The organism is Brevundimonas sp. GW456-12-10-14-LB3, assembly GCF_059424365.1.
Map to the genome: position 1 here is coordinate 57,672 of NZ_JBWKZJ010000006.1, position 46,676 is coordinate 104,347.

Here is a 46,676-nt window from a genome sequence, read left to right on the forward strand (position 1 = left end):
CCAAATATCTGCGCGGCCTGTCGGAGGCGGCGGGGGTGCGACGGCGCGAGGGCAAGATCGCCTCGGTTCAGTTGCGGCCCGACGACGGCTTCGTCCAGTCGGTGACGATGGAGGACGGGGCGGTGGAGGCGGCCGATCTGTTCATCGACTGCTCGGGCTTTCGCGGCCTGATCATCGAAGAGGCGATGAAGACCGGCTATGAGGACTGGACCCACTGGCTGCCCTGCGACCGGGCCCTGGCCGTGCCCTGCGCCCGCACCGAACCCTTCACCCCCTACACGCGCGCCACCGCCCGGCCGGCCGGGTGGCAGTGGCGCATTCCGTTGCAGCACCGCACCGGCAACGGCCACGTCTATTCCAGCCGCTATATGGACGAGGCGGAGGCCGAACGGATTCTGCTGTCCAATCTGGATGGGGATCAGCTGGCCGAACCCAATCGCATCCGTTTCGTCGCGGGCAAGCGACGCCAGGTCTGGAACAAGAACTGCGTCGCGGCCGGTCTGGCCTCCGGTTTTCTGGAGCCTTTGGAATCCACCAGCCTGCATCTGATCCAGTCGGTCCTGACCCGTCTGGTGCGACTGATGCCGGACGGCGGTTTCGACCCGACCACCATCGCCGAGTTCAATCGTCAGATGGACTTTGAATATGAGCGGATCCGCGACTTCGTCATCCTGCATTACAAGGCGACCTATCGGGACGACACGCCCTTCTGGCGGGATTGCCGCGACATGGCCGTTCCCGACACCCTCCAGCGCAAGATGGACCTGTTCCGCGCCAACGGCCGGGTCTTCCGCGAGGACGACGAGCTGTTCACCGAGGAAAGCTGGATCCAGGTCTTCCTGGGCCAGGGTGTGATCCCCGCCGGCTATGATCCGCTGGTCGACGTCACGCCCGAAGCGGAGATCGAGCGGTTCCTGAACGATGTGGAGACGGTGATCGGCAAATGCGTGGCGGTCATGCCGTCCCACGCCGACTATGTGGCCCGGGTCTGTTCCGCGGTCGCCGCCTGACTCGTCCGGCGGATTGCAGGCCTTAGAACCGTCCAGGCCAGGAGGGCGGCGATGGCGGCCAGGGCGCCGTTCATGGCCCAGGCCGCGGAGTCTTCGTAATGGGCGCCGTGGCGAACCAGGTGTGTCAGCACGACCAGCCCCAGGGCGACGGCGGAGACGAGCCGCAGGATGCGCGACAAGCGCGCCGGTTCGACCCAGACTGACAGTCCCAGGGTCGTCCCCGTGACCAGACCCCAGACCAGCAGGGGCGTCGAGGCGGCGGTGGAGGACAAGCCCAGGACAATAAGGGCCGAGGCGGCGAAGGCGAGGGGTTGGCTCCAGACGGCGCCGATCCAGATCCGTTCCCATCGCGGGGCGGGGCGGCCCTTGTCGCGTCGCCGCGCCAGCCAGATGGCGACGCCGCTGGCCGTCACCGCCGTCAAGGCCAGACCCAGCAGTCCATAGGCGATCTTGACGACGATGCCGCCGAACCAGCCGAAATGCAGCGGCCCCAGGGAGGCCAGGATCTTTTGCCCCAGGTTCGGCTCAGCCGTGCGGCTGATGTCGAGCAGGCGACCCCGTCCGTCGAAATAGAGGTTGGAGCCCGCCATCACCCGATTGGGTTTGGCGACATTGACCACGACCGTCTGTCCCTGTTCGGCAGGATGTTCGATGCTGATGAAGGTCGGCCGCGCATCGGGCGCCAGCCGCTGGGCCGCCTCGACGGCGGCGGCCAGATCGGGCGGGGCGACGGCCGGGCGCGGATCGTCGGGAATGACCGGAACGAACAGGGCGTAGGCCTTGGAGGTGTCGCCCTGGAACATGGCCAGGGCCAGAATTCCGACGATGAGGGTGCTGAGGCCCAACAGGGCGCCCGTCAGCGAGACGATGACGTGAAAGGGCAGGGCCCACACACCCGCCCGATTGTGCAGATCGGCTTCCTGCAGCCGCTTGGCGCCGCCCCAGCGTAGATGAAAGGCGTCCTTGAACACGCGCGGATGGGCCAGGACGCCAGAGATCAGCGAGGACAGAAGGGCGACCCCCGCCAGACCCACGACGAAGCCGCCCCAGGCGCGGGGCAGATGCAGGGCGGTGTGCAGCAGGACCATGAACTCAGTCCAGACGGCCTCGCCTTCATCCCCCAGTCGCCCGGCCGCATCCGCGGCGTAGCTGCGTTCCACGCTGTCGGCGTCCGTGCTCACCGTCAGGCGAGGCAGGTCCGGTGTGGGGGGCAGGATGCGGACATGCTCCACCGTCGTCGAGGAACGAGCGATGGCCTGTTCCATGGCGGTCTGCAGGGCGGCCGGCGTCACTGCGGCGATGGGCGTCGCATTCGGCTGTTCCCAACGCTGGAACTCCCGCGCGAAGACGGCGACCGATCCTGAGAAACAGACCAGATAGATCAAGGCTGCGAAGGCCAGGCCGAGGGCGGAGTGGCCTGCCAGGACTGACCGGACGAATCCAGCCGGGACCTTGGGCCAGATGGGCTTGCCGGCCTTCTTGGGATCGAGGCGGTTGTCCTTCATCGTCAGAACCCCTTGAGCATGGCGGCGGCGAAGGTCGCCAGGCTGACACCGACCAGGACGGCGGTGGCGCGCAGGATCTTGTCGTCGGCCAGGGTCCAGGCCATGGCGGCGCCCCACAGCAGGGGCGCCAGCAGCCCGCCCAGCACCAGCCGGGTCTCGGCCGCGCCCGGACAGAAGGCGACGAAGGCGATGGCGGTGCCCATGGCGGCGATCATGCCGATCGGTCCGGCCAGAAGAGCCCGAAGCCAGCCGCGCCAGGCCTTGGCGCCTCGGTTGGACGGTTCGGGCGCCAGGCTGCGTTCGGCCCGTCCGCGCGCGGTGCGCCGCTCCATGCCCCAGGCCACCACCAGAAGGACGCAGACCGAGATCAGCGTCACGGCGATGAAGGGACCGCGCGCCGGCCCCAGCCAGAAGGCGTATGCGAAGGTAAGTGTCGCCAGCAGCGCCCAGCCGCCGACGATCCACAACGGGCGGCGCGCCGAGCGATCCCCCCAGGCGCGGCGCAGCAGCCGCGCCCCGCCGACCCCGCCGGCGATCAGGGGGATCGACGCGAGGAGGGTGGTCGCCTCGGGGCTCACCAGCGCGCCTGAAGCATCAGGCCGACGACCCGCGGATCGCCCAGAACGGCCTGGTTCGTCTGGGCGCGGTCGTAGCTCATATAGTGTTCGTCGAAGAGGTTTTTGGCGTAGACATAGGCGCCCCAGGGGCCGGTCTCATAGCCGATCTTTCCATTGACCAGGGTGCGGCCGCTGACGCGGCTGTCGCCCTGGCTGAATCCGGTGCTGGTGAACACCTCGGATCGATAGTTGGCGTTCAGATTGGCGACGAAGCCGTCGCCCCAGCGGTAGTTGCCGCCCAGGGCCAGGGTCCAACGGGGGGCGAACGAAAACTCCGAGCCGGTCAGATCGCTGGTCTGGCCGTTCACCGTGGTCGTGAACTCGTCGAACTGGGTGCGGGTGTAACCGGCAGAGGCGTACCAGTCGAAGGTGGACGAAAGCCGGTGCGCCGTCTCGATCTCGAAGCCGTACAGATGCGACCGACCGGCGTTGACCGTGTGGCTGTCGTACAGGTTGATGCCGAAGTTCACATTGACCTGCTGGTCAGTCCAATCGACATAGTAGGCGTTGGCGTTGACGGTCAGGGTGCCGTCCAGCCAGGCGGAGCGCAGGGAAGCCTCATAGTTCCAGGTGTATTCGGGATCATAGGCGAACAGCTGGGATCGGGCCGTATTGCTGCTGGATCCGCCGGAACGATAGCCGCGCTGGACGACGAAACCTGCGGTCACGTCCGGCGTCAGGTCGTAGAGTACGCCCAGCTTCGGCAGAAAGGCCTCGAATTCTCGCGTGGCGGGGGGCGTGGCCGATCCCGCCTGGGCCACCATGGCGGCCACCCCGGCATTGATTCCGGTCACAGCCAGATACAGGGGCGAACCCGCCGCGCCGAAGGCCGCCGGATCGGGATAGACGCCGGCGAACCGGGCCGATTGCGTGACCTGGGTGGTGTTTTCCTCATGATCCCAGCGGAAGCCGCCCACGATCGACAGGCGGTCGGTCAGGTTCCACTCGCCGTCGCCGAACAGGGCGTAGGTCGTGACCTGGGCGGGAAAATCGCCCGTATAGTCCACGGGAATGACGGGCAGGACGGCGGCGTATTGGGCGGCGATAGCGGCTGCGGCGGAGGTCGGGAAGCCGCCGGCGCTCAGGAGGCCCGCAATGGTGTTGACCGGCGTCGGCACGTCGGTGCGGCTGGCCGAAATGCGCCTCTGATCGCGATCATAATAGAAGGCGCCGATCAGGCCGTGCAGACGGTCGCCTTGATAGTTGAGGCGCAACTCCTGGGTCAGGGTCTCGAAGTCGTCGCCGTTCTTGCCGTAGCTGACGGCCTGGGCCGTCCCGTCGCCGTCGTACTGAACACGCTGGGCCACATCGCTCCAGGAGGTCACGGCCGAGATCGACAGCCGGTCGGACAGCCTTTGGGTTAGCTCAAGGGTCGCCAGATCGGCCTCGACATGGCTCAGGTTGGCCGTGTCCGAGAAAGCCCGCCGGTTCTCGTAGAAGTCCGGCGCATTGGTGTTGGTGTAGACGAACAGGTAGCCGCCGTCGCTTTCGAACCGGGTGTAGCCCAGGCGCGCCTCGAATCCCGGCAGAGCCTTGGGCGTCCACAGCAGCCGTCCCCGTACCGTCAGACTGTCGACCGGGTCTTCAGGCTGGTCCAGGGTCACATTGTGCGTGAAGCCGTCGCCGTCCCGCTTTTCAGCCGACAGGCGGAACGCCAGCTCGTCCGCGATAAGAGGCCCGCCTCCGGCGACCGCCAATGTGGTTTCGTCAGGCGAGGCGATGGTGGCGCGGGTGCGAAGGTCCCAGTCGAAGGTCGGGTCCACGGTCCGCATCACCACGGCGCCGGCCAGGGCGTTCAGACCTTGCAGCGTCGATTGCGGTCCGCGGAAGACCTCCACCTGACGCATGTCCCAGACGTCGGTCGGACCGTTGAACGTGATGGCGGCGGGCAGGGGCGCGCCATCGACATAGATGGTCGCCAGGGAAGAGTCGCCGCCGCCCGACACGCCGTTGTTGTTGATGCCCCGAATCGTGAAGCCGTTGTGGCCGTAGGTCTCGGACATGTTGGCGGTGCGCTGGAAGATTTCGGCCAGCGACTGGATGGCTTCTTGGTTGATCCGGCGCGCGGTGACGACGCCGACGCTGGTCGGGGTGTCCTGCAACGAGCGATCCGTCTTTTCGCCGGTGACGACGACCTCATCCAGCGTCGTCGTCTGATCGACCGTTTGCGCCCTGGCCCCAAGCGGGCTCAGAGCCAGAACGGCGATGGCCGTAGAGGCCAGAAGGTGAAGTCGCGACATGGCATCCCCCGCTCGCTGAGTTCGTGCGGAGCGCCGTAAAAGGGTCAGTAATGCGAGTCAATCGCATTCTCAAAATAATCTGAGCCGTTCCGATGTTTCGGCGGATCGGGTCTCAGTCGGCGGTGAGGATGGCCTTAACCCGCCGGGCCAGTTCGTCCATGGCGAAGGGCTTGGTCAGTATGTGCATTCCCGGGTCGAGGTGGCCGTGGCTGAGGACGGCGTTCTCGGCATAGCCGGTGACGAACAACACCTTCAGATCGGGTCGGACCGCGCGCGCGGCGTCGGCCACCTGGCGCCCGTTCATCCCACCGGGCAGACCGACGTCGGTGATCAGAAGGTCGATGGGCCGGTCGGTATTCAGGGTCGCGAGCCCGGCCTTCCCGTCCTCGGCTTCCAGGGTGGCGTAACCCAGTTGGCCCAGGACTTCAGAGGCCAGCATCCGCACCGTCGGTTCGTCGTCCACGATCAGGATCGTCTGGCCCGCCGTCGCCTGGGGCGTGTCGGCGGCGCTCGGCGTCGGCTCGGGCGCTTCGGCCGCGCCCAGGTGGCGGGGCAGGTACAGGCAGACCATCGTCCCTTGGCCCGGTTCCGAATAGATTCGGACCTGTCCGCCTGACTGGCGGGCGAATCCATAGATCATCGACAGGCCCAGCCCCGTGCCCTGGCCGATCGGCTTGGTGGTGAAGAAGGGTTCGAAGGCCTTGGCCACGACGTCCGGCGTCATGCCTTCGCCCGTGTCGGACACGCACAGCGACACATATTGGCCCGGCGGCAGTTCGCATTCCGCCGCCACCCGCTCGTCCAGCCAGCGATTGCCGCTTTCGATGGTCAGTTTCCCGCCCTCGGGCATGGCGTCTCGGGCGTTGATACACAGGTTCAGCAAGGCGTTTTCCAACTGACCCGGATCCACCAGCACGGGCCACAGACCGCCCCCGTGCACGGCTTCGACGGTGATGCCCGGCCCCATGGTACGCTGGATCAGCTCCTCCATCCCCCTCGCCAGCCGGGCCAGATCGGTGGGGCGAGGGGCCAGGGTCTGGCGACGCGAGAAGGCCAGCAGGCGGTGAGTCAGGGACGAGGCGCGGCGCGCGGCGCCCTGGGCGGCGGTGATGAAGCGATCCGCCTCATTGATCCGCCCTTCGGCCAGCCGCTTGGCCAACAGATCCAGGCTTCCGGTTATGCCCGTCAGCAGATTGTTGAAGTCATGGGCGATGCCGCCGGTGAGCTGTCCGACCGCCTCCATCTTCTGGGATTGGCGCAGAGCCTCCTCGCTCTTCATCAAGGCGGCGGTCCGCTCTTCGACTTGACGTTCCAGAGAAGCCGCCAGGTCCGCGAGGTTGCGCTCGACCCGTCGGCGTTCCGTCGCGGCGCGAGTCCGCTCGGCCACGTCGCGGATGAAGGCCATTTCGTCTTCAGGCCATGCACGGGTCGTGGCGTGGTTCAGATAGAGCAGGGCCACCAGACCGCCCTGTTCGGTCAAGGGCATGTTGACGAAGGCGCGCGCGCTGATAGCCTCCAGCGCCTGGGCCGTCTGGGACGTGCGGGGGTCCAGCCGCGCGTCGGCGATTACGGCGGTCTCGCCGCGCTTCAGCTCCTCGATGTAGGAGCCGTAGTCGCGGAAGTGCAGCACGCCGGCCAGCGTCTTTATTCCAGGCGCGTTCCAGTCGCGGTCGATGGTGATCGTCTCGGCCTGTCGATCGACCAGGCCGTAACCGGCGCGGCTGACCTCCAGGGTGCGGCCCAGAACCTGGGCCGCTGCGTAGGAGATGTCGGCGGGGTCGTCCAGATCGCGCAGGGCGTCCGACAGCTCCACCAGGGCGGTCCGCATCTTCTGGGACCGCACTTCGCGGGTGATGTCCTGGGTCACGCCCGCGATACGAAGCGGCGCGCCGTCCGCATCGCTGATCAGCACGCCGCGCGCCTTCATCCAGCGGGTTTCGCCCTGGGGCGTCACGATGCGGTGGGTGATGTCGTAGTCCGCGCCGTCGTTAATCGTGGCGTCGCTCTGGGCGCGAACGGCGTCGCGATCCTCAGGGTGGATCAGCGACTGACGATCCTCATAGGTCATCGGCCGATCGCTCGGCCATCCCAGCAGGGCCTTGTAGGCCTCCGAGGCCGCCAAGGATCGGCTGGCGACATCCACGCTCCAGGCGCCCAGCCCGCCGGCGGCCATCGCCAGCTCAAGTTCGCGCTCGCGTTCCTGCGCAAGGGTCAGGCGGTTCGTCAGCTCCGCCGACAGGGCGGCGTTGCGGGATTTCAGCCCCTCGACCTTTTCCCGGTCGCGTGTGACGTCCAACTGACTGGCGAAGAAATAGGCCAGGTCGCCGTAGCCGTCATAGACCGGCGCCAGCAACAGGCGGTTCCAGAAGGCGGACCCGTCCTTGCGATAGTTGCGGATGTCGATCTCGATCGGCGCGGCGTCTTTCACAGCCCTGTGGATGCGCTTGACCGTCTCCGGCTCGGTCTCCGGCCCTTGCAGGAACCGGCAGTTTCGACCGAGAATTTCGGACCGCTCATAGCCGGTCAATCGGCAGAAGGCGTCATTGGCGAAGACGACCGGATTATCTGGCAGACGAGGGTTTGTCACAATCATCGGCATGCGGGTCGCCCGCACCGCGGCGACGAAGGGATCGGTCCCGCGGTCGATTCCAGCGACCTCATTGGCGATTCGCTCGGCGTCCAGGGCCTCCACCTGACCGTCGTTGGCGTTCCGCCTGTCCTTGTCCAAATCTCGCATCCTCAAGTGATCCGCCGAAAGGGCGACGCTTAGAACACCCCCGAGGGCAGTTCGGTTCTAAACAGATTCACAGGTTTAGGTTCGATCCTTTCCCCTCGCGTCGCGCGGAAAGGATCGAAAGCGGCCAGCCGCCGTCGGCGCGCCTCAATGCTGGACGAACGGGGCTGGGGTTTCTATGATCGCGCCAGACCGTCGGGGTTTCGCCCGCGGCGTCTTTTCGCGTGGGTTTGACGACGTGCTGAACAAAATTTTCGCCTGGTGGAATGGGGCCACGATCGGCACCCTGTTTACGATCGCCAAGCGCGGCCGCTTCGTCGGGACCGATGAGTTCGGCAACAAATATTACGAAGCTAAGGACCACTCCAGCTATGACGGCCGCAAGCGTCGCTGGGTCGTCTATGAAGGCTATGCCGACGCCACCAAGGTGTCGCCGGACTGGCACGGCTGGCTGCGTTACACCTTTGACCTGCCGCCGACCGAGGCGCCCCTGTTGCGTCGCCCGTGGGAGAAGGACCATCTGCCCAATCTGACGGGCACGCCCATGGCTTGGCGTCCGCAGGGCTCGCTGGCCGCAGAGGCCAAGCGCCCGGCCGCCACGGGCGATTATCAGGCCTGGACGCCCGAGTGAGACGGAATCGGCTGCTGACGGCTGGGGCGACCCTCGTGCTGGCGCTTAGCGCCGGGGCGGTCACCGCCAGCGTCCTTCAGGATGCGCCCCGCGACGCGCGTCCGGTTCAACAGGATCCGATCGGCGAAATCCTGAGAAACACGCCGGCGACGCCGGCCGTCCCGACCGAGACGGCCCCCTCTGGCACGCCTGCGCCTCGCGCGCCGATCGCCGTCTCTCCTCCACCGTCGGTTCAAATCGCCGAGGACGCGGCCGTGGCCGAAAAAGCCGAGGAAGAGGTCGAGGCGGAAGCGCCGGTGGCCGAAAAGCCGATCGAACAGCCCGAGACTCCAGCCCGCCGTCAGCGGCGCAAGTTCGCCGTCATCCAGGCCCTGGACAAGACCACGGCCGAGACGATGAAGTTCGAGGTCGAGGTCGGCGGTCGGCCGGTCCGGTTCAACAAGAATCTGATCTTCACCGCCCGCGCCTGCGAAGTCTCCACGCCCGACGAACTGACCGAAGACGCCATCGCCTATCTTCAGGTCGCGGTTCAGAGCCGAGGCGCCGCCTCGGCCGAGCCGCGCCAAGTCTTCCGCGGTTGGATGTTCGCCTCGTCTCCGGCCGTCAGCGGGCTTCAGCACCCGAACTACGACGCCTGGGTCGTAGGCTGTAAGAACTGAGCTGGGCGGGCGGCGACATGGCGCCTCGGCCGCTGAAGAAGACGGAGACCATCGAAATCCGTCTGCCGCACGACACCAAGACGGCCTTCATGGCGCGTTGCCGCGCCGAGGGCCGCACCGCCAGCGACGTGCTTCGCCGTTTCATCGACGCCGAACTGGCCGCGCGTCCACGCCGGTTCGACGGCCGCCTGCTCCTGGCGGCGGTTCTGGCCGCTCTGGCCCTGGGGGGCGTCGCCGCGCCGTCCCTGGCTGAGAGCGTGACGCCGACCCGAACCGCCTTTGATCGCCTGGACCGCGACCATGACGGCCGTCTTAGCTTCGAAGAGTTCCGCGCCCGCTAGAGCATGATCGTTTCGGACGGAACCGCTTCGCGGTTCCTCCTCAACGGATCAGGCTCTAACGGATCGGGACGAAGAACCGGCCTCCGCGCAACTGGGTCCAGGTCCAGGGCTTGACCAGGGCCGCGCCCGGCTTCCAGGACCAGGCGATGAACTCCGCTCTCCCTATGATGTTCTGGGCGGGCAACAGACCGACCCCGACCGAGGCGGGCCAGCGCCCGTCCAGCGAGTTGTCGCGATTGTCGCCCATCATCAGATAACGGCCGGCCGGCACCCGATAGATTTCGGTGTCGTCGCCGGGCAGGTCGGGACCGCCGTCATAGGTGACATAGTGTTTGCCGTTGGGCAGGGTCTCGGCCACCAACCGCACCGTGCGGGCCGGATCGTCATGGTCTTGGGTGATGCCCAGCCGGGTCTGGGGGATAGGCCGGTCATTGACGAAGACGGTTCCGCCCCGCACCTGAACCGCGTCGCCCGGCAGGCCGATCACCCGTTTGATCCAGACCTGTTTCGGATCGCGCGGCAGGCGGAAGACGACGACGTCGCCCCGCCGGGGCTGACGCTGACCCAGCCGACCCTCGCCCTCTGGACGGCCTGCGGGCAGGGAGGCCCTGCTCCAGCCATAGGCGAATTTGGAGACGACGATGTAGTCGCCGACCACCAGTCCCGGCTCCATCGAGGAGCTGGGAATGGTGAAGGGCTGGTAGGCGATGGTGCGAAAGGCCGTGGCCAACACGAGGGCGACGATCACTGTCACAGCAATCTCAAACGCGTCGCGCCAGAGGGCGCGTGCGGGGAGGGGCGGGGTGTTTGAAGCGGCTTGGGTCATGCGCCTGAAGAGGCCGCATCCCTTACGCCGTCGCCAGCGCGAACCTGTCCGGACGCCGGAATAGCGTGTCCGGACAGCCGGAAATCAGCCGCCCGCCGTCGCCAGCGCGACGGCCTCGGCGCCGCTCATCGGACCCCACAGGGCGGTCTCGTCGACGACAGTCCTGAGCGCCGGCTTCAGGCGACGCAGATAGGCCGCCTGGGGCGTCTCGACCGCCCCGAACTGGCTGAGGTGTTCGGTCAGGAACTGAGCGTCCAACAGGGTCCAACCGCCCCGTCTCAACCGTGCGACCAGATGCACAAGGGCGACTTTTGAGGCGTCCCGCTCGCGGCTGAACATGCTTTCGCCGAAGAAGGCGCCGCCCAGGGAGACGCCGTACAGCCCCCCCACCAGCCGTTCGTCCTTCCAGCATTCGATCGAATGGACATGGCCCTGGGCGAACAGGGCGGCGTACAGGCGGCGGATCGGGGCGTTGATCCAGGTGTCCTGGCGCTCGGGTCCCTGCGCCGCTGCACAGCCGTCCAGCACAGCCTCGAAGGCCGTGTCGACCCGCACCTCGAAGGGTTCGCTTCGGACGGTGCGGCGCAGGCGGGTGGGGATGTGGAAGCCATCCAGCGGGATGACGCCGCGCTGCTCGGGCTCGATGATGAAGACGCGCGGATCGTCGCGCGACTCGGCCATGGGAAACACGCCCCGCGCGTAACAGGCCAGCAGGTCCTCGGGGCCGAAGCCGCCGAACGGCCCGCTGGCGCTGTAGTCGGGGTCGGTCAGGCGTCGCCCTTCTGACGGGCGGCCCACTTCTCCAGCCAGTGGATGTCATAGTCGCCGGACAGGATGTCGGGCTCGGCCAACAGGCGCTGGAACAGGGGGATGGTGGTGTCCACGCCGCCGACCACGACCTCGTTCAGCGACCGCTTCAGGCGGGCGATGGCCTCCTCGCGGTCGCGGCCGTGGACGATCAGCTTGCCGATCAGGCTGTCGTAATAGGGCGGGATCGAATAGCCGGCGTAGATGGCGCTATCCAGCCGCACGCCCAGGCCGCCCGGCGCGTGGAAGTCGGTGACCTTGCCCGGCGAGGGCGTGAAGGTCTCCGGATTTTCGGCGTTGATCCGCACCTCGATGGCGTGGCCCTGGAACTTGATGTCCTCCTGGGTGAAGGAGAGCGGCAGGCCGGCGGCGATGCGGACCTGTTCGCGCACCAGATCGACGCCTGTGATCATTTCCGTCACCGGATGCTCGACTTGCAGGCGGGTGTTCATCTCGATGAAGAAGAACTCGCCGTCCTCCCACAGAAATTCGATCGTGCCGACGCCCAGATAGCCGATGGCGGCGATGGCCTTGTTGACCGTCTCGCCGATCTTCTTTCTGCCTTCAGCAGAGAGTGCGGGCGAGGGGGCCTCTTCCAGCACCTTCTGGTGACGGCGCTGCAGCGAGCAGTCGCGTTCGCCCAGGTGGACGACATTGCCGTGGCTGTCGGCGATGACCTGGATCTCGATGTGGCGCGGCTTCTGGAGGTAGCGCTCCATATAGACGGCGCCGTTGCCGAAGGCGGCCTTGGCCTCGGACTGGGCGGTCTGAACGGCCTCGACCAGGTCGTCAGGCGTCAGGGCCACCTTCATGCCGCGTCCGCCGCCGCCGGCCGCCGCCTTGACGATCAGGGGGAAGCCGATGGACTTGGACGCCTCGATGGCGGCCTCCACCGTCTCGACCTCGCCGTCCGAGCCGGGGACCACGGGAATGCCGGCGTCCTTGACCGTCTGTTTGGCGGTGATCTTGTCGCCCATGACCCGGATATGTTCGGGCTTGGGTCCGATGAAGGTCAGGCCGTGCGCGCCCACGATCTCGGCGAAGCGAGCGTTTTCGGACAGGAAGCCGTAGCCGGGGTGGATCGCCTGGGCGCCGGTGATCTCGGCCGCCGCGATGATCGAGGGGATGTTCAGATACGACTTGGCCGCCGAGGCGGGGCCGATGCAGACGCTCTCGTCGGCCAGCCGCACCCACATGGCGCCGCGGTCGGCTTCGGAGTGCACGGCGACGGTGGAGATGCCCATCTCCTTGCACGCCCGGTGGATGCGAAGCGCGATCTCGCCGCGGTTGGCGATCAGGACCTTGGTGAACATCAGGGCGCCTTAGGCTTCCAGCAGGACGAGGGCTTCGCCGTACTCGACCGGCTGGGCGTCGCCGACCAGAATCTCGGCCACCACGCCGTCGCGCGGCGCCTGGATCGGGTTCATGGTCTTCATGGCTTCGACGATCAGCAGGGTCTGACCCTTCTTCACCTTGTCGCCCGGCTGGACGAAGGGCGCGGCTTCCGGCGAAGGCTGCAGGTAGGCGGTGCCGACCATCGGCGACTTCACCTCTTCGCCGGCGCGGGCGACGATGGTGGCGGGGTCGGACGGCATGGCGGCCGGCGCGGCGACGGCGGCCGCAGGCGCAGCGGCCGGAGCCGGGGCGGCGGCGTACTGGACGGGGGCTGCGTTGACGGTGACCTCGCGCGCCACGCGGATGCGCAGCTCGCCGCGCTCGACCTCGACCTCGGTCAGGTCGGTCTCGTTCAGGATCTCGGCCAGCTGGCGAACCAGGGACGCGTCGATCTCGGCGTGTTTCTTGTCATCGGCCATTGGATTGCGCCTTTGTCTTTCGTCTTGGATTGCGAACGGGTCGGCCCTCAGGCGCGTTCCCGGATCTGGGTCAGGGCCGCCTGCACGGCCAGTTCATAGCCTGCCGCGCCGAAGCCGGCGATGACGCCGGTCGCCGCGGACGACACATAGGAGTGATGGCGGAACGCCTCGCGCGCCGCCGGATTGGACAGATGAAGCTCAATGACCGGTATGGTCAGGGTCTTCAGCGCGTCGTGCAGGGCGACCGAGGTGTGGCCATAGGCCGCTGGGTTGAGGATCAGGGCCTGCGCCTTCTCACGCGCCTCCTGGATCCAGTCCACCAGCACGCCTTCATGGTTGGTCTGGCGGAACACGATCTGCGCCTCGCCCGCCGCCGTCACGCAGCGCTGTTCGATGTCCGCCAGGGTGTCGCGGCCATAGATCTCCGGCTCCCGCACCCCGAGAAGGTTCAGGTTAGGGCCGTTCAGCACATGGATGACGGACGTGTCGGACATCGGTTCTCGAAACGAGGCTCCGGAATCGGGCGACCTCTGACGGTTCAGGGCCGGCCTTGTAGCTCAGGCGCGGCGCGGGTCAAAGCGCAGCGTGGAAACGGCTTGACCTAACGTCATCCGCGCGGGCGTCAACGGATTTCCCGTCGGAGGGGCGAGAAGGCGGGGAAAAGGGGGAGAACGGATGGGTTTGGTGGGCGCTAGCCTTCCGTCTCCCCATCACCCACCGCCGTCGTCCTCGGGTCAAGCCCGAGGATGACGAATAGGGGTAGGCGACGAATAGGGGTAGGCCATGTGAATGCGGCGGCGCATCATGCCCTCCGCGCCGAAAAGCGCTATGACAAGCCCACATAGGATATCGAGGCAGACGGTTTGCGTATTCAAGTCAACGGCGATCCACGCGAGGTCTATGCGACGACCGTGACGGAGCTGGTCGAGGAACTGGCGCTGGACCCCCGCAAGGTGGCGGTGGAGCGTAATCTGGAGATCGTGCCCCGGTCGCTGCACGCCGTCACCGCCCTGGCCGAGGGGGACCGGATCGAACTGGTCCAGTTCGTCGGCGGCGGTTGATCAGACCTTGAGGATGGGGCCGGGATAAAAGGCGACCTGCCGGTCGGCCGTCAGCAGTCGCATTCCCTCGGCCATGGCCTGGGCGATAAGCAGCCGGTCGAACGGGTCGCGGTGGATCAGCGGTAATCCTGCCAGTTCCAGCGCGTGCAGGCTGGTCACCGGAATTTCCTCATAACCCGCGTCCAGCAACTGGCGGCGGAACACCAGGGCGTCCACGTCCAAGTCAGGTCGCTTCAGGCCGTGCTTGACGACGACCTCCCAGATATTGACCGCGCTGAACACCAGTTGATTGTCGGGATCGGCCATCAAGGCTTGCGCCTTGGCGGGAAGCCGTGCGCGATCCTCCGACGCCCAGAGCAGCAGGTGAGTGTCGATCAACAGCCTCATTGGCCCTCGTCGCCCTCGTGAACGCCTTCGCCATAGACCATCGCCTCGATTTCGGCCTGACCCATGGTGTCGAAGTCGTCAGGAACTTTAATCTGACCCCGCATGAAGCCGAACCGACGCGAGGTGTCGATCGGCGTCTCCTCGATGGGAACCAGTTTGGCGATCGGCTTGCCTGCCTTGGCGATGGTGATGGTTTCACCCTTGGCGGCCCGGTCCAGCAGGCGCGACAGGTGGGTCTTGGCCTCGTGGACGTTGACCGTTTCCATGCGTCGCTCCCGGTGAACTTAGTCCACTTAGTCTAGTTCATCTGGCCCGGTCTCGCAACGCGGCGTGATCGATCCGCCCTTTCGCATCGGGCGCGACAGGACTAGGTCACCACCCATGACCGATACAGCCCCCGAAACCTGGTCCGTCGCCGGCCGCACCTTTACCTCACGCCTGATCGTGGGCACCGGCAAATACGCCGATTACGCCCAGAACGCCGCCGCCGCCGAGGCGGCGGGGGCCGAGATCGTGACCGTGGCCGTGCGCCGGGTGAATCTGACCGATCCGAACCAGCCGATGCTGGTCGACTATGTGAAGCCCGACCGTTTCACCTTCCTGCCCAACACCGCCGGCTGTTTCACCGGCGAGGACGCGGTGCGCACCCTGCGCCTGGCGCGCGAGGCGGGGGGGTGGAGTCTGGTCAAGCTGGAGGTCCTGTCCAACACCGCCCACCTGTATCCCGACATGGTCGAGACCCTGCGGGCCCTGGACATGCTGATCAAGGACGGGTTCGACGTCATGGTCTATTGCACCGACGACGTGGTCATGGCCAAGCGGCTGGAAGACGCCGGCGCCGCCGCCATCATGCCGGCCGCCGCCCCGATCGGCTCTGGGCTCGGCATCCAGAACGAGGTCAATGTCCGGCTGATCGTCGAACAGGCCAAGGTGCCGGTTCTGGTGGACGCCGGAGTGGGCACGGCCTCGGACGCCACCCGGGCGATGGAGCTGGGCTGCGACGCCGTCTTGATGAACACCGCCATTGCCGGGGCCAAGGATCCGATCCGCATGGCGCGCGCGATGAAGCACGCCGTGATCGCCGGTCGCGACGCCTATCTGGCGGGGCGGATGCCCAAGCGGATGTACGCCGACCCGTCGTCGCCCCTGGCCGGCCTGATCTGAGGCGCGCCATGACCCACTACACCGACAACCTCAGCCAGCTGGGCGCCCAGACCGCCGCCCCGACCAGTCCCGAGACGGCCGTGCTGGAACGGGTGCCGAACCCGCATGCGGATACGCTGTATCTGGCCCGGTTCACAGCGCCCGAGTTCACCAGCCTGTGCCCGGTGACGGGCCAGCCGGACTTCGCCCATATCGTCATCGACTATGCGCCGGGCGACTGGCTGGTCGAGTCCAAGAGCCTGAAACTGTACCTGACCAGTTTCCGCAACCACGGCGCCTTCCACGAGGACTGCACCGTCGCCATCGGCCGGCGGCTGGCGGATCTGCTGGAGCCGAAATGGCTGAGGATCGGGGGGTATTGGTATCCGCGCGGGGGGATACCGATCGACGTCTTCTGGCAGACGGGCCCGGCGCCCGAGGGCCTGTGGCTGCCGGACCAGGGCGTGCCGACCTATCGCGGGCGGGGGTGAGATCGCACCCCGCCCGCGACGTCTGGATCAACCGCCGAAACGGATACGGACCCCGGCGTTGGCGACGAACCCCTCCAACGGGGCCCAGGCGTCGGTTGTCCAGCGGCCGTCCGCCGTGCGGGTCGGCCTGAGCAAGGAATCGCTCCGGGTCTGGCGTTCGTCCAGAATGTTTTCCAGGTTCAGGAACAGGCGGTAGCGACCCAGAACCACCTCGCCCAACAGCCCCAGCTCCCAGTAGGCCTCGCCGCGATCGCGGTAGGGATCGTCGTCCAGCGGCTGGGCGCCTGTGTAATAGGCCTCGAAGCCGAGGCGGCCGCGATCGTGTTCCTCCCACATGGCCACGAAGCCGGCCGAATGACGCGGCGTCATCGGCGTGTCGCGCCGCGCAGATCCTGCTTCCTCCGGCTCGTCGGCGTCCAGATACATGTAGTTGGCGGTGAGCACGAAAGGCGCCCGGCGCCAGCGGCCCAGCAGCTCGACCCCACGGGTGCGGGTGACGCCGTCCACGTTGATCAGCCGCGCTCGGTCGGCGGAGACAGGCTGAAGCCGCACTGCGTCGTCTATGTCCGACCCGAACAGCGTCAGGCTGGTCTCCCAAGATCCTCTGGCCCAGCCCAGGTCCAGCGAGGCGGTCGAGGCCGTTTCCACCTCCAGATTGGCGATGGGCTCCAGCCGCGACAGGCCCGCAGCCTCGGTCTCCTCCACGAAGGGCGTAGGGGCGAAAAAGCCGCGTCCCCACGAACCCCGCACGGTCCACGGACCCGGTCGCCAAAGCAGGGACAATCGCGGGCTGAACTGACCGCCGTAGCGGCTGTGGTCGTCATAGCGGGCGCTGGCCGAAACCGTCAGATCCTCGGTCCAGTCGCGTTCGACCTGGGCGAAAACGGCCGGGGCCGTGTAGCGATAGTCGAAGGCCGGGAAGGCGTCCGAGGCGTAGTCATCCGCCTGCCATACCAGGCCGCCCATCCAGTCGGCGCCCATAGCCTCGGCCGAGACGGAGGACTCCACCAGGAAGGTCTGGTGGCGGTCTTCTTCGATCAGATCGCCGTACCGGTGGCGGTGGCTCTGTTCGACGGCGGACGCGCGGGCCTGGAGCCAGGCGCTGTCGCCCAGAGGCCGTTCATAGACGGCGCCGGCGTCCAGGCGGTCAGTCTCCTGATCCAGTCGGAAGGGCTGACCGTCGGGGGCCAGGGCGCCGTCGCGCGTGCCGCCCCGCCGCCGCTCGGTCATGCCGCCTGCCGTCAGGAACAGGGTCGCGCCGTCGTCGCCGTTCCAAAACAGCCGCGGCCGGGCCGACCAGCGCGTGTAGCCGGCCATGTCGATCCAGCCGTCGTCGTCCAGGTCCTGGATCGCCTGATGATTGTAGGTCGCCAGGACGGAGCCGCTCCAGTCTGAAGACAGGGGAGCAGCGGCGTAGGCCGAGACGTCCTGACCGTCGCGCGAAGTGGCGTTCAGGATCAACTCGCCTTCGCGGGTTTCGCCCGGTCGGCGGGAGATCAGATTGACCACGCCGCCCAAAGCCTGTCCGCCGTATAGAGCCGAGGCGGCGCCCTTGATCACCTCGACCTGCCCCAGATCGCTGGGCGGGATCTGCAGCAGGCCCAGGGACGAGGATTGGCCGCCGTAAAGGGGCAGGCCATCGGCCAGCAACTGAGTGTAGCGACCCCTCATGCCTTGAACGCGGACGTTGGCGGATCCCAGTCCGGGGGAGGTGACCTGGACGCGCACCCCGCCGGTTTCGGCCAGGATCATCGAGATGTTGCCTGGACGCATGATGAGCTTTTCGGCGATCTCCTCTTCGTTCAGCACCTCGATCCGGACGGGCTCGTCCTGAACGCGGCGGCGGGAGCGGGTCGAGACGACGAAGATCTCCTCCAGCTCCGCGACTTCTTCGGCGGGCGGTGTTTGGGGCGGGTATGGCGAGGTCTGGCTCTGGTCTTGGGCGAGGGCGGCGGCGGCGGGCAGCAGAGTCGCGAAGGCGACTCCGGCCAGGAGATGATAGGCGATGGTCATGATCTGATCCTCGGCCGGCGCACGGGCCGGCCCTGACGACGATAGGCGCGCTCCACCCAGCAGCGGAACGACGCGGACGAGGCGAAGTGGGCCTGTGCGGCCCTGGCGGGATCAGACGCGCGGGGGGCGGTCGGGGCCGGCGGTATCGACCGGCGTAGGTTCCGGCGACTGACGCCAGGCGTGACGCGCGGCTGTGTGAGCCAGCGTCTGGATCAGGATCGGGTCTGATCTATATGCGGGGTGAGGCGCGTGGCAGCAGCCGTTGGCGCAGGCAGGCCCGCAATCGATGCAGCCCTGGTCCTGATCCGAAACGGCTTCGCCGACGACAGCGACTGCCGCGCAGTTCGCTTCGGCGCAGGCGTGGGCCGACGCCGCCGGCGCAAAGGCGACAAGCGCCAGCACCAGCTGCAAAACCAGCTTCAGACCGGCTGACAGGGAGGGCCCAGGGCGTCGCATCGCGGGCCGAGGCTTAAGTTGATCGACAGCGGATGGCAAGTCCGCCGGCTTGGGCTAAGCCTTGGGCATGTCGCGAAGTTCCTCCTTGCCTCTGGAAGCCTGGGGGCGCCGTCTCCTCACGCGCGCCCAGACCTGGGCCGACCGGTCTCGTCCGCGTCGCTACGCCTACGAATTCCTCTGGTTCGGGCTGAAACAGGGGTGGGCGTGTCTGTTCGGGGGGCTGATGCTGGGGTTGATCGTCGGCACCTTCCTGTGGTGGCCCGATCAGGCGCCGATCTCGCGGTATGATTTTCTGGCGGTCGGGGCGGTGGTGATCCAGGCGGCCATGCTGGTTTTGCGGCTGGAGAGCTGGGAGGAGGCGCGGGTGATCTTCCTGTTCCATGTGGCGGGAACGATCATGGAGCTGTTCAAGACGGCGCACGGGTCGTGGGTCTATCCGGAGGACAGTCTGCTGCGCATCGGCGCCGTGCCCCTGTTCTCGGGCTTCATGTATGCGGCGGTGGGCAGTTATATCGCGCGGGTGCAGCGGATTTTTCATATCCGGGTGCGGCGGTATCCGCCGCTGTGGACCACCTGGCTGCTGGCGGCGGCCATCTATGTGAACTTCTTCGCCCATCACTGGCTGCCGGATGTGCGGATCGTTCTGTTTCTGGCGACGGCCCTGCTGTTCGGGCGGGGGCGGTTTTATTTCACGGCGGACCGGCGTCGGCGGTCGATGCCGCTGCTGCTGGGCTATGGGCTGGTGGCCCTGTTCATCTGGGTCGCCGAGAACCTGGGCACCTTCGCGCGGGCCTGGACCTATCCGGGGCAGGACGGGGGCTGGGAGCCGGTGTCCCTGCAAAAGCTGGGCGCCTGGTTCCTGCTGATGATCATTTCGGTGGTGCTGGTCTCGCTGGTGCACCGGCCGGAGGAAGAACCGTCAGGCGGTGCGGGCCAGTGACGCGGCGCGGGGCCAGGCGACCAGCCCCAGGGCCTCAAGCGCCGGTCTTGCCAACAGATAGCCCTGCATCAGATCGACGCCCAAGTCGCGCAGGACGTCGTGTTCGGCCGGGGTCTCTATACCTTCGCAGACCGGTTCAACGCCCAGATCGCGCAGCATGTTCAGGGTGTTGCGCACGATGGTGCGTTTGACCGGATCGGTGTCGATGTCGCGGATCAGGGCCATGTCCAGCTTGACGATGTCCGGCTGGAACAGGGTCAGCAGACCCAGGCCCGCGTAACCGGCGCCGAAGTCGTCGATGGCCGTCTTGAACCCCATGGCGCGATAGGAGCGCAGGATGTTCAGGATGTGGTCGGCGTCCATCGCCTCGCTCTCGGTGAACTCAAAGATGATCTTGTTCACGGGGAAGCCTGTTCGCATCGCCGCCGCCAGGGTGGCGCGGATGCAGGCGCGCGGCTCATAGACCGCATTGGGCAGAAAATTGATCGACAGGTTGGCGCCCGTCGCCGCCATGTCGAGCCCGGCCGCCAGTTCGATCGCGGTGGTGCGACAGACCTGATCGAAGGCGTAGCGGTTGTGGTCAGCTATCTGAGCCAGCACCTGACCGGCGCCGGCGCCGTCCTTGCCCCGCACAAGCGCCTCGTAGGCGAAGACTGTCTGTGTTGAGACGTTGACGATGGGCTGGAAAGCCATGGTGATGGGCAGGTCGAACCCCGCCCCATCTTTGCAACCCACACAGGACATCGGACCACTCGCTACAGCTAAGGGTCTGACGCTTAGAGGGAAAAGATTAACGACAAGGCCTGTCCAGATCTAGGGCAGGCGGGTGACCTTGGCCGCCATGTCGGGGCGGGGGCGTTCCAGGGCCGGTTCGTTCAGGGTTCCGATATGGATGAAGCCGGCGACCGCCTCGCCGTCGGTCAGGCCGAACAGGGCTGTGGCCTGGGCGTCATAGCTGTACCAGTCCGTGATCCAGCTGGAAGCATAGCCGAAGGCGCCGGCCGCATGCTCCAGATTCATACAGACCGCGCCGGCCGACATCTGCTGCTCCCAGAGCGGCTTGGCGTCGGGCACGGGCGCCGAGATGACCAGTATGGTGACGGGGGCGGCGGTCAGCTTGGCCAGGACCGCCTGCTCCTTGGCGGGACGGCCCTGGGTCTGCGCAAGGCCGGACAGTTTTTCGGCGATTTCCCCGCGGCTCTGCGGCCCCAGGACCACGAACCGCCAGGGAAACAGCTTGCCGTGATCGGGCGTGCGGGCGCCCAGGGTCAGGATCTGATCCAGTTCGGCCTCGGTCGGGCCGGGGCTGGTCAGGGCCTGGGCCGGGGCGGAGCGGCGTGTGGCCAGCCGATCGCGCAGCTCCTGCGACGGGACCGGTGCGGGCAGGGCGGCGTTCAACGAAAAGAGGGGCGGCGGGGTCATGCGGTCTAGCTAGGCTTTCCCCCCGCCGTCCGCCATAGCTGAGGCATGAGCAATTCCGACGAACCGAAATGGGCCGCCGGCCTGGCCAAGCCGCCGGCCTGGCGCAGCGAGACCGAGGAGACGGTGTTCGAGAATCCGTGGATGCGGTTGACCCGACACCGGGTGATCGCCCCGACGGGTCGGCTGGCGGACTATGCGGTGATGCGGCCCAAGAATGTCGCGACCGGGGTGCTGCCGGTGCATGACGACGGCACGGTGGTTCTGGTCGGGCAGCAGAGGTTCGCCTTCGCCAACTATTCCTGGGAGATGCCCGAGGGCGGGGCCTCCCTCGACGAGGATCCGTTCGACGGCGTCCGGCGGGAGCTGGTCGAGGAGGCGGGGCTGGAGGCCGCCCACTGGACGCCGGCCCTGACGATGGAGCTGTCGAACTCGGTCACGACCGAGATGGCGCATACCTGGATCGCCTGGGGCCTGCGGCCTGTGCCGGTCGCGCCGGACCCGACCGAGGTGATCGCCGTCGTGCGCGTGCCGTTCCTGGATCTGCTCGACGAAGTCGGGCGCGGGACGGTGCGGGACAGCCTGACGGTGGCGACGGCGTATAAGGCCTATCATATGGCCTTGAATGGAGCCCTGCCTCCGGCGCTGGCTAAGGCCATGCTGGGGCGGGTATGATGTCGCCGAAGGAGTCCGGCATGCCCAAGCTTGAAGTCGTCGCGGAAACTGACAGCGTGTGGCGCCAGCTGCGCGCCTCCGCCGAGGCCGCCTCGCGCGAGGAGCCCCAGCTGGGATCGCAGATGAACGCCGTCATCCTGTCGCACGATGATCTGGCCGGCGCCCTCAGCTTCCAGATCGCGCGCAAACTGGCCGATCCGGAAATGAGCGCCATGTCGGTGCGCGAGGTCTGCCTGTCGGCCTTCGCCGCTGATCCGGCCATGGTCGCGGCGGCCGAGGCGGATCTGCGCGCAGTGGCCGAGCGCGATCCGGCCATCCGCAATCTGTTGCAGCCCTTCCTCTATTTCAAAGGCTTCCAGGCCTTGCAGGGCTGGCGTGTGGCCCATTGGCTGTGGGGCCAGGGCCGCGAGACCCTGGCCTTCCACTTCCAGAGCCGGATCTCCGAACTGTTCCAGCTGGACATCCATCCGGCCGCGCGGCTGGGCCAGGGGCTGTTCCTGGACCACGGCACCGGCATCGTCATCGGCGAGACGGCGGTCGTGGGCGACGACGTCTCCATGCTGCACAGCGTCACCCTGGGCGGCACGGGGGCCGAGCGCGGCGACCGCCACCCCAAGATCGGCAAGGGCGTCCTGCTGGGCGCCGGCGCCAAGGTGCTGGGCAATATCCATATCGGCGACTACGCCAAGGTGGCCTCGGGCTCGGTGGTGCTGAAGCCTGTGCCGTCCGGCTGCACCGTGGCCGGGGTGCCGGCGCGCCTGGTCAACTGCCCCACCGGCGCCGAACCGGCCCGGACCATGGACCATACGCTGGCAGAGGTGGTGTACGACTTCGTGATCTGAGGAGGAGCCGAGCGGACCTTCCGCGCTCCTGATCCCTGCCGTCAGCGGCGAACCATTCGGACATCGCCGATGCGGCCGCCGACCGGCAAGAGGCGCACCCGCATCGCTGCCGAGCCTCTGAAGCCGTCACGCGCTCGGTCCGTCAGCGTATAGATCAGCCTTACGCCGCCGCCGGAATAAACGACGATCAGGTCCCCGTTTCGAATCCGACACTCTGCGGATTCGCCGTCCAGCACGCAGGCGAGACGGCCTCTGGGCTGGGCTGTGATCCTGAGTGGAAAGTTCAGCCGTTCGTTTCCATCCTTGCCCTTGAATGTGATCCTGTTTTCGCTGTCGGGAGCGGGCGTGACCAACAGCGACCATTCGCCGACCACGTCTGCGGCGCCTATGGGGCCGGACGCCTGAGCAATAGCCGCGTCGCCCAGGGCGAGGCTTGCGAGGACGGACGTTAGAACCAGCCGTCGGTTCATACTGGTATTCCTGGAATTCAGCCTCTGATCAATATTGGCGGAAACTCGGGATGGTCACGTGAATCTTTGGACATCTCGTCGAAAGGGCCGGCGCTCGCGCACGTGCGGAGCGAAAGGCGAGGGGCCGGATGTGATGGACCTGCGGCGGATTGGGGAAAATGCGCGTCGCCGGTTCCCCTGAAGCCCCGATGTCTCTAGGGTCCGCGGCCAACCCAAGACCATGAGGCCCCCGTGAAAGACACTGACCTGAAGCGCATCGAGGCCCACCTCAAGCGCACCTTCAACACCGGCGGCATCATCGTGAAGGCCCGTCCCAAGCAGAATGACTCGGCCGAAGTCTATGTCGGAGACGAGTTCATCGGCGTCGTCTTCGAGGACGAGGATGAGGAAGGCTCCTTCATGTTCGAAATGGCCATCCTGGCCGAAGACCTGCCGGCCTAAGTCGCGCGCGCCGACCGCCCTGCGACATCGCGCGCAGGGCGGTTGTGAGAACGTTCTCAAAAATGGCTTGACGGGTTGCGCCGGCCCGGCCCTAATCGCGCCGAAGGGCGGCGGTTCGATCGCTCGGGAGCAGACGCGCTGAGGGGCAAGGGTCGGGACGTCGCCGTTCCGTCGCGCCCGTCCGCCTGTTTTCCGATCCGTCAGACGCACGTCCTCCTGGTTCATCCCGAGAGGAAATCCGATGCGCGCGACTGTGTCCCTGATGGTGCTGGCCCTGGCCGTGAGCGGGGGCGCGCCGGCCCTGGCCCAGACGGCGACGGTTCCCGAAGCGTCGCGTGCTCACCCGGCCCTGTGGCCGCAGGCCGCGACCCCGGCCGCCATATCCGACGCCCGCACCGAGGCCTTCGTCTCCGAACTGATGGCCAGGATGACGCTGGAGGAGAAGGTCGGTCAGCTGATCCAGGCCGATATTTCGGCCATCACCCCCGACGATCTGAAGACCTATCCGCTGGGTTCGATCCTGGCGGGCGGCAGCTCCGGCCCCTGGGGCGACGACAAGGCGCCGCCGCAGAAATGGCTGGACCTGGCCCGCGCCTTCCGCGCCGCCAACGAGAGCCGGGGCGGGACGGTGATCCCGCTGATCTACGGCATCGACGCGGTTCACGGGCACAACAATGTCCCCGGCGCCACCATCTTCCCGCACAACATCGGCCTGGGCGCCGCGCGCGATCCGGACCTGATCCGACGCATCGGCGAGGCCACGGCGCTGGAGGTGGCGGTGACGGGGGCCGAATGGACCTTCGGCCCCACCCTGGCCGTGCCGCGCGACGACCGCTGGGGTCGGTCCTATGAGGGCTATGCCGAAGACCCCGAGGTCCAGCGGTCCTACGCCGGGCCGATGACCCTGGGCCTTCAGGGCGAGCTGCAGCCGGGGCGGCCGCTGGCGCCCGGCCATATCGCCGGATCGGCCAAACATTTCCTGGCCGACGGGGGCACCTTCGAGGGCGAGGATCAGGGCGATTTCCGGGGCACGGAGCAGGAGCTGATCGACGTCCACCTGGGCGGATACGTCCAGGCCATCGACGCGGGCGTGCTGTCGATCATGGCCAGTTTCTCGGGCTGGAACGGTTACAAGCACTCAGGCAATCCGACCCTGCTGACCGATGTCCTGCGCGGGCCGCTGGGGTTCAAGGGATTCGTCGTCTCCGACTGGAACGCGCACGGCCAACTGCCGGGCTGCACCAATGAGAGCTGCGCCCTGGCGGTCAACGCGGGCATCGACATGCTGATGGCGCCCGACAGCTGGAAGCCGCTGTACGCCTCGACCCTGGCCCAGGCCCGGTCGGGCGAGATCCCTATGGCGCGGGTGGACGAGGCGGTGCGTCGCATTCTGGTGGCCAAGGTCAAGACCGGCCTGTTCGAACCGGCGCGGCCGATGGAAGGCCGGTTCGAGGAGCTGGCTTCACCCGCGCACCGCGCCCTGGCGCGCGAGGCGGTGCGCAAGTCGCTGGTGCTGTTGAAGAATGACGGCGTCCTGCCGGTTCGGGCCAATGCGCGGGTGCTTGTGGCGGGGACGGCGGCTGACGACATCGGCCAGGCCTCGGGCGGCTGGACCCTGAGCTGGCAGGGGACGGGCAATACGAATGCCGACTTCCCCCAGGGCCAGTCGATCTGGAGCGGGATCGAAGAGGCGGTGAAGGCCGGCGGCGGGACCGCAACCTTGAGCGCGGACGGGTCCTTCACCCAAAAACCGGATGTGGCGATCGTCGTCTTCGGCGAGACCCCCTATGCCGAGTTCCAAGGCGACGTGGACAATCTAGACTATGTCCCGACCGCGCCGCTGGAGACGCTGAAGCGGCTGAAGGCGGCGGGGATTCCGACCGTGTCGGTCTTCCTGTCCGGGCGGCCGATGTGGACCAATCCGGAGATCAACGCCTCGGACGCCTTTGTGGCCGCCTGGCTGCCGGGGACCGAAGGCGGGGGGATCGCCGACGTCCTGGTGGGCCGAGCCGACGGCAAACCGCGCCACGACTTCCACGGCAAACTGTCCTTCAGCTGGCCCAAGGATGCGACGGGAACGCCGCTGAACCACGGCCAGCCCGGCTATGATCCGCAGTTCGCCTATGGCTACGGCCTGACCTACGCCGCCCCGGCGCGAGTCGGAATGCTGTCGGAGGAGAGCGGGGTCTCGGCCCAGGCGACCAATCTGGATCGCTATTTCGTCGACGGCCGGTTCGTCTCGCCCTGGAGCCTGCTGCTGAACGACGCAGGAGGTCAGACCCGACCCGGCACGGCCAAGACGACGACCAGCCCGCGCGCCGGCGTCGCCTCACGCCCGGTAGACGACCTGGCCCAGGAGAGCGGTCAGCAGTTCGCCTTTGCGGGAACCGGGCCGGCCAGCGTCGAGATCTGGGGCACGCCCGTTGATCTGACGCGCCAAGCCAACGGCGCCGTCGCCCTGGGCTTCCGCTATCGTGTTGACGTCGCGCCGTCCGCCCCGGTGGCGTTCAAACTGGGCGGCGGAGCGGTGGACCTGACCGGCCTGTTGCGCTCTGCCCCCGTCGGCCAGTGGCGCGAAGCCCGCATTCCCCTGACCTGTTTCCGCACCGACGGCGGGGACCTGTCGCGCGTCGAGGTTCCGTTCCACATGGCGACCAGCGGTGCGATGACCGTCTCGGTCTCCGAGATCAAGCTGGATGCCAGCCAGACCGAAACGCGCTGCCCGGCCTAAAGGGCGCGACATGACGGTCCCCTCCGCCTTCACCCCGCGTCGGCGGTGAAGGTCAGGGTGTGGGTGTAGCTGCGGTAGGGGGTGGGGCTGCCTGCCGGGGCGGCGGTGCGGTAGCGGACCTGGGTCATATAGGCGCCGGGCGCCGAGACCCGCAGGGTCAGGACGCCGGAGGCGTCGGTGGCGGTTTCGGTCTCGATCGTCTTGCCGTCGTACTGGCCGGCTTCGCGAAAGACGGTGACAGGCGCGTCGGCCAGGGGCTGGCCGTCGAACAGCAGGCGGAAGGTCGCGTCCTCGCCGGCGACGATCTGGTTCGGCTGGATCAGAGGCTGAAGCTCCAGCCCTTGGCCGGTGGGCTTCAGCGCCGCCTCGTCGGGGACGCCCCGCATAACATAGGCCTCGGCGACGGTGATGCTCTGGACATCGACCAGTTCGGCGCCGGGCGGGGGCGGCGCATCCTCTTCGCCGACCATCTTCCAGCCGGAGGGGGTGTGGTACATCTTGGTCGTGCGGCCGGCGCGTGGGCCGGATGACAGACGATAGAGGCCGTCCACCGGCGTCGGCGCCTCGAACACCGCCAGATCGCGCAGATAGGTGACGGCGCTGATCGGCGTGTCGCCGTTTGGCCCGACTACATGGAAGCCGTCGGACCGCATGGCGACCTCGGCGTTGAACACCTCCTCGGTAAAGGCCGCCTCGACGGTCACATGATCGCGCCGCCCCGCGTCGAACAGATTGGGCCGAAGATAGGGGGAGTGGGCCTGGGCCACGCCCGCGCCCCAGACGGACAGAAGGGAGGCCAAAAGGCCGGCGTGGAGGGGATGTCGGGTCATGGTCGTCCTCATAGGCCGAGGCAGAGTATGCAAGTGAGAACGAATTGCAACAAAGGGTTCGGGATAGGGGCGTCTGGGACCGGACGCCGACGACGGGATGGGCTAGAGTCGCGCCGAATCTGATCTGGAGTTCGATCATGAGTTTTTCCGCCACCGACGCCGCATTCGAGGGGTTTCGCGTGACGCGCCAGAACCCGGCGGCGGTTCTCCTCTGGTCGATGGTCTGGCTGATCGGGCTCATATTGAGCAGCCTGCTCGCGGCGCCCGCAATCATGCCCCATATGGCCGAGTTGCAGGCCGCCAACGGCGATATCAACGCCTTGTCGCCAGAAGCGCTACAAGCCTTCGGCTTGGCCATGGCTGGATTCATGCCGCCGTTGCTGTTGGCCCAGGCCCTCGTCGCGCCGGCCGTCTACCGCGCAGTGCTTGAGCCTGAGAAACGACGGTTCGGCTTCCTGCGACTGGGCAAGACCGAGGCTCGGATGTTGGGGGTTCTGATTATTCTGGTCGTCGTTCAGCTCGTATTGAACGTCGGAGCAGACCTTGCCACTCGGGGCGCCGACGCGGCGATCGGTCTGGCGGGAAGCGTCGTCGTGAATCTGATCGCCTTTGCACTGGGTCTATGGGTGGCGGCTCGACTCAGCTTGGTCCCGCCTCTCACGGTGCTGCGGCGCGGCCTTCCTCTCGTGGAGGGATGGAAGCGCAGCGGCCCCATCGTCTGGCCTCTGATCGGCGTGAATGTGCTCGCCGTCGCCATGGCCTTGTTGGTCGGTCTGCTGCTGGCCCTCGTCGCCTGGCCTATGGCGGCGGCCATGTCCGGCTCCGGCGCGGGCGCGGGTTTGGCGGCCCTGCTGCTGATGACGCTGATGGCGCTCGGTTTCGCACTGATCACCGTCCTGCTTTGGAGTCCGTTCGCGGCGATCTTGAAGCAGCTGGAGGGCTGACGGAGACGTTTCAGCGTCTGGAGTAAAACCTCAGGCCGAGGCCTTGACCCGCTTCCGCTTCGCCGGCGGGGGCGTCGCCGCCTGACCCAGGGCCGCGACCCGCGCCTTGCGCCGGGTCTCGTGGCGATCCAGCACCTCCTTGAGGTATTTTCCGGTCCAGCTGGCCTCATTCTCCGCCACCTGTTCCGGCGTGCCGACCGCGACGATCTCGCCGCCGCCGTCGCCGCCTTCCGGCCCGAAGTCGAGCAGATAGTCCGCCACCTTGATGACGTCGAGATTGTGCTCGATCACCACGATGGTGTTGCCCGCCTCGACCAGTTCCTGAAGCACTTCCAGAAGTTTGCGGGTGTCCTCGAAATGCAGGCCGGTGGTCGGCTCGTCGAGGATGTAGAGGGTCCGGCCGGTCGCGCGTTTCGACAGTTCCTTGGACAGCTTGACCCGCTGGGCCTCGCCGCCGGACAGGGTGGTCGCGGGCTGGCCGACCTTGACGTAGCCGAGGCCCACCCGCTCCAGCGTCAGCATCTTGTCGCGGATCGGCGGCACGGCCTTGAAGAACTGGGCGGCCTCCTCGACCGTCATGTCCAGGACGTCCGAGATCGACTTGCCCTTGAAGACGATCTCCAGCGTTTCGCGGTTGTAGCGCTTGCCCTTGCAGACGTCGCAGGTGACGTAGACGTCGGGCAGGAAGTGCATCTCGATCTTGATGACGCCGTCGCCCTGGCAGGCCTCGCAGCGGCCGCCCTTGACGTTGAAGCTGAAACGGCCGGGGCCGTAGCCGCGCGCCTTGGATTCCGGCAGGCCGGCGTACCAGTCGCGGATGGGGCCGAAGGCGCCGGTGTAGGTGGCGGGATTGGAGCGCGGGGTGCGGCCGATCGGCGACTGGTCGATGTCGATGACCTTGTCGAAATGCTCCAGCCCCTCGATGCGGTCGAAGGGGGCGGGGGCGTCCGACGCATTGTTCAGGCGACGCGCGGCGGCCTTGTACAGGGTCTCGATGGTGAAGGTCGATTTGCCGCCTCCGGATACGCCGGTGATGCAGGTGAACAGGCCCACCGGGATTTCGCCGGTGACGCTCTTCAGATTGTTGCCGCTGGCGCCAGAGATCTTCAGCATCCGCTTGCGGTCCACCGGACGGCGGCCATCGGCAGGAATTTCGATCTCCCGTTCGCCGGTCAGATATTTGCCGGTCAGGCTGTTGGGATTGGCCATAACCTGTCGCGGCGTGCCCTCGGCGCAGACCGTGCCCCCGTGGACGCCGGCGGCCGGACCCATGTCTATGACATAGTCGGCGGTCAGGATGGCTTCCTCGTCGTGCTCGACCACAAGGACCGAATTGCCCAGGTCGCGCAGCCCTTTCAGGCTTTCCAGCAGGCGGGTGTTGTCGCGCTGGTGCAGGCCGATGGAGGGCTCGTCCAGCACATAGAGGACGCCGGTCAGGCCCGAACCGATCTGCGAGGCCAGACGAATGCGCTGGCTCTCTCCGCCCGACAAGGTGCCGGACGAGCGGGACAGGTTCAGATAGTCCAGACCGACGTTGTTCAGGAACCGCAGCCGGTCGCAGATCTCCTTCAGGATGCGCCGGGCGATCTCCATCTGCTTCTCTGTCAGGCTCTCTTCCAGGGTCGAGAACCAGAGGTAGGCCTTGGAGATCGACAGCATGGAGATATCGGCGATGTCCTCGCCGCCGACCTTGACGGCCAGGGCCTCGGGCTTCAGCCGCTTGCCGCCGCAGGCCTCGCAGGGGGTCTCGGACTGGTAGCGGGCCAGTTCCTCGCGCACCCAGGCGCTGTCGGTCTCGCGCCAGCGCCGCTCCAGGTTCGGCAGGACGCCCTCGAACGGCTTAGAGACCTCGTATTTGCGGGCGTTGTCGTCATAGGTGAATTTGATCTTCTCGGCGCCCGTGCCGTGCAGGATCGCCTTGTGCGCCTGGGCCGGCAGATCGCGCCAAGCGATGTCCATCGAGAAGCCGTAGTGGCGGCTCAGCGACTGAAGCGTCTGGGTATAGAGAGGGGAGGGGCCGCGCGCCCACGGCGCCACCGCCCCCTTGTGCAGGCTCTTGTCGCGGTCCGGGATCACCAGGTCGGCGTCGAAGGCCAGCTTGACCCCCAGGCCGTCGCACACCGGACAGGCGCCGAAGGGATTGTTGAACGAGAACAGCCGCGGCTCGATCTCCGAGATGGTGAAACCCGAGACCGGGCAGGCGAACCGTTCAGAAAAGACGAGGGTGCGCGGCGCTGTCTCGCCCTCGGCGACGCTGGCCCATTCCGCCGTGGCGATGCCGTCGGCGAGGCTCAGCGCCGTCTGCAGGCTGTCGGCGTAGCGCCCTTCCTGATCCGGCTTCGTCACGATCCGGTCCACGACGATGTCGATGTCGTGTTTGAACTTCTTGTCCAGGGTCGGGGCTTCGTCGATGGGGTAGAACTGGCCGTCGATCTTCAGCCGCTGGAAGCCCTGGCGCTGCCACTCGGCGATTTCCTTCCTGTACTCGCCCTTGCGGCCGCGCACGACCGGGGCCAGCAGCAGGATGCGTTCGCCGTCCGGCAGGGCCGTCAGCTTGTCGACCATCTGGCTGATGGTCTGGCTCTCGATCGGCAGTCCGGTGGCCGGCGAATAGGGCACGCCCACCCGCGCCCACAGCAGGCGCATATAGTCGTGGATCTCAGTCACCGTGCCGACGGTCGAGCGCGGGTTCTTGGAGGTGGTCTTCTGTTCGATGGAAATGGCCGGCGACAGCCCCTCGATCAGATCCACGTCCGGCTTGCCCATCAGCTCCAGGAACTGGCGGGCATAGGCCGACAGGCTCTCGACATAGCGGCGCTGGCCCTCGGCGTAGATGGTGTCAAAGGCCAGGGACGACTTGCCCGAGCCCGACAGGCCGGTCATCACCACCAGCTGTTCGCGCGGAATGTCGATGTCCACGCCCTTGAGATTATGCTCGCGGGCGCCGCGAACGCGGATGAAGTTGTGCTTTTCGGTCATGCGGTCCGGGAAACGCCGAGAGGAGCCGGAGGGCTCCGGCGCGACATCGCTATATGGGGATGATTTGCCCGGTTTAAGCAAGAACAATGTGGGAACATTGCGGCGGTCAGCGGCCTGAGATAATGTGACTTCATGGCCGACGGCTTCGACATTCACCTTGATGAGGATCAGGCCCGCCGGCTGAAGGCGGCGGCTGAGGCTGCGGGCGCGGACCCGATGGAGTTCGCCATACAGACGCTCGAAGGCGTGATCGGCGATGTCTTTGATGAAAGACACTATCCTGCGGCATGGGTCGCAGAGGACGCCGAACGGTGGGCGGAGTACGAGAGGACGGGCGTCACCATACCTCTTGAGGACGCCTTGAAGGATTTTCACGCCAATCTGGCTCGGCGGCTGGCGGAGAAGTCGTGAAATACAGGGTCCGGTTGCTGCCGCCCGCTCGCAGCGATCTGATCCGCGTTTCGAACTTCCTGGCTGACGTTGCGCCGGCTGCTGCCTTGTACGCCGCCGATGTGCTGGATAAGGCCCTAAGAACGCTTGAGCATTTTCCCGAGCGGACGCCGAAGAACGGGTTGGGAGGCCGCGACATGGTCGTGCGGTTCGGCCGAGCCGGCTATGTCATCCGGTATCGGATCAAGCGGGCCGAGGTGATCGTGAGCCGGATTTTTCACACGCGCGAAGACCGGTCGTCCTGACCTATTCCGGCGTCCACGCTTCGGCCGGACGCACGAACCGTTCGTCCTTGTCCAGGATCACGCCGTTGGCCGTCGCAATGCCCAGCTCCAGACTCTGGGCGATGCGGCGGGCGCGTTCGATGAAGTGGGCGGCGGCGACGGGCGGGCAAAGATTTTGGGCGGTCTCGGCGAAAAGCTCCAGCCAGCGGTCGAAATGGCGGGCGTCGATCGGCAGGGGCAGGTGTTTGGGCATAGGCCTGCCCTGATAAACCCCGGTTGACAGGGCGACCGACGACCAGAACAGCTTCATCTGCGCCAGATGCGGGCCCCAGTCGGCGATCCGATCCGCGAAGATCGGCCCGATCAGCCGGTCGTCGCGGACGCAGGCGTAGAAGCCCTCGACCAGGGCGTCGATCATCGCCTCGTCTATCCCCGTCTCGACGCGCAGGCGTTGGACGGCCGCTTCGCGCCGGGCGGCGGCGCCTTCGGCGTCTTCGATACGGAAGGGGGTCTGCATCCGGGCGTCCTTAGCGGCTGGGCGCGCACCGCGCCATCGGACCTTTGGTCCAACCAGGGCCGCCTCTTCGCGCGGGCGTGTTCATATCAGGGGCTCCCCGGACTTGCGGATTGCACAAATACGACCCATCCTCCTGTCTCTGACGAGTTTTGAGCAGGAGGCTCGAAGATCATGATCATCGCACTGGCAACCGGTTCCGCCCTGTCCGCCATGCTGCTCGTGATCCTCCATGCCAACCAGCCCAAGCCGAAGCGCGTTCCCGTCCGCGCTCGCGACCCTCGACAAGGTCGCCGCTAGAACGCCTGACGGCGTTACGCTTTTCGACAATCTGAGCCTGACGTTCGGGCCTGAGCGCACCGGCGTTGTCGGTCGCAACGGCGCGGGCAAGAGCACGCTGCTGCGTCTGATCGCCGGCGACCTTTCGGCCAGCGAGGGAAGTGTGACGCGCGCCGCCTCCGTCGGCGTTCTGGATCAACGGTCCGATCCGTCGCGGGACGAGACGACGGGGCAAACCCTGGGCGTCGCGCCCGCCCTGGCGGCGATACACCGTCTGCTGGCCGGCGAGGGCGACGCCCAGGACATGGCCGACGCCGACTGGACGCTGGCGCCCAGGATCGCCTCGGCCTTGGCCGAGGTCGGGCTGAAGGGCTTGCCGATGGACCGGGCGACGAGGAGCCTCAGCGGCGGAGAACAGACCCGGCTGAGGCTGGCGGGCCTGATCCTCGCGGCGCCGGATCTGATCCTGCTGGACGAACCGACCAATCATCTGGATGTCCAGGCGCGGCGCTGGGTGGCCGAGGTGCTGGGTCGCTGGAAGGGCGGGGCGGTGGTGGTCAGCCATGACCGGGATCTGCTGCGTCGCATGGATCGCATCGTCGAGTTGTCCGGCCTGGGGGTCGCCGTCCATGGCGGGAACTACGACCTCTACGTCGCGCGCAAGGCGATTGAGCGCGAAACGGCCGAACGCGACCTGGTCGAGGCTGAACGGACGCTGGCCCGCGTGGCGGCGGACGCCCAGCGTCGCACGGAGATGAAAGCGCGGCGGGACGCGGCCGGACGCCGCAAGGCGGCCAAGGGCGACATGCCCAGGATTCTGATCGACGCCCGGGCCGAGCGGGCCGAAAACAGCGGCGCGGCCGACCGGTTGCTGGCCGCGCGCCAGGCGGCGGAGGCGGAAACCGCCCTGGCCGCCGCGCGCCAAGGGGTGGAGCGGGTGCGGACCCTAACCATCCCCATGCCCGCCACGGGTCTTGCGGCGGGACGGACGGTGGCGACCTTGAGCGGGGCGGTCTGGACGACACAGGACGGGCGGCGGATCGTCGGTCCTGTGGATTTGACCTTGACCGGACCGGAGCGGGTCGCCGTCACCGGCCCGAACGGCGCGGGCAAGACCACCCTGCTGCGGCTCATCACCGGCGATCTTGCACCGACTTCGGGTCAAGTGCAGCGACCTGTTCCCGCAGCCTTGCTGGATCAGGAGGCGGCTTTGCTGCGCCCCCACGAAACCTTGGTCGAGGCCTGGATGCGGCTGAATCCGGACGGTTCGGTCCAAGAAGCCCAGGCGGCCCTGGCACGCTTCCTGTTTCGAAATACGGCCGCGCATCGGCGGGTCGGCGACCTGTCCGGCGGTGAACGGCTGCGGGCCGCCCTGGCCTGCGTCATGACGGGAACGCGCCCGCCGCAGCTTCTGGTGCTGGATGAGCCGACCAACCACCTGGACCTCGATTCGGTGGCGGCGGTGGAGGCGGCGTTGAGCGCCTATGACGGCGCCCTTGTTGTCGTCAGCCACGATGCGGACTTCCTGGCGGCGGTCGGGATAGATCGGACGGTCAGCCTAGCCCGCCCGTCTGCCTGAGGCCCTCCCAAAGGGCGATGCCCGCCGTGACCGACAGATTCAGCGACCGGGCCTCGGGTCTGAGCGGAATCACCACGCGCGCGTCTGCGGCGGCGTGCACATAGTCCGGGGCGCCGGCGGTCTCCTTGCCGAACAGAAGCGTGTCGGTGGGTTCGAAGACGAAGTCGGGCAGGGTCGTCGCCCCCTTGGTGGTGAAGAGCACCAGCCGTTCGGCGGGTCGCTCGCGCTGGAACGCGTCCCAATCCGCATGGCGGGTCATGTGCGATAGGGGGCCGTAATCCAGGGCCGCCCGCTTCATGGCGCGGTCGTCAAAACGGAAGCCTGTGGGCTCAATGACGTGCAGGGCGACGCCGAAACAGGCCGACAGCCGGATACAGGCGCCGACGTTCTGAGGAATGTCCGGTTGAAAAAGGGCGAGACGCATTCTAAGCCCTAGGTATACGCGACCTGGGGGTTTGTCGCGGTCTGTTTGCGAGCGTTTCGCAAGAAACGTCAGCAGCTTGCGGCGAACGCCGCAAATACAGGCCGAGGGGACCACAGGGCAGCGCTTTTAGGGTTCGTGCCGTAGCAGAGGAGCGCCAACACAGGCGGTCCCGGCGGTCTTCGAGAGGTGAAACGTGGCCGAAACGGGTGTGATTCCGGAAGGCGAGGGCGATCCGAATCGCCGCGACTTCATCCATATCGCGGCGGGCGCCGCTGCGGTGGGCGCCGGGGCGATGATCGCCTGGCCTCTGATCAATCAGATGAACCCTGCGGCCGACACCCTGGCCCTGGCCTCGATCGAGTTCGACCTGACCAAGGTTCAGGAGGGCCAGCAGGTCGTGATCAAGTGGCAGGGCAAGCCGGTCTTCGTGCGCTATCGCACCCCGGCCGAGCTGCAGAAGGTCATTACCGAGGGCGCCGTCGGCAGCCCGCCCCAGACGGATGCGGAGCGCACCAAGTCCGGGCATGAGAAATATCTGGTCGTGGTCGGCTCCTGCACCCATCTGGGTTGCGTCCCGACCTTCGGCGCCGGCGATTACGGCGGCTGGTTCTGCCCTTGCCACGGCTCGCACTACGATGCGTCCGGTCGGATCAGGAAGGGGCCGGCGCCCCTGAACCTGGTCGTGCCCGACTACGAATACACGTCCGACACCCGCGTTAAGATCGGTTGAGGGCGAAGGGGGAGGAAATGAGCGAACACGAATCCACCTACGTCCCGAAAACGGGCGTCGAAAAATGGCTGGACACCCGGCTGCCCATCATCCGCTTCGGCGCCGACTATATGTCGCTGCCGACGCCCAGGAACCTGAACTACTGGTGGACCTTCGGCGGCATCCTGGCCCTGTGCCTGATGACCCAGATCGTCACCGGCATCGTTCTGGCCATGCATTATACGCCGAACGTCGACCTGGCCTTCGCCTCGGTCGAGCGGATCATGCGTGACGTCAACGGCGGCTGGCTGATCCGCTATGTCCACGCCAACGGCGCCTCGATGTTCTTCATCGCCGTCTATCTGCACATGCTGCGGGGGCTGTACTACGGCTCCTACAAGGCGCCGCGCGAGATGATCTGGATCATCGGCTGCGTGATCTTCTTCCTGATGATCGCCACGGCCTTCCTGGGCTATGTCCTGCCCTGGGGTCAGATGTCCTTCTGGGGCGCAGAGGTCATCACCAATCTGATCGGCGCCGTGCCCCTGGTCGGCGAACCGATCCTGATCTGGCTGCGCGGCGGCCCGGCGATCGACAATGCGACGCTGAACCGCTTCTTCTCCCTGCACTATCTGCTGCCCTTCGCCATCCTGGGCTGCGTGGTCCTGCACCTTTGGGCCCTTCATTCGGCCGGTCAGAACAATCCGGTGGGCATCCTCATTCCGAAGGATCGCGCCAAGAAGGACACTCTGCCCTTCCACCCCTATTTCACGGTCAAGGACGGCTTTGCGATCATCCTGTTCCTGATCCTGTTCGCCGTCTTCGTCTTCTATCAGCCGAACGCCTTGGGCCACGCCGACAACTACATCCCGGCCAACCCGCTGCAGACGCCCGCCCACATCGTGCCCGAATGGTACATGCTGCCCTTCTACGCCATTCTGCGCGCGGTGCCGGACAAGTTCGGCGGGGTGGTCGCCATGTTCAGCGCCATCGGCGTCCTGTTCGTCCTGCCCTGGCTGGACACGTCCAAGGTGCGGTCGATGCGCTATCGCCCGACCATGCGGACCTTCTTCTTCATCTTCCTGGTGGTCGGCGTCGGCCTGGGCTGGTGCGGCGGTCAGCTGCCGGACGCCCCGGTCATTCCGGGCATGGCCAGCTTCGTCCTGTTCGACGGAGAGGTGAACTCCTACCTATGGCTGACGCGGCTGTTCACCCTCTACTATTTCGTCTTCTTCCTGGTGATCCTGCCCTTCGTGGGGCTGAAGGAGACGCCGCTGCCGATCCCGGCGACGATCTCGGAACCGGTCCTGACGGGGGGCGACGCCGTCCCGGCCGCCGCGCCCGCCTCGCCCGAGAAGAAGGGCTGAGCGTCATGAGCTTTGGAAAAATGAGCGTGTCGATGTCCAGACTGGTCGCTTCGGCGGTCGCCGCCCTCGGCCTGATGACGGCGGCGCCCGCCCTGGCGGAGGGCGGGGCGGCCCACCCCCGTTCCGGCGGCTTCAGCTTCGACGGCCCCTTCGGCGTCTATGACCAGGGCCAGCTGCAGCGCGGCTACAAGGTCTATCACGAGGTCTGCGCCGCCTGTCACAGCATGAACCTGATGCACTACCGGAACCTGGGCGATCGCCACGGGCCGTTCTGGAATCCGAAATATCCGAATCCGAACGACAATCCGGTGGTGAAGGCCCTGGCCAAGGAGATCCAGGTTCCTGACATCGACAGCGAGACGGGCGAGCCGATCCAGCGCGACGCCACCCCAGCCGACAAGTTCCGCGCCCCCTATCCCAACGCCACCGCTGCTGCCGCCGGCAACGGCGGGGCGGCGCCGCCGGACCTGTCGGTCATGGCCAAGGCGCGTCACGGCGGCGCGGACTACATCTATTCCCTGCTGTCGGGCTATCGCGCCCCGCCGGCCGGCCTGCAGATCCGTCCGGGTCAGCACTATAATCCTTACATGCAGGGCGACCTGACCCCCTTCTGGACCGGCAACCCGGACCATGTGCCCGAGGGCGGCTTCATCGCCATGCCGCCGCCGCTGCAGAACGGCCAGGTCACCTATGACGACGGCTCGCCCCAGACGGTGGATCAGTACGCCAAGGACGTCGCGGCCTTCATCGCCTGGACGTCCGAGCCGAAGATGGTCGAGCGCAAACAGGCCGGCTTCGGCGTGATCATCTTCCTGCTGATCTTCGCCGGCCTGACCTACGCCAGCTATCGCCGCATCTGGAAGGGCGTGGCCCACTAGGCGCGCCCGAACGAAAACTGAAACTCAGCCCGCCGAAGCCCGCTTCGGCGGGCATTGTTTTGCGACATCCTGGCCGCTGACATGGAATCGACATGATGGCTTTCCCCGCCTAGGGTTCGGCCTTCTTCTGCGGCTGTGGGGCCCTCTGTTCATGCGTATTCGTTCTTCCTTGGCCGCCGTGCTGATGGCCGGCGCCGCACTCTCCGCCTGCGCCGCGCCGGCGGCTCTTGAAGGCTCACGCCCGGTCGCGGCTTTCGACGCAGCCCGTATCTCCGAGGACATTCGAACCCTGTCGGACGACAGTTTCGAGGGACGCGGCATCGCCACCCCGGCCGAACAGAAGGTAATCGACTATCTGAGCCGCCAGTACGCCGCCGCCGGCTTCCAGCCGGGCGGTCCGAACGGCCAATGGACCCAGGACGTGATCCTGAACCGCTTCACCCAGTCCAACGTCCAGGCGGCGCTGACGCTGGGCGACTGGACCCTGCCGATGACCCAGGGACGCGAGGTCGCTCTCTCCACCCGCCGCCCAGCCGAGCACGTCAGTCTGAAGGACGCGCCCCTGGTCTTCGTCGGCTATGGGATCACCGCGCCCGAGCGGAATTGGGACGACTTCAAGGGCCAGGATCTTCGGGGGAAGGTGCTGGTCGTCCTGGTCAATGACGCCGATTTCGAAGAACCGGCCCTGAACACCTTCGGCGGCAAGGCCATGACCTACTACGGCCGCTGGACCTACAAATATGAAGAGGCGGCCCGCCATGGCGCGGCCGGGGTGCTGATCGTCCATGAGACGGCGCCCGCCTCCTATGGCTGGCAGACGGTCGCCAACTCCTGGGGCGTGCCCCAGTTCGACATCCTGCGCCAGAATGCGGCGGCTGAGCGGGTTCCGGTCGAGGGCTGGATTCAGCGCGACGTAGCCGTCGATCTGTTCCGCCGCGCCGGTCTGGACTTCGAGACCCTGAAGACCCAGGCTCGGAGCCGCGACTTCCAGCCCGTGCCCCTGACCGGCGCCGGCTTCTCCACCGAGTTCGACGTGGCGACCAATCAGGTCACCACCCATAACATCATCGCCCGCCTGCCGGGGACGGCCCGTCCGGACGAGACGGTGCTGTACACGGCCCACTGGGATCACCTCGGCATGGGCGAGCCGGACGAGACGGGCGACCGCATCTTCAACGGCGCCGTGGACAACGCCTCGGGCACGGCGGGCCTGTTGGAGCTGGCGCGGATGTACGGCCGCGCCCCCCGCACCGAACGGTCGATCGTGATGATCAGCTTCACCGCCGAGGAGAGCGGCCTGCTGGGCGCCGAATACTACGCTTCCAACCCCGTCTATCCCCTGGCCAGGACGGTGGGGGGCTTCAACATGGATTCGATGAACGTCTATGGCCGTGTCACCGGCCTGGGCGTGACCGGCTACGGCCAGTCGGACTTCGACGAGCGTCTGGCCGCCGCGATTGAGCCCCAGGGCCGCACCCTGATGCCGGATTACGAGAACTCCGCCGGCACCTACTACCGGTCCGACCACTTCCCCCTGGCCAAGCGCGGCGTGCCGATGGCCTATGCCGGCAGCCGAGGCGACTTCCGCGACGAGCCGGTCGCCGAACGCCAGGCGGCGCGCAGCGAATACGGCGCCAAACGCTATCACCAGGCCGCCGACGAATGGTCTGCGGACTGGGACTACAGCGGCATGATCGAGGATCTGACCGTCTTCTATGACGTCGGCCGCGCCCTGGCGAACAGTCGCGACTGGCCCGAGTGGAAGTCGGGCTCCGAATTCGGTCCCGTCCGCGCCGTCACCGCCGCCGAACGCCGCTAAGCCCGCTGCGCCTCCCGCTTTTTCTTATTTGAGACCCTTCATGATCCTGCGTCGTTCTTCCTTCATCGCCGCTGCGGCCCTGCTCCTGGCCGCCTGCGCCACGGCGCCCGTGGCGCCGCCTGTCGTTACGCCGGCGACTGACGCCTTCGCCGTGGCCTCGGCCGCCACGCCCCAGTTCAGCGCCCAGCGCCTGTCCGACCACATCAAATATCTGGCCGACGATCGGCTGGAGGGGCGTTTCCCCGGCCTGGTCGGCGAGCGGCTGACGCTGGAGTATCTGCAGGCCCAGTATGAGGCCATGGGTCTGGAGCCGGGCGGGCGCGACGGCTCCTGGCTGCAACCGGTCGATCTGGTGCGGTTCACGCCCGAACGGCCTCCCGTGGCGACCTGGACCGGCGCCGACGGCGTCAGCCATGACCTGACGTCGGGCACAGACATCACCCTGCGCGCCGGCCCGGCCGATCCGGTGGTCAAGGTCGCCGACGCCCCGCTGGTCTTCGCCGGCTACGGCATTGTGGCGCCCGAGCGGGGCTGGGACGACTATGGTTCGACCGACCTGACCGGCAAGGTCGTGGTCATCCTGCGCGGCCAGCCTGAGTCCATGGGCGCCGATCCCAACTTCTACGGCTCGGGCGAACACAAGACCCAGGAGGCGCTGAAGCGCGGCGCCGTCGGCGTCATCAGCCTTCAGGACGTCGAGGGCCGCTGGCGCCGCGCCGTCGGCGGCGCGACCCGGCCGGTGATGACGGTCAAGGGCGCGCGCGACGCCCGTTTCACCGGTTCGATCAATATGGCGACCGGGGCGGCCATCGGCGGCGACGTCCTGGCCCAGGCCCTGGCGCGCGGCAAGACGGCGAGCCTGGGCGGCGGCGTCGATCTGGGCGCCCGGCTCAGCGTGGACATCGCCGAAAAGACCGAGGTCATCCACTCCAACAATCTGCTGGCCAAGATCACCGGCACGACCCGGCCCGATGAATATGTCTTCTACTCCGCCCACTGGGACCACGTCGGCAAGGCGCGTCAGCCGGACGCGGAGGGCGACGACATCTTCAACGGCGCCTGGGACAACGCCTCAGGCACGGCCGGCCTGATCGAAATGGCCCGCGCCTTCAAGAACGGCCCGGCGCCGGAACGCACCGTGGTCTTCCTGCACGTCACGGCCGAGGAACAGGGGCTGTTGGGCTCGGAAGCCTATGCGGCCGACCCGGTCTATCCGCTGGCGAAGACGGCGGCCGACATCAACATCGACATGCTGCCCTTCACCCCGGCGACGCGCGACGTGGCGGTCTTCGGCGTCGGCAAGTCCGAACTGGAAGATGTTCTGGGACGGTTCGCCGCCGTCCAGGGGCGCACCGTCACTGGCGACGGTTATCCGGAAGAGGGCTTCTACTACCGTTCCGACCACTTCAACTTCGCCGCAGGCGGGGTGCCGGCTCTGATGCCGTGGAGCGGCCGTGATTTCGTGGAGGGCGGAATCGAAGCGGGCAAACCCTATTACGAGGCCCAGATGGCTCGCTACTATCACAAGCTGACGGACGAATGGCGGGCGGACTACGACTTCACCGCCGCACTTCAGAACCTGGATCTATTGTACCGGCTGGGTCTGACGGTGGCCGACAGCACCACCTGGCCGGCCTGGAAGCCGACAGCCGAGTTCAACGCCATCCGCGACGCCTCGGCCTCCGAACGGCGCTGAGGCCGTCGGCGGCGGGCGATCCGGACCTCAACGGGCGGCGGCGGGCTGGCTTGATGTGGCCTGGGCAATCAACTCGCGAGCCCGGGCGACGGCCTCGGCCTCAGCGACTTCGCCGTCGGCCAGCGACTGGGCCAGATCCATCAGCGGCGCTCCAGTGACGGCGCCGGTCTCGGCCTCCTGCTGCAGATGGACTCCGTTTCCGGCGACGATGGCTGCATCCCAGGCGTCGCGCACGGCGGCCCAGAAGCCTTGGGTCTTGGCCCAATAGTCGTCCCCCGGCTTGGGGGAATAGCTGTCGTTCCGGTCGTAGGTGTTGATCACATCTTCCTGGACCACGGCGACCGGCGCACCGTCCGGCTGGCCGGCCATCTTCATGTTGTCCTGAATATGCACCCAGCCGGCCGGCGTCAGGATGTGGCGATTGGTCCCCAGATAGCGGTCGTAGATCGGATGACGCACCGCGTCCCGCCGCGCCAGCGGTCGCCAGGTCGGGTCGGACGTCCAGGCCGTCAGACCATTGTCATAGGTCCAGCGGCCGACGCCGCCGTAACGGGGTGAATCGTCCGTCTGCCACACCGTCTGCGACCAAGCGCCCTGACGCTGAGCTTCGGGGACGGGGGTCAGCACCCACTGGTTCGGCCCGGCGTAGGTCAGGACCGTCTGCGGCTGATAGGTCCAGTCCTGGCGCCAGTGTTTTATGACCATGGTTTGGCCGTCGTGCTCCATCACCAGGATGTGCTGCAGGCTGATCCGGTCGCCCTTGTCATAGACCACCCGCACGATCTCGCTGCCGCCGGACAGCTTCTCCTCCAGCGGATCGTAGTCGGCGCGGAAGCTGACGTTCTCGCGCATGTCGAAATGGACGCGGTATTGGCCCGCCTGGGCCAGAATGGCCTGGCGGTCCCGCTCGAAGGCGTCGGTCGCCGCGGCGACGGGCGGCTGAGCGGCGGTCGCCAGCGCCTGGGAGGCGGGGGCGACGGCTAACAGGGCGGCGGCGATCAGAATGGCGCGCATGGGGCGTGTCCTTGAAGTACGTGCGGTCATGGCGGTTACAGGCGCAAGGTCAGGGAAAGGCCGAAGTTGCGGCCAGGCTGGGTGTAGGCGTCCTTGACGGTCGATGCGGCGGACAGGCCCCGCACGTCGCTCCACCAGCCGTAGGTCTCGTCAAAGACGTTGAAGGCGCCCGCGCGCAGGGTGGCGCGTTCGGTCACGTTCCAATAGGCGGTCAGGTCTAGCAGGGTGAAGCTGTCGCCCAGATAGCAGGCCGCGCCGCAAGACAGATTGTATGTGGCCCTATCCTTATTGCCGGACCAGGTAACGGTGGCCGATCCGCCCCAAACGCCAGAAGGCGCCGCGTAGTGAACGCCGGCCACCACCTTGACCGGATCGATGCTGCTGAGTTCGGTGCGGCGGCCGTCGGTCGTCTGCTCTCCTTCGGCATAGGCGGCCGACCCGATCAGGCTGAAGCCGTTGTCCCAATAGAGGTCCGCACGGGCTTCCAAGCCGCGAATGTCCACCTCGGTCAGGTTGACGTATTGATAGACAAGAGGATCAACGCCCGGTACGCCCGTGCCGCTGACCGCCACCTGGTCGATGAAGTCGTCATAATGTGTGGCGAAGGCCGTGGTGTTCAGACGCATCACGCCCCCGGCCACGTCGATGCCGCGCAGTCGGAAGCCGGCCTCGAAGCTTTCGCTGGTTTCCGGCGACAGGTTCGGATTGGGGATCGAGCGATAGCCGAAGACCGGGTTCTCGAAATAGTTGTTCACCTGCATCGGCGACGGCGCACGGAAGCCCAGGCCGTAGCTGGCGAAGACGCCCAGATGCGCGCCGGTCCAATAGACGACGCCCAGCTTGGGCGAGATATGGTCGTCGCTCTGTCCCGAGGCTGCGGCGGGGAACTCGGCGTCCACCTTGGGCGACAGGTCGTACCAGTCGTAGCGCACGGCGGGGATGATGCTGAGGGCGCCCCCAAGCGCCTCGATCTCGTCCTGGACGAACAGGCCAGCCAACTGGAAATCGGTCGTCGGGAAGGCGCGGACAGGGAAGGTCTCGCCGACCGGCGGCGTGATCCCGTCGCGCAGACCCTCCTGGGTCGTCTTGGACCAGTCGCCGCCGAAGGTGACGCGGTGCCGGACCGCGCTCGTCTCGCCGAACACCCGCGCCCCTTGGGCGGCCAGGCCATAGACCCTGTTGTCGAAGGTGACGTCCCGCGCCCGGTCCACGGCCGGCGTGCGATCCTCAAAGGTGTACTGCCGCGTCTCGGCGTCCTGCCAGTACAGGCTGATCGAGCCGTCGCTCAGACCGGCGAAATCATTGAAGCGCCAATCACCGCTTATGCGGTCGCGCCGGGTCTCGTCATGGGCGGTGACGGACAGGACGGTCGCGGACCGGCTGCTCAGGGCGTCGCCGGTCATGTCGGAATCCAGATGGTCGTAGGTCAAACGCAGCACATGGTTCGGCGCGGCCTGCCACACCAGCTTGCCCAGATAGGCGTTGGAGGCGAAGTCCTGGGGGTTGGGCTCGGTGCGGGCGGCGCCGACCCCGCCCATCCGGCCCTTGTTCTCCGTCTCCTGATGGTCGCGGCGGGTGTAGGCGATCAGCCCTGACAAGGCGCCCGATCGGCCGGCGAAGGCCAGTCCCTCGGTCCAGCCCTCGTCGGCCGAGCCGTAGCCGACTCGCGCCCGCGCGCCGAAGGCCTGACCCGCGTTCATGAAATCGACCGGGTCCTTGGTCTTGAACGCCACCGCACCCGCCACGCCGTCCGAGCCGTAAAGGGCCGACGCCGGGCCGCGCAGGATCTCGACCGACTTGGTCAGGTCCAGGTCATTATAGCCGCCGCGCCCCACCGCCTGGGCCCCGAAGCTGAAACCCGCAGGCAGACGCACACCGTCATTGATGATCAGCACCCGGTCGCCGCCCATGCCCCGGATGGTGAAGCCCGAATCGCCGTCGCGGCCCGCGCCGGACAGGGCCAGGCTGAAGCGGGCGGGGGAGGTGGGCACGCTGACCCCTGGCTCATACCGGATCAGATCCTTGATGTCGGTCGCCAGCATGGCTTCGATCTCGGCGTCAGTGATGACGCTGATCGTGCCGGGCGTCCGCGACGCCTGCCGCTCCGACCGCGTGCCGATCACGACGATCGGATCAACCTGGGTCGCTGCGACCACGGGCGTTTCGGCCCGCGCGGAGGCGGTGGAAAGGGCGGTGGCGGCCGCGGTGACGGCGACGGTGCAGAGGAGAAGGTGATTGCGCATAATAGCCCCGGCTGATGAAGGCGGCTTCATTAATGCGAACGATTATCAGAATCAACCGCATTTGTCGCGCGGGTTTGAACCGGCGTTGGGTCTCGACGTTGCGGTGTCATGAGACTCGCCTTGTTTCCGCTGCTCGCCCTGGGTTCCCTGCTGGGCGCTTGCGGCGAGAATGACGTCAATCCTCCCGACCAGCCCGCCGCGCCGCTCAGGACCGCCGAAGCCATGCAGGCGGTTGAACCGCCCGGCCCCTCGTCCCTGGCGTCGCGGGGGCCGCGCAGCTTCGTCGGGGTCTGGGCCGGCGACCTCGCCTGGTGCGCCCGCCCGCAGGGCGACCGACGGCCCCTGACCATCACCCCTCAGCGGTTCGAGGGGTATGAGAACCGTTGCGACATCGCCCATATCGACGAGACGCCCCACGGCTATGTGGCGACGTTGAACTGCACGGCGGAGGGGCAGGTCGCGACCGAGCGCGTCCACATGGCGGCGGCCGGCGACGTCATGAACCTGACCTATATTGACCGGGATATGACCACGGTGAAGCTGCTGCGCTGCCCCGGCTCGCCACGGGCGCCCGACCCCGCCAATCCGCTGGAGAAGATGCTGAAGCCCGACAAGGACCAGGACCAGGCCGCAGCGCGGCAGTCCCCCTGATCTGACGCCTCAGTTGAACAGGAAGTTCATCACGTCGCCGTCCTTGACGACGTAGGACTTGCCTTCCGCGCGCAGCTTGCCGGCTTCGCGCGCCTTGGCCTCGCCGCGCAGGGCGACGAAGTCTTCGAAGGCGATGGTCTCGGCGCGGATGAAGCCTTTTTCGAAGTCGGTGTGGATGACGCCCGCCGCCTGGGGCGCGGTGTCGCCGACATTGATGGTCCAGGCGCGGGCCTCTTTGGGACCGACCGTGAAATAGGTCTGCAGGCCCAGCAGCTTGTAGGCCTCGCGGATCAGCCGGTTCAGGCCGGGTTCCTCCAGACCCAGGGTCTCCAGGAACTCTTTCTGCTCGGCGTCGTCCAGCACGGCGATCTCGGATTCGATCTGGGCCGAGATGACGACCGAGTTGGCGTTGTCCTGGGCGGCGCGGGCGGCGACCTTGGCCGACAGCTCATTGCCCTGGTCGGCCGAACCCTCTTCGACATTGGCGACATAGAGGGCGGGCAGGGCGGTCAGCAGCTGCAGCATGTGCCAGGCCTTCATGTCCTCCTTGGACACCTCGGCGGTGCGGGCGGGCTTGCCGGCGTTCAGCTGGGCCAGGGCCAAATCGACCAGTTTCAGCGTCAGCGCCGAATCCTTGTCGCCGGTCTTGGCCCGCTTCTCCAGCTGGGGCCGGCGGCGCTCCAGGCTTTCCATATCGGCCAGCATCAGCTCCGTCTCGATGATGTCCAGATCGGCGATCGGATCGATGCGGTTTTCGACGTGGGTGATGTCGTCGTCGACGAAGCAGCGGGCGACGAAGGCCACGGCGTCGCAGTCGCGGATATTGGCCAGGAACTGGTTGCCCAGGCCTTCGCCCTTGGAGGCGCCGCGCACCAGGCCCGCGACGTCCACGAAGGTGATGCGGGCGGGAATGATCTCCTTGGAGCCTGCGATCTCGGCCAGGGCGTTCAGGCGCGGCTCTGGCACGGCCACGTCGCCGGTGTTCGGCTCGATGGTGCAGAACGGATAGTTGGCCGCCTGGGCCGCCGCCGTCTTGGTCAGGGCGTTGAACAGGGTGGACTTGCCGACATTGGGCAGGCCGACGATCGCGACTTTCAGGGCCATGGGATTCCTCGTGAGGCGCGAGCCTTTAGCCGGTTCGAACCGGTTTGTCAGGCTCGCGCTTCAAAAGGCCTCAGTGGGCGGCGTGATCCATCTCTGCCATGGTCGGTTGGCGCACCGCCGCCTGAACCGTCACCTCGGGCGCCGAGGCGAACGTCAGGGTGATGGGCACGGTCTCGCCTGCGACCAGGGGGGCGGTCAGGCCGATCAGCATCAGATGATTGGCGCCGGGCGCCAGCTCGACCGCCTGACCGGCCGCCAACGGCAGGCCCTCGGTCAGTTGGGCCATCTTCATCATGCCGTTCTCGGTCTTCATCTCATGGACCTGAAGCTCGGCCGCGCGCGGGGTGGAGCCGCCGATCAGCCGGTCGTCGGTCTGGGCGGTCAGGGTGACGTAGCAGCCCCCGGCCTTGGCCCCGTTCGGCGAAGGGCGGCACCAGGCGTCAGAGGCGGTCACGGCCGCGGCCGTCGCCTCAGCGGCAGGGGCCGGCTTGTCCGCGGGCGGATTACAGGCCGCCAGTGCGAGGGCGACGGCGGCGAGGGACAAAGAGGTCTTCATGGCGTCGGTTCTTTCAGGAGACGGCGGGACGTCGCCGGATCATCGGCCGCACGGCTCGATCGAGCAATACGGCGAGGACCAGGCTCAGGCCCGTCAGGGGATAGAGAAGGGCGAGGGGCAGGACGATGCCCAGGACAGCCGCGCGGACGCGCGGTCCGGGCGG

Annotated in this window: 46 protein-coding genes (1 of these 46 only partly in view); 23 read left to right on the plus strand and 23 right to left on the minus strand. The window is 67.1% G+C overall.

Annotation, left to right across the window (positions count from 1 at the left end):
* On the plus strand, positions 1–1,010 hold the 3' portion of the coding sequence (locus AC07XS_RS04445; protein ID WP_182713687.1) for a tryptophan halogenase family protein. It extends 496 nt beyond the left edge of the window; 1,010 of the gene's 1,506 nt are visible here — the last part of the coding sequence; the start codon falls outside the window, past its left edge; its stop codon occupies positions 1,008–1,010.
* Here AC07XS_RS04445 and AC07XS_RS04450 read toward each other — a convergent pair.
* The 4 genes from AC07XS_RS04450 to AC07XS_RS04465 all read right to left on the minus strand — a co-directional run bounded on the left by AC07XS_RS04450 (position 974) and on the right by AC07XS_RS04465 (position 8,100).
* Entirely contained in the window at positions 974–2,515 is a 1,542-nt protein-coding gene (locus AC07XS_RS04450; protein WP_182713686.1) for a PepSY-associated TM helix domain-containing protein, read from the minus strand. The genes AC07XS_RS04445 and AC07XS_RS04450 overlap by 37 nt on opposite strands.
* A 2-nt stretch (positions 2,516–2,517) precedes the next feature.
* Positions 2,518–3,093 carry a hypothetical protein gene (locus AC07XS_RS04455; RefSeq protein WP_182713685.1) on the minus strand — a complete coding sequence of 192 codons (576 nt, stop codon included), beginning with the start codon at positions 3,091–3,093 and terminating at the stop codon, positions 2,518–2,520.
* Complete coding sequence (locus AC07XS_RS04460) at positions 3,090–5,372, minus strand: TonB-dependent receptor (protein WP_182713684.1); 2,283 nt, start codon at positions 5,370–5,372, stop codon at positions 3,090–3,092. Before AC07XS_RS04460 ends, AC07XS_RS04455 begins: the two co-directional genes overlap by 4 nt.
* A gap of 112 nt (positions 5,373–5,484) precedes the next feature.
* Positions 5,485–8,100 carry a PAS domain-containing protein gene (locus AC07XS_RS04465; RefSeq protein WP_321207968.1) on the minus strand — a complete coding sequence of 872 codons (2,616 nt, stop codon included), beginning with the start codon at positions 8,098–8,100 and terminating at the stop codon, positions 5,485–5,487.
* A 244-nt stretch (positions 8,101–8,344) separates the two neighbouring features.
* Here AC07XS_RS04465 and AC07XS_RS04470 point away from each other — a divergent pair, with 244 nt between their 5' ends.
* From AC07XS_RS04470 to AC07XS_RS04480, 3 genes are read left to right on the plus strand one after another with little or no spacing between them, the layout of a single operon-like run.
* On the plus strand, positions 8,345–8,737 hold the full coding sequence (locus AC07XS_RS04470; RefSeq protein ID WP_054766897.1) for an NADH:ubiquinone oxidoreductase subunit NDUFA12: 393 nt from the start codon (positions 8,345–8,347) through the stop codon (positions 8,735–8,737).
* Entirely contained in the window at positions 8,734–9,396 is a 663-nt protein-coding gene (locus tag AC07XS_RS04475; protein ID WP_182713682.1) for a DUF2155 domain-containing protein, read from the plus strand. Before AC07XS_RS04470 ends, AC07XS_RS04475 begins: the two co-directional genes overlap by 4 nt.
* 17 nt (positions 9,397–9,413) lie before the next feature.
* Positions 9,414–9,737 carry an EF-hand domain-containing protein gene (locus AC07XS_RS04480; RefSeq protein WP_054765362.1) on the plus strand — a complete coding sequence of 108 codons (324 nt, stop codon included), beginning with the start codon at positions 9,414–9,416 and terminating at the stop codon, positions 9,735–9,737.
* A 55-nt stretch (positions 9,738–9,792) separates the two neighbouring features.
* Here AC07XS_RS04480 and lepB read toward each other — a convergent pair whose 3' ends face one another.
* The 5 genes from lepB to aroQ all read right to left on the minus strand — a co-directional run bounded on the left by lepB (position 9,793) and on the right by aroQ (position 13,678).
* Positions 9,793–10,563 (minus strand): signal peptidase I, encoded by a 771-nt coding sequence (gene lepB, locus AC07XS_RS04485; RefSeq protein ID WP_182713681.1) that lies wholly within the window; start codon positions 10,561–10,563, stop codon positions 9,793–9,795.
* 84 nt (positions 10,564–10,647) lie between these two features.
* Entirely contained in the window at positions 10,648–11,334 is a 687-nt protein-coding gene (gene aat, locus AC07XS_RS04490; protein WP_182713717.1) for a leucyl/phenylalanyl-tRNA--protein transferase, read from the minus strand.
* On the minus strand, positions 11,331–12,683 hold the full coding sequence (gene accC / locus AC07XS_RS04495) for an acetyl-CoA carboxylase biotin carboxylase subunit (protein WP_054765364.1): 1,353 nt from the start codon (positions 12,681–12,683) through the stop codon (positions 11,331–11,333). The genes aat and accC overlap by 4 nt, the downstream gene beginning before the upstream one ends.
* A 9-nt stretch (positions 12,684–12,692) precedes the next feature.
* Positions 12,693–13,184, minus strand: coding sequence for an acetyl-CoA carboxylase biotin carboxyl carrier protein (gene accB / locus AC07XS_RS04500; protein ID WP_054765365.1), 492 nt, complete (start codon positions 13,182–13,184; stop codon positions 12,693–12,695).
* A 47-nt stretch (positions 13,185–13,231) separates the two neighbouring features.
* Positions 13,232–13,678, minus strand: coding sequence for a type II 3-dehydroquinate dehydratase (gene aroQ, locus AC07XS_RS04505; protein ID WP_054765366.1), 447 nt, complete (start codon positions 13,676–13,678; stop codon positions 13,232–13,234).
* 369 nt (positions 13,679–14,047) lie between these two features.
* Here aroQ and thiS point away from each other — a divergent pair, with 369 nt between their 5' ends.
* Positions 14,048–14,245: a sulfur carrier protein ThiS gene (gene thiS / locus AC07XS_RS04510; RefSeq protein WP_054766899.1), complete on the plus strand. Its 198-nt coding sequence runs from the start codon at positions 14,048–14,050 to the stop codon at positions 14,243–14,245.
* Here the strand turns inward: thiS and AC07XS_RS04515 are convergent, their stop codons facing one another.
* Both AC07XS_RS04515 and AC07XS_RS04520 read right to left on the minus strand, forming a co-directional pair.
* Positions 14,246–14,623 carry a type II toxin-antitoxin system VapC family toxin gene (locus AC07XS_RS04515; RefSeq protein WP_494732652.1) on the minus strand — a complete coding sequence of 126 codons (378 nt, stop codon included), beginning with the start codon at positions 14,621–14,623 and terminating at the stop codon, positions 14,246–14,248. It lies immediately after the preceding gene.
* Positions 14,624–14,628: 5 nt separating this feature from the next.
* Entirely contained in the window at positions 14,629–14,898 is a 270-nt protein-coding gene (locus AC07XS_RS04520; protein ID WP_152949869.1) for a type II toxin-antitoxin system Phd/YefM family antitoxin, read from the minus strand.
* A gap of 115 nt (positions 14,899–15,013) precedes the next feature.
* Here AC07XS_RS04520 and AC07XS_RS04525 point away from each other — a divergent pair, with 115 nt between their 5' ends.
* Both AC07XS_RS04525 and queF read left to right on the plus strand, forming a co-directional pair.
* Positions 15,014–15,796: a HisA/HisF-related TIM barrel protein gene (locus AC07XS_RS04525; protein WP_054765369.1), complete on the plus strand. Its 783-nt coding sequence runs from the start codon at positions 15,014–15,016 to the stop codon at positions 15,794–15,796.
* Positions 15,797–15,804: 8 nt separating this feature from the next.
* Positions 15,805–16,266, plus strand: coding sequence for a preQ(1) synthase (queF, locus tag AC07XS_RS04530; RefSeq protein WP_054765370.1), 462 nt, complete (start codon positions 15,805–15,807; stop codon positions 16,264–16,266).
* A 27-nt stretch (positions 16,267–16,293) separates the two neighbouring features.
* Here the strand turns inward: queF and AC07XS_RS04535 are convergent, their stop codons facing one another.
* Positions 16,294–18,279, minus strand: coding sequence for a TonB-dependent receptor (locus tag AC07XS_RS04535; RefSeq protein ID WP_182713679.1), 1,986 nt, complete (start codon positions 18,277–18,279; stop codon positions 16,294–16,296).
* 249 nt (positions 18,280–18,528) lie between these two features.
* Between AC07XS_RS04535 and AC07XS_RS04540 the strand changes: the two genes are divergently transcribed.
* Together AC07XS_RS04540 and AC07XS_RS04545 are read left to right on the plus strand one after the other, a co-directional pair.
* Positions 18,529–18,711 carry a hypothetical protein gene (locus tag AC07XS_RS04540; protein ID WP_152949872.1) on the plus strand — a complete coding sequence of 61 codons (183 nt, stop codon included), beginning with the start codon at positions 18,529–18,531 and terminating at the stop codon, positions 18,709–18,711.
* A gap of 91 nt (positions 18,712–18,802) precedes the next feature.
* Entirely contained in the window at positions 18,803–19,675 is an 873-nt protein-coding gene (locus AC07XS_RS04545; RefSeq protein ID WP_182713678.1) for a DUF817 domain-containing protein, read from the plus strand.
* On the opposite strand, the gene AC07XS_RS04550 is transcribed toward AC07XS_RS04545, so the two are convergent.
* Both AC07XS_RS04550 and AC07XS_RS04555 read right to left on the minus strand, forming a co-directional pair.
* Entirely contained in the window at positions 19,655–20,419 is a 765-nt protein-coding gene (locus tag AC07XS_RS04550) for an EAL domain-containing protein (RefSeq protein WP_054765373.1), read from the minus strand. The genes AC07XS_RS04545 and AC07XS_RS04550 overlap by 21 nt on opposite strands.
* 69 nt (positions 20,420–20,488) lie before the next feature.
* Complete coding sequence (locus AC07XS_RS04555) at positions 20,489–21,097, minus strand: nitroreductase family protein (protein WP_182713677.1); 609 nt, start codon at positions 21,095–21,097, stop codon at positions 20,489–20,491.
* A gap of 45 nt (positions 21,098–21,142) precedes the next feature.
* Between AC07XS_RS04555 and AC07XS_RS04560 the strand changes: the two genes are divergently transcribed.
* On the plus strand, positions 21,143–21,769 hold the full coding sequence (locus AC07XS_RS04560; protein ID WP_182713676.1) for an NUDIX hydrolase: 627 nt from the start codon (positions 21,143–21,145) through the stop codon (positions 21,767–21,769).
* Between the two features lie 20 nt (positions 21,770–21,789).
* Positions 21,790–22,611, plus strand: a complete 822-nt coding sequence (gene cysE, locus AC07XS_RS04565; protein WP_054766901.1) for a serine O-acetyltransferase — start codon at positions 21,790–21,792, stop codon at positions 22,609–22,611.
* Positions 22,612–22,652: 41 nt separating this feature from the next.
* On the opposite strand, the gene AC07XS_RS04570 is transcribed toward cysE, so the two are convergent.
* Positions 22,653–23,081, minus strand: coding sequence for a hypothetical protein (locus AC07XS_RS04570; protein ID WP_152949876.1), 429 nt, complete (start codon positions 23,079–23,081; stop codon positions 22,653–22,655).
* A gap of 231 nt (positions 23,082–23,312) precedes the next feature.
* Between AC07XS_RS04570 and AC07XS_RS04575 the strand changes: the two genes are divergently transcribed.
* Both AC07XS_RS04575 and AC07XS_RS04580 read left to right on the plus strand, forming a co-directional pair.
* Complete coding sequence (locus AC07XS_RS04575; protein ID WP_182713675.1) at positions 23,313–23,522, plus strand: DUF3126 family protein; 210 nt, start codon at positions 23,313–23,315, stop codon at positions 23,520–23,522.
* Between the two features lie 241 nt (positions 23,523–23,763).
* Positions 23,764–26,253 (plus strand): glycoside hydrolase family 3 protein, encoded by a 2,490-nt coding sequence (locus AC07XS_RS04580; RefSeq protein ID WP_182713674.1) that lies wholly within the window; start codon positions 23,764–23,766, stop codon positions 26,251–26,253.
* A 29-nt stretch (positions 26,254–26,282) separates the two neighbouring features.
* On the opposite strand, the gene AC07XS_RS04585 is transcribed toward AC07XS_RS04580, so the two are convergent.
* Positions 26,283–27,083, minus strand: a complete 801-nt coding sequence (locus tag AC07XS_RS04585; protein ID WP_182713673.1) for a DUF4198 domain-containing protein — start codon at positions 27,081–27,083, stop codon at positions 26,283–26,285.
* Between the two features lie 137 nt (positions 27,084–27,220).
* On the opposite strand from AC07XS_RS04585, the gene AC07XS_RS04590 reads away from it, so the two are divergent.
* Positions 27,221–28,027: a hypothetical protein gene (locus AC07XS_RS04590; RefSeq protein WP_182713672.1), complete on the plus strand. Its 807-nt coding sequence runs from the start codon at positions 27,221–27,223 to the stop codon at positions 28,025–28,027.
* A 30-nt stretch (positions 28,028–28,057) separates the two neighbouring features.
* On the opposite strand, the gene uvrA is transcribed toward AC07XS_RS04590, so the two are convergent.
* Positions 28,058–31,006 carry an excinuclease ABC subunit UvrA gene (gene uvrA / locus AC07XS_RS04595; RefSeq protein WP_182713671.1) on the minus strand — a complete coding sequence of 983 codons (2,949 nt, stop codon included), beginning with the start codon at positions 31,004–31,006 and terminating at the stop codon, positions 28,058–28,060.
* A 132-nt stretch (positions 31,007–31,138) separates the two neighbouring features.
* Between uvrA and AC07XS_RS04600 the strand changes: the two genes are divergently transcribed.
* Positions 31,139–31,417: a hypothetical protein gene (locus tag AC07XS_RS04600; RefSeq protein ID WP_007389818.1), complete on the plus strand. Its 279-nt coding sequence runs from the start codon at positions 31,139–31,141 to the stop codon at positions 31,415–31,417.
* Positions 31,414–31,701, plus strand: a complete 288-nt coding sequence (locus AC07XS_RS04605) for a type II toxin-antitoxin system RelE/ParE family toxin (RefSeq protein WP_182713670.1) — start codon at positions 31,414–31,416, stop codon at positions 31,699–31,701. The genes AC07XS_RS04600 and AC07XS_RS04605 overlap by 4 nt, the downstream gene beginning before the upstream one ends.
* A 1-nt stretch (position 31,702) precedes the next feature.
* Here AC07XS_RS04605 and AC07XS_RS04610 read toward each other — a convergent pair whose 3' ends face one another.
* Positions 31,703–32,197, minus strand: coding sequence for a group III truncated hemoglobin (locus tag AC07XS_RS04610; RefSeq protein WP_182713669.1), 495 nt, complete (start codon positions 32,195–32,197; stop codon positions 31,703–31,705).
* A 229-nt stretch (positions 32,198–32,426) separates the two neighbouring features.
* Between AC07XS_RS04610 and AC07XS_RS04615 the strand changes: the two genes are divergently transcribed.
* Positions 32,427–34,052, plus strand: coding sequence for an ABC-F family ATP-binding cassette domain-containing protein (locus AC07XS_RS04615; RefSeq protein WP_182713668.1), 1,626 nt, complete (start codon positions 32,427–32,429; stop codon positions 34,050–34,052).
* On the opposite strand, the gene AC07XS_RS04620 is transcribed toward AC07XS_RS04615, so the two are convergent.
* Positions 34,027–34,476, minus strand: coding sequence for a tRNA (cytidine(34)-2'-O)-methyltransferase (locus tag AC07XS_RS04620; protein WP_182713667.1), 450 nt, complete (start codon positions 34,474–34,476; stop codon positions 34,027–34,029). The two genes, AC07XS_RS04615 and AC07XS_RS04620, sit on opposite strands and share 26 nt — an antisense overlap.
* Before the next feature lie 193 nt (positions 34,477–34,669).
* Between AC07XS_RS04620 and petA the strand changes: the two genes are divergently transcribed.
* The 5 genes from petA (at position 34,670) to AC07XS_RS04645 (ending at position 40,945) form a co-directional block, all read left to right on the plus strand.
* Positions 34,670–35,206 carry a ubiquinol-cytochrome c reductase iron-sulfur subunit gene (petA, locus tag AC07XS_RS04625; protein WP_054765383.1) on the plus strand — a complete coding sequence of 179 codons (537 nt, stop codon included), beginning with the start codon at positions 34,670–34,672 and terminating at the stop codon, positions 35,204–35,206.
* 17 nt (positions 35,207–35,223) lie between these two features.
* A complete protein-coding gene (locus AC07XS_RS04630) occupies positions 35,224–36,552 on the plus strand; it encodes a cytochrome b (RefSeq protein WP_054765384.1) in 1,329 nt (442 codons plus the stop codon).
* A gap of 32 nt (positions 36,553–36,584) precedes the next feature.
* Positions 36,585–37,430: a cytochrome c1 gene (locus tag AC07XS_RS04635; RefSeq protein ID WP_182713666.1), complete on the plus strand. Its 846-nt coding sequence runs from the start codon at positions 36,585–36,587 to the stop codon at positions 37,428–37,430.
* Positions 37,431–37,581: 151 nt separating this feature from the next.
* Positions 37,582–39,249 (plus strand): M28 family metallopeptidase, encoded by a 1,668-nt coding sequence (locus AC07XS_RS04640; protein ID WP_182713665.1) that lies wholly within the window; start codon positions 37,582–37,584, stop codon positions 39,247–39,249.
* Between the two features lie 40 nt (positions 39,250–39,289).
* The gene (locus tag AC07XS_RS04645) at positions 39,290–40,945 is read left to right on the plus strand and encodes a M28 family peptidase (protein ID WP_182713664.1); all 1,656 of its coding nucleotides are present in this window, start codon (positions 39,290–39,292) and stop codon (positions 40,943–40,945) included.
* A 27-nt stretch (positions 40,946–40,972) separates the two neighbouring features.
* Here AC07XS_RS04645 and AC07XS_RS04650 read toward each other — a convergent pair whose 3' ends face one another.
* Both AC07XS_RS04650 and AC07XS_RS04655 read right to left on the minus strand, forming a co-directional pair.
* The gene (locus AC07XS_RS04650) at positions 40,973–41,959 is read right to left on the minus strand and encodes a DUF6607 family protein (RefSeq protein ID WP_182713663.1); all 987 of its coding nucleotides are present in this window, start codon (positions 41,957–41,959) and stop codon (positions 40,973–40,975) included.
* A gap of 35 nt (positions 41,960–41,994) precedes the next feature.
* Positions 41,995–44,202 (minus strand): TonB-dependent hemoglobin/transferrin/lactoferrin family receptor, encoded by a 2,208-nt coding sequence (locus AC07XS_RS04655; protein WP_182713662.1) that lies wholly within the window; start codon positions 44,200–44,202, stop codon positions 41,995–41,997.
* Positions 44,203–44,322: 120 nt separating this feature from the next.
* On the opposite strand from AC07XS_RS04655, the gene AC07XS_RS04660 reads away from it, so the two are divergent.
* Positions 44,323–44,853 (plus strand): hypothetical protein, encoded by a 531-nt coding sequence (locus tag AC07XS_RS04660; protein ID WP_182713661.1) that lies wholly within the window; start codon positions 44,323–44,325, stop codon positions 44,851–44,853.
* 9 nt (positions 44,854–44,862) lie between these two features.
* Here the strand turns inward: AC07XS_RS04660 and ychF are convergent, their stop codons facing one another.
* Both ychF and AC07XS_RS04670 read right to left on the minus strand, forming a co-directional pair.
* Positions 44,863–45,957 carry a redox-regulated ATPase YchF gene (ychF, locus tag AC07XS_RS04665; RefSeq protein ID WP_152949891.1) on the minus strand — a complete coding sequence of 365 codons (1,095 nt, stop codon included), beginning with the start codon at positions 45,955–45,957 and terminating at the stop codon, positions 44,863–44,865.
* Positions 45,958–46,027: 70 nt separating this feature from the next.
* Complete coding sequence (locus AC07XS_RS04670) at positions 46,028–46,513, minus strand: copper chaperone PCu(A)C (protein WP_182713660.1); 486 nt, start codon at positions 46,511–46,513, stop codon at positions 46,028–46,030.
* Positions 46,514–46,676 lie beyond the last annotated feature (163 nt).

Excerpts from the sequence above, each read along its gene's own strand:
- AC07XS_RS04450 (WP_182713686.1), bottom strand. The coding sequence starts at position 2,515 with ATGAAGGACAACCGCCTCGATCCCAAGAAGGCCGGCAAGCCCATCTGG.
- AC07XS_RS04460 (WP_182713684.1), bottom strand. The coding sequence starts at position 5,372 with ATGTCGCGACTTCACCTTCTGGCCTCTACGGCCATCGCCGTTCTGGCT.
- AC07XS_RS04480 (WP_054765362.1), top strand. The coding sequence starts at position 9,414 with ATGGCGCCTCGGCCGCTGAAGAAGACGGAGACCATCGAAATCCGTCTG.
- lepB (WP_182713681.1), bottom strand. The coding sequence starts at position 10,563 with ATGACCCAAGCCGCTTCAAACACCCCGCCCCTCCCCGCACGCGCCCTC.
- accC (WP_054765364.1), bottom strand. The coding sequence starts at position 12,683 with ATGTTCACCAAGGTCCTGATCGCCAACCGCGGCGAGATCGCGCTTCGC.
- accB (WP_054765365.1), bottom strand. The coding sequence starts at position 13,184 with ATGGCCGATGACAAGAAACACGCCGAGATCGACGCGTCCCTGGTTCGC.
- aroQ (WP_054765366.1), bottom strand. The coding sequence starts at position 13,678 with ATGTCCGACACGTCCGTCATCCATGTGCTGAACGGCCCTAACCTGAAC.
- AC07XS_RS04520 (WP_152949869.1), bottom strand. The coding sequence starts at position 14,898 with ATGGAAACGGTCAACGTCCACGAGGCCAAGACCCACCTGTCGCGCCTG.
- AC07XS_RS04525 (WP_054765369.1), top strand. The coding sequence starts at position 15,014 with ATGACCGATACAGCCCCCGAAACCTGGTCCGTCGCCGGCCGCACCTTT.
- queF (WP_054765370.1), top strand. The coding sequence starts at position 15,805 with ATGACCCACTACACCGACAACCTCAGCCAGCTGGGCGCCCAGACCGCC.
- AC07XS_RS04535 (WP_182713679.1), bottom strand. The coding sequence starts at position 18,279 with ATGACCATCGCCTATCATCTCCTGGCCGGAGTCGCCTTCGCGACTCTG.
- AC07XS_RS04545 (WP_182713678.1), top strand. The coding sequence starts at position 18,803 with ATGTCGCGAAGTTCCTCCTTGCCTCTGGAAGCCTGGGGGCGCCGTCTC.
- AC07XS_RS04550 (WP_054765373.1), bottom strand. The coding sequence starts at position 20,419 with ATGTCCTGTGTGGGTTGCAAAGATGGGGCGGGGTTCGACCTGCCCATC.
- AC07XS_RS04555 (WP_182713677.1), bottom strand. The coding sequence starts at position 21,097 with ATGACCCCGCCGCCCCTCTTTTCGTTGAACGCCGCCCTGCCCGCACCG.
- AC07XS_RS04560 (WP_182713676.1), top strand. The coding sequence starts at position 21,143 with ATGAGCAATTCCGACGAACCGAAATGGGCCGCCGGCCTGGCCAAGCCG.
- cysE (WP_054766901.1), top strand. The coding sequence starts at position 21,790 with ATGCCCAAGCTTGAAGTCGTCGCGGAAACTGACAGCGTGTGGCGCCAG.
- AC07XS_RS04570 (WP_152949876.1), bottom strand. The coding sequence starts at position 23,081 with ATGAACCGACGGCTGGTTCTAACGTCCGTCCTCGCAAGCCTCGCCCTG.
- AC07XS_RS04580 (WP_182713674.1), top strand. The coding sequence starts at position 23,764 with ATGCGCGCGACTGTGTCCCTGATGGTGCTGGCCCTGGCCGTGAGCGGG.
- AC07XS_RS04585 (WP_182713673.1), bottom strand. The coding sequence starts at position 27,083 with ATGACCCGACATCCCCTCCACGCCGGCCTTTTGGCCTCCCTTCTGTCC.
- AC07XS_RS04590 (WP_182713672.1), top strand. The coding sequence starts at position 27,221 with ATGAGTTTTTCCGCCACCGACGCCGCATTCGAGGGGTTTCGCGTGACG.
- uvrA (WP_182713671.1), bottom strand. The coding sequence starts at position 31,006 with ATGACCGAAAAGCACAACTTCATCCGCGTTCGCGGCGCCCGCGAGCAT.
- AC07XS_RS04600 (WP_007389818.1), top strand. The coding sequence starts at position 31,139 with ATGGCCGACGGCTTCGACATTCACCTTGATGAGGATCAGGCCCGCCGG.
- AC07XS_RS04610 (WP_182713669.1), bottom strand. The coding sequence starts at position 32,197 with ATGCAGACCCCCTTCCGTATCGAAGACGCCGAAGGCGCCGCCGCCCGG.
- AC07XS_RS04615 (WP_182713668.1), top strand. The coding sequence starts at position 32,427 with ATGCCAACCAGCCCAAGCCGAAGCGCGTTCCCGTCCGCGCTCGCGACC.
- AC07XS_RS04620 (WP_182713667.1), bottom strand. The coding sequence starts at position 34,476 with ATGCGTCTCGCCCTTTTTCAACCGGACATTCCTCAGAACGTCGGCGCC.
- AC07XS_RS04630 (WP_054765384.1), top strand. The coding sequence starts at position 35,224 with ATGAGCGAACACGAATCCACCTACGTCCCGAAAACGGGCGTCGAAAAA.
- AC07XS_RS04635 (WP_182713666.1), top strand. The coding sequence starts at position 36,585 with ATGTCCAGACTGGTCGCTTCGGCGGTCGCCGCCCTCGGCCTGATGACG.
- AC07XS_RS04640 (WP_182713665.1), top strand. The coding sequence starts at position 37,582 with ATGCGTATTCGTTCTTCCTTGGCCGCCGTGCTGATGGCCGGCGCCGCA.
- AC07XS_RS04645 (WP_182713664.1), top strand. The coding sequence starts at position 39,290 with ATGATCCTGCGTCGTTCTTCCTTCATCGCCGCTGCGGCCCTGCTCCTG.
- AC07XS_RS04650 (WP_182713663.1), bottom strand. The coding sequence starts at position 41,959 with ATGCGCGCCATTCTGATCGCCGCCGCCCTGTTAGCCGTCGCCCCCGCC.
- AC07XS_RS04655 (WP_182713662.1), bottom strand. The coding sequence starts at position 44,202 with ATGCGCAATCACCTTCTCCTCTGCACCGTCGCCGTCACCGCGGCCGCC.
- ychF (WP_152949891.1), bottom strand. The coding sequence starts at position 45,957 with ATGGCCCTGAAAGTCGCGATCGTCGGCCTGCCCAATGTCGGCAAGTCC.
- AC07XS_RS04670 (WP_182713660.1), bottom strand. The coding sequence starts at position 46,513 with ATGAAGACCTCTTTGTCCCTCGCCGCCGTCGCCCTCGCACTGGCGGCC.